The organism is Neolewinella aquimaris (assembly GCF_014197245.1).
Classification (GTDB): domain Bacteria; phylum Bacteroidota; class Bacteroidia; order Chitinophagales; family Saprospiraceae; genus Neolewinella; species Neolewinella aquimaris.
Map to the genome: position 1 here is coordinate 298,234 of NZ_JACIFF010000004.1, position 55,983 is coordinate 354,216.

Here is a 55,983-nt window from a genome sequence, read left to right on the forward strand (position 1 = left end):
GATGAGGGTAAGGTCGGCGGCCGCCCCCCGGCTGTGTACGCTTCCCCGGGCGGGATTGGCGACGTAGCGTGCGTCGGGCATCACGTCCCACAGCCGCTGCTGGTAGGGTTGGGGGCGGTAGCAGTCGAACATTTTGAGGCCCAGTCCCTGCTTTCTGAACTCGGCTTGCGCGGCGGCGAGGGCCCGGGCAACGGCCGGTCGGTAAAAGCAGCGCCCGCAGTCGTAGATCTTGCGCTCCATGAAGTTGCTGTCCGTAGCGTAGCGGATCTCCAGCCGGAAGCTCGTGTCTAGCCGTACCAGTTCGACCCACTGGCTGGTGTCGTAGTCGGGGGCCGGCAGGGGTACGATCACGGGTTCTGGGATCGGTTCCGCAATGGGGAATACCCCGCCGGTTTCCGGTTGTTCCGGGGCGGGGGCGCAGGTGCAGAGAACAAGCGGCAAGAGCAGGCAGATCAGGTAGCGTATCGTCGTCATTCGCCGGGAAGATACACCACCCTACCGGTCACCTCACGATCAGCGGCTCCGTGATGGAGTAGCCGTCCGCCACCAGGCGCACGTAATGTACGCCCGTACGCATCCCCACGTTCGCCGGCTCGATGACGAACTCCCGGACAACGTCCGCCACCAGGGTCTCGCGCGGAAGCCGCAGCAGTAGTCGCCCGAGGGCATCGTGAACTTCAACGGAAACCGTCTGACTCACCCGTGGCGTGACCCGGAGGACCGCCCGCTCGGAGGTGGGGTTCGGGAAGAGCGACCACCGTAAGTCGAGCGTAGCCAGCTCCCGGTCCGTCGCGACCGGGGTGGCATCGCGGTATTCGTAGTGGACGTCGTAAAGAAAGGTGGCGTAGTCTGCGGATTGCTCGTCGTTAGTGACCAGAAACCGCAGCTGATCGACCACCGTGTTGCCGGTTTGAATCCGGAAAAAATCATCAGCATCGGTGGTACCTACGGGATAGGCTGGGGAGCCACTGGCGGCATAACCGGGCGACAAATTGCCTTCCGTAAGGGGTCTCGCAAATACGCGTACGGTGGTCGAGGTTCCGTTGGTTAGCGTGTACGTGGTATTGACCGGCTCGTCGTGGGGGAGGCGGGCGGGGGACGGCGGACAGCTTTGTACCCCGGCTAGGTGTAGTTGGCCGAAGTACAAGTCGACGGGATATCGGACTTCCAGCAGCGTAGTGGTTTGATCCGCCGAGGTGACTCTGAACCGAATATGATCTACCCGCTGATTGCCCGACTGGATGGTGAAGGTGCAGGTCCCGCTGCCGGATCCGTCGTAGATGGGTGAACCGCAGGCTGCATAATCGGGGGTTAGTTCACCCGCAGTGATGGGACGGGGGAAGATCCGCACGCCCCCGGGCTGCTGGGTTTCGTAGGTGAATTCCACGGTTTGGTTCACGCCATTTGCGGTAAAGGGGCCGCCCACTACTGCGATTTCGCTGATTCTGGTATTGCTCCAGTACCAGTTTACCGGTACGAAGAACTGTTGGAGTTCCTCGCTCTGATCCGCACTGGTCATGGTGACCCGGAAGGAGTCGACCCGTACGTTGTTGCCCGCGGAAATACGGAAGCTGGCGGCCGCCGAACCGCTGCCGGTAAAGATCGGGGAGCCGGAAGCGGCATAATTGGGAGTCAGGGCGCCACCGGTGACGGGACGAATAAATATCCGCACCCCATCCGGTCGGGCAATCGAATAGTCGAAGTCAATGGAAACTTCTTCGTCGTGCAGAAAGGTGGCGAAGGCCCGGTCGTGGGACGGGCTAAAGCCGTTGACTCCATTCTCGCCGAAGGTAAAATCCACCGGAACGTAAAATTCCCGCAGCGTGATCGACTGGTCGGCGTTGGTGATGTGGAAGCGCAGTTCGTCGACCGCCACTTCCCCCGCGGAGATGGTGAATTCCGCCGTTCCCGACCCATCCCCCAGGTAGAGCGGGGAGCCGGAAGCTGCGTAGCTGGGGGAAAGGCTTCCACCGGAGAAGGGGCGGATGAAAATCCGCACCCCCGCCGCTTCATCGGTCGAGTACTCGAAATAGACCTGCACGTCTTCACCGTTGGCAAAGGTGGCCACCCGGGTTTCCGGGTCTATTTCGATGGTACAAATATCCGTTTGGGCGACAAGGGTCACCGTCCAACAGATGATCAGGAGGATTACGTATAGCTGTTTCATGTAGGTTGATTTTGGCCGGTACCCGTAAAGTGGATAGGCTCATACCCATTCATGCGGCGTAGGCGTTTGCCGTTACATCCATTTTGGGGTGTATTTTGGGCGCTTCCATGCGATCTAGCTCCCGTATCTTTTATCCCCTGCTGCTGCTCGGCGTCCTCCTCGGTGGCGCGGCGGCCTACCTGTACTGGTTTACGGAGGAGGACGTTCACTGGCCGGCCTTTGCCAGTATGGCGGTATTCTACGCCATCGTATACTACATTGGTGCGCGGGCCGCCGGCAACCACGGCGTGAAGGACAACGACGCCGACGGCATGATGCTCGCCGGTCGCAACCTCCCCCTCTACGTGGCCGTCTTCACCATGAGCGCCACCTGGGTAGGTGGCGGATTCATCAACGGCACGGCGGAATATACCGCCACCCAGGGGCTCATCTGGGTGCAGGCGCCCTGGGGATACGCTCTTTCACTCGTGGTCGGCGGACTCTTCTTCGCCCGTACCATGCGCCGACGAAGGTACCGGACCATGCTCGATCCGCTAACCGAGCGCTACGGGGAGCGATTCACGGCCGTGCTCTTTTTGCCGGCGCTTACCGGGGAGCTCTTCTGGACGGCCGCCATCCTCACTGCCCTCGGTGCCACCTTCGGTACGGTACTCGGCATCGACCTGACCACGGCCATCCTGCTGTCGGCTACGATCGCCGTAGCGTACACCGCCCTCGGGGGACTGTGGGCCGTAGCCATGACCGACGTAGTACAGCTGATCATTCTTTTCGGCGGGTTGGCACTGATCGTACCGTTTGCCCTGGAATTCACGGGCGGCCTGGAGGCTACCTGGTCGGCATACCAGGACAAGTTCGGCACCGCGGCCACCCTGCTGCCCTCCCGTGAAGCCCTGGGGAGCAGCTACTGGACCTGGTGGGATTACGCCCTGCTGCTCGTGTTCGGCGGTATTCCCTGGCAGGTCTACTTTCAGCGGGTACTCGCGGCACGCGACGAGGATACGGCTGTACGGCTGAGTTTGATTGCCGGTGTCGTCTGTTTGCTTGCTGCGGTGGCCCCGGTGCTGATCGGGATGGTTGCCGCGACAGTAGACTGGTCCGTTCTTCCCGCCGGCCCGCCGCCCGACGCGAGCGCTACCCTCCCGTGGGTCGTACGGTACCTGACCAACCCCATCGTGGCGGTCGTCGGACTCGGGGCGGTAGCGGCTGCGGTAATGTCGAGTGTGGATAGCAGCGTCCTGAGTGCGAGCAGTATGGGGGTATGGAACGTTTATAAGCCCCTGGTTAAGCCTGCCCTACCCGACGGCAGAGTGGCCGTACTCATTCAACGGTGCATCTGGATCGTCGGAACGGCGGCTACCCTGATCGCCTTCCAGGTACAAAGCGTGTATGCCCTTTGGTTTCTTTGCTCCGATTTCGTGTACTGCCTGCTGTTTCCGGCCCTGGTCTGTGCGCTGTACGATCCGAAGGCCAATGCCCGTGGAGCCGTGGCGGGTTTCCTGATTGCTGCCTTCCTACGCTTTGGTGGAGGTGATGCGACCCTCGGGCTACCGGCCTACCTTCCCTATCCAGATGACTTCCCATTCCGGACGCTGGCAATGGGAAGTGGATTACTGGCCATCTTCAGCTTTTCAAGGCTGTTTCCCAACTCCGTCCGATACCATGATTGATTGGCAACCGTACCGCGAACACTACGCCCGTACGCTTACCGGCGTTTCGCCAACGCTCCGCGGTGAGGTTGCACGGCTCGGCATGGCCCCTTTCACCTCAGCTCCGGAAACCACGCTACACCCGGGCGAACTGATGGTTGTGAGTATGAAACCGTACGGAGCGGCCGACCAGTCCTACCGCTGCGGGTGGGACGAAAGAGCTGACCGGCCGGATCTACACCGCTGGTACGATGGTGAACGGTCCACCGGCAATTTTGTACGCGAGGCTGATGCCCTTCTTGCGCTGCTCATTGACGGAATGACATTGCACCTGCGACCCCGCCAAATCTTCAGCACCTACGCATATTTTTCCCGTGCACGGGATGCCGCTGAGTTGAAGCGGTTTGGGCTGGAGCTCCTGGACTGTTCCGCATTTCACCGGAAGTTTCTCCAGATCATTCGCCCCCGGGTGGTCTTATGCATCGGCAACGGACCGCTCCCCTCCGCCTTTGCACTATACCGTTCCCTGTACGGGCCGGAGCATGTGGAGGAGGTGCGTTGTGCTCCCCGCGTTCTACTCAGGCACTTTACTACGAGCGATGGCGTGCTGGTGCTCGGGGTGCCGCACCTGAGTTACGTGCGGGTGGCGAGCTTTGCTACCCCGCTTTTCGACGTACTACGTGCTCGCCAGCATAAGCTGTAGCGCGTGGATGCATATTGTTACGATGCGGGATGTTGTGGTGCTGCCGGCTCTGCGAAGACACATGGAGGTATTACATCATCTTGCGCCTTATTCGGACAATTATGCGTTAAAAATCGCATATGCCATAGGAAGATGCTTTATTTGTTACAACACTATTTGGACTTATACTCACCCATTTCATTTTAACCCCATTTAATGACGTTAAAACACCTATATTGATTGCCTATCAACACAATCCTCTATTAGATTAAATTGCTGAAAGTCGAGTAAGTCCTTCGGGTGCCCGTGTGCCTCTTTTTCAAATTACTCCACTATGACAACACTTACCTCTCCTTACTTACTGGCCTTGTTTTCCATATTCTTTTCCCTGATCAGTCTGGTCCGTGGAAATTACGATCCGCCTCCGGGATCTGTCATCTACGTAGATGCGAATGCCGGGCGGAGCGGAACCGGATCGAGCTGGGACACTCCCATCTCTACCCTGCAGGATGCCCTACTGAGGGCCGACCACGACAGGCGCGTCCGTGAGATTCGTATGGCAGGTGGCACCTACTTCTCCGGTCAGAGAAGCGATACCCTGACGCCGTCCTCCTTCCTGATCACCGCTCCAAACATCTCGATCGTAGGAGGCTACCGGGGCGGCGGGCGCGACGGCAATGAGCGTGATCCGTTGCGTTATCCTACCCGCCTGGCCCAGTTGCAGAACGGCGCATCCATCCTATCGATCCGCTTTAATTCGGGCCATACCCGGTTGGACGGTCTCATAATCGGCAACCCGCCGAACTCCTGCGTACGGACCAATATCGGTCTCGACGTATACCACAGCCAAGTGAGTGCGATCAACTGCCGCTTCGAAGGAATCAAAGGTCGTCCGGATCGGCACGTTGCCGGAGTGCGCCTGGAGGGCAGCCAGCCGACCTCCTTCACGAATTGCCTGTTTACCAATAACCTGACTACCGATACGGGTGGTGATAGTCAGTTGCTGTACCACGGCGTCTGCAATTTCAACTTCTGCCCCATCCACAACCGCAGCGGGGGCAGTGGGGGAGCTAGCGCCCACACGAAACACGCCACTACGCAGGTTCACCTGGACAATTGTGTCATCTACAACAATGCCGACGCGGCGGGGCAGTCCATACACAGCGGTCGGAACAATGTGGTCCTGCAGTTTGCCCTCACCGACCTGGTCCCCGCCAAGGCCCAGGCACTCACGGTCACTAATGGCATCACGGCCGCCTCTGCGGGAACCGAGCAGTACTTCGTTGAGCATTCGAAACCGGCCGATAATACCCCCGATCAATTCGGCCTGCGCTGAGCCTTACGGAGCCTCAGTCGATTCCGGCACCGATCAGCCACCCCCCGGTCCAGGCGGCCTGGAAGTTGAATCCGCCGGTAATGGCGTCGACGTCCAGCACCTCACCCGCCAGGTAGAGCGTCGGATGCAATTTGGAGCGAAAACTCCGAAAGTCTACCTCACGGAGATCGACCCCACCGGCGGTGGTGAACTCATCCTTATTCGTGGCCTTGCCCCGTACCCGATAGCGGCCATCGGTTAATTCATCCACCAACCGTTTGAGCTGATCGGAGGAAAGATGGGCCCACTGCTGGTCGTCAGGAATACCGGCTGTGCGTACCATCATCTGCCAGAGTCGTGCCGGCAACTCAAAGCAGGGGTGCTTCGAGATTTGGCGACGGGCCCGGTCGAAACTAACCCGATCGAGGTAATCGAGAACATCTTCCGGTCTGCGCACCACCCAGTTTACCGATAACTCGAAGTCGTACTTAAGTGGATGCAGCTGCCGGGCACCCCAGGCACTCAGCCGTAGGACGGCCGGTCCGCTAAGTCCTTTGTGGGTGATGAGCAGGGGGCCTTCCGCGGGAAGTTTATCGCCGTCGGTATGCAATTCTACCCAGGGCAGGCTGATGCCAGCCAGTCCGCTCAGCCTCGGATCCTTGATGTTGAATGCGAAGAGGGATGGGACCGGGTCCACGACGGTATGGCCAATGTTTTCCAGTACTTTCCACACTGCCGGATTACTTCCCGTGGTCACCACGAGCCGGTGAGCGGCGTACGTTTGTTGTCCCGCGTGTACCGTCCATTCGTCGGGCGGGGACGCAGGAGCAGTCAATTTATCCACCCGTACACCATTGATAACCCGTACGCCGAGCCTCCTGGCTTCCTGCCACAGGCAATCGATGATCGTCTGGGAGCGATCGGATTCGGGAAAGACCCGTCCGTCGTCCTCAATTTTAAGGTCGACCCCCCGGTCCCCGAACCAGCCCATTGTATCCCCGCAGGCGAATTTGTGGAACGGCCCCAGCAGTTCCCGGCTACCGCGGGGATAGAATTTGATCAGCTCCGCCGGGTCCCAGCAGGCGTGGGTGACGTTGCAGCGTCCGCCGCCGCTGATGCGTACCTTTTCCAGTACGTTTTTACCGCGCTCCAGGATGGTCACCTCCCATTCCGGGTGCCGGGCAGCAATGCTTATGGCCGCAAAGAAGCCGGCGGCACCCCCACCAATTACTATCGTTCGTACTGTCATACCGTAGCGGCGAAGGTAATTCCAAACGGATTCATTCGTCGCGCGCGGGATTAACCGCTGATTTTCAACGATCTTCCTTAATTTTCATTCCATTACCTATGACACCCGATTTTCCCTTTATGCCCCGTTTGCTCAAAGCGGTACAGCTTGAGACCCTGAAGCGTGGATTCACCATGCCGTCCGACCTCCAGGTGGGATCCCTGCTTCGTACCCTGGTAGCTTCCCGGCCGGGGGGCAGGTTTTTGGAACTGGGCACCGGTCTCGGTCTGTCGCTCTCCTGGATTACCGAGGGAATGGATCCGGCCGCGTCGGTCATATCGATCGAGAACGAGCAGGACTATGCCTCTTTCGCAACGGAACTGTTTGCCGACAACGAGGGGGTGACCATTCTTTATACGGACGGTGGCCGCTGGCTGGAACAGTATACCGGCCCACCCTTCGATCTCATCTTTGCCGATACCTGGCCCGGCAAGTACAACCACCTCAACGAAGCGCTTGCTCTGGTCAAGCCCGGAGGATTCTACGTGATCGACGACATGCTGCCCCAACCCAACTGGCCGGAGGGGCACGCCGAGCGCGCGAAAAATTTACTGCACACACTTACATCGCACGACCAGTTCTACGTTACCAATCTCGCCTGGTCGACCGGCGTAGTGATTGCCGTGAAGCAGTCGACCGCCGGGTTTAAATCACCTTGGTCTTCCAGTGGCCGCGACGAAACAGAATGATCGCGATCAGGGCGAGTACCAACTCGGCTACGACCACGGCCCAGATCACTCCCTCAACTTCGTGTCCTAGGTTGACCGCCAGATAGTAGCTCAGGGGGATTTCGAGCAGCCAAAAGCAAACGAAGTTGAGCAGGGTCGGGGTCAGCGTATCGCCGGCACCGTTAAAGGCCTGTACTGGAATTAAACCCAGGCCGAAAAACACGTAGCCAATCGCGAAAACCTGCAATGCTTCGACGCCGTAACCAAAGGCCACTGCATCTTCCGTAAATCCCTGCACCAGCGACCCCGCAAAAAAGTAATACCCGAACGACAGGATTGCCAGGTACACGCTGGTGATCCCGAGCGTCCACCACACGCCCCTTTCCGCCCGCCCCGGTTGTTTGGCCCCGAGGTTTTGTCCCACGAAAGTGGCGGCCGCGTTGGATAGCCCCCAGGCGGGCAGGAGAGTGAAGAGAATGAGCCGAATGGCAACGGTATAGCCGGCCACGGCCGAGTCACCGAAGCTGGCGACCACCCGGGCCAGGAAAATCCAGCTAGCGGACCCGATGAGGTACTGGAATGCACCGTTAGCCGCGATACGAACGATACGCAGCTGCATTCCCATATCGATGCGCCAGTGCGACGTGGCGATGCGTACGATCGACCGGCCGGTGAACAGGATGTACAGCTGATACACCACGCCCAGCCCCCGGCCGATGGTAGTGGCGATGGCTGCGCCCTCTACCCCGAAGCCGGGTATCGGCCCCAGCCCGAAAATGAATAAGGGATCGAGCACGATATTGATTCCGTTGGCGATCCAGAGTACGCGCATTGCGGTTGCCGCTTCCCCCGCCCCACGGAAAATCCCGTTGAGCAGAAAGAGCAACATGATGATGCCGTTGCCGGCAAACATGATGCGGGTGTATCCTACCCCCTTTTCGACGACTGCCTCGCTGCCGCCCATCAACCGTAGAAGATCGGCCGCGTAGATGTACCCGGGTACGGCCATAAGTAAGCTGATGACCAGGGTGAGGGCGATGGCTTGTCCGGCCGCACGGCTCGCCAGCGCCGTATTCTTTTCCCCGATGAACCGGGCGATCAGGGCCATGGGAGCAAGACTGAGTCCGATACCGACGGAGTAGATCAACGTCATCATTACCTCGGTGAGGCCAATGGTCGTTAACGCTTCAACGCCGATCCGGCCCACAAAAAATGTGTCCACTAGGGCAAACACGCTTTCCATGGCCATCTCCAGCATCATGGGGATAGCGAGCAGGACAATCGCCTTGCGGATGTCCCCACGGGTGAAATCGTACGCATCTCCGTTAAGCGCCTGCCGTAGGGTAGTTAAGATTCTTCCTAGCATATCGTGGTGACTAACGCATGGTAGTCTTCAGGAAGTTGCGGTATCCCAAACCGACGCCGGCCCCCACCCCGAAGGAGTGGAGGCCGGCGTATTCCGATGTGCAAATAAACAGCGCGAATCTAACGAACGAGCAGCTTTCCCGAAGCCAGACGGTGGCCGTCCGTTACCGAAACCGAGTAAGCTCCCGGACGGAGATCGTGCTGTAGTTGAATCCGATCGCTGATGCTCTCGTAAGTCCGTGAGATCACCAACCGCCCGCTCAGGTCGATCACGCGCAGGGTGACGGTCGAGCCCGGCGAGAACACACTATGGTCCAACCCTACCGTTACCGGCTCGTTGCGACTAACGGGGTTAGCCGACAGGGACAGCGCCGAAGCAACCAGTACTTCCCGGGTACCGCTGGGCTCAAGACCGGCGAGAAGACCTACTTCCGCCTCGGTAAGCACCCGATTGTAGAAGCGCAGGTCGTCCATCAGGCCGTCGAAGGTCTGGCTTTCGTTGTCGTCGGCCTTATGGTGACCAACGATGTACTCTCCACACGAAGGTTCCACTTGCTTACCTCCGGTCAGTGAATCCTGGTTCGTCAGCAAACCATTGACGTAGAAGTTAAAGAGCCGTGTTTCGGGATCGATGGTCAGGGCAAGGTGGATCCATTCGTCGGCCATGCCTACGGGAGAGTATTCACTGCTGGTGCGGTCGTTGCCTACGAAGGAAACAATGGTATCGGGCTTTGCGGAAGAACCCGGGGCCTGCAGGTATAGGGTTACCCGGCCGGTGGCGTCGCAACCATCCTCCTGTGCGAGGTAGTTTTGCCGCTCGGTACCCAGAGAAGCGCCGCGGTGCTTCACCCACAGGGCAAAGCTGGCGGGCGTGCCACCGTCTACTTCGCGTCCGGGGATGAGGGCTTCGGCGGGAGTTTTGAAGTAGCTGCCGTCGTTGAAGAACCGCACCGACTGGCTACCCACCTTGCTGTCGTCGTCCGCGAAGGTGAGGTTACCTACGTTCTCGGCGGTGGTCCCGGAAATGGAGTCAGTAAGGTTGCCTTCGAAGTTATAGTAGACGACGAGGCCCGAATCAAGGTCCTGTCCCGAAGCGGGAATCGCGACGCCCAGGCAGAGGGCTAAAATGAAGAGAGTAAATAATTGTTTCATAGAAGAGAATTGATAAGAAGCGCTAATTTACATTAAATTAACAAAGGTCACGCTGACTTACCAAACCGTATTGGGCATTTAACAAATTATCCCACCAACAAAAAGAGCGGATATCCCGAAGGATACCCGCTCAGGATAAGGTTGATTTTGAAGGCTAAAAGTCGGCACCAATCTGCTGCATGCGGCTACCGGTTCCCCGGCCCTGTAGGCGACCCTCCTTCGAGAGGCCGTCGTACTTGCGCATCAGCAGGTAAGTATCTATTTGTTGCAGTGTATCGAGCACAACGCCCACCATAATGATCAGGGAAGTACCCCCGAAAAATATCGCAAACTGCTGGTTTACGCCTAGTCCGGCAACGAAAGCGGGAAGAATGGCGATGAGGCCAAGCAGAATCGACCCGGGAAGGGTAATGCGACTGGTGATGGAATCGATGTATTCCTCCGTCTCGGTTCCGCCGCGAACGCCGGGAATGAAGGCGTTCTGACGCTTCAGGTACTCGGTGTACTGACTGGGGTTAACCACCAGGGCGGTATAGACGTAGGTGAATGCCACTACCAGGACGAAGTAGACGATGTTGTAAAGGGGCGACGTAAAGTCATTGAATTGCAGCGCAAGCCAACTGGTTTCCGCATCTCCCCCGGCGAAGCCGGCCAGGCTGGCGGGAACGAACATCAGCGCCTGTGCGAAGATGATCGGCATAACCCCCGATGCGTTGACCTTAAGGGGAATGTAGTCGCGGGCGGTAGCGGAGGGAGCGGCACCCTGTCCGCGGCCTACCATACGTTTGGCGAACTGGATGGGAATCTTACGTACCCCGGTGACGATCATAACCGTAGCCATGGTGACCAGGAAGAAGCCGAGCATCTCGAGTACGAAGATGAGCAGCGCACCGGCCTGGAGCCGGGATTGTAGTTCAAAGCCGAGGGCGGAAGGAAGTCCGACGATGATACCTACCGTGATCAGCAAAGACACACCATTGCCGATACCCCGATCCGTGATCCGCTCACCCAGCCACATCGCGAAGATGGTACCGGTGGAGAGAATGATGATGCCCGAGATCCAGAATACGGAAGGGCTGACGGCGGCGCTGAGTCCGCCCTGGGTCTTAATGTAAGTAAGGTAGCCGGCTCCCTGTACGAGAGTGATTGCAACGGTAAGGGCCCGGGTGATCTGGGTGAGTTTTTTACGTCCCGATTCTCCTTCCGTCTTTTGAAGCTTCTGGAAGTAGGGAACGGCAAAACCGAGCAACTGCACGATGATACTGGCCGTGATGTAGGGCATGATGCCCAGGGCCATGATCGAGGCGTTGTTGAAGGCACCCCCCGTAAACAGGTTGATCAATCCGAGCAGGTCGTTGGGATCGCCCTGACTGGCCAGGCTGGCCTTGAGCGCGGCAACGTCGGCACCGGGTAGCACGATGAAGGATCCGAGCCGGTAGACTGCCATAAGGGCGAGGGTGAAGAGGATGCGGTTGCGCAGCTCTTCAATCGACCAGATGTTTTTTATATTCTCGAAAAACTTCATGGCAAGTTCGTTTATTGATTCGCCGAATAGGTTGGGCGGCAAAGATTAAAACCTAAACAGAATACGGGATACCGATGGTACCTCCGTATTCATGAATAAATCGTTATCCGCCCGGTGGTCAGTGCAGAATTAGGCGAGGGTAAGGCTACCGCCCGCCTTCTCAATGGCCTCCTTAGCGGATGCGCTTGCGGCGTGAGCGGTGATGGTCAGACCGGAAGTAAGCTCACCGTTACCCAGAATTTTGATGCGGTCGTTCTTCTTGACGATGCCGGCATCATAGAGGGCCGTTGGAGTAATTTCGGTAAGGTTGTGCTTCTCGCTAAGCGCCTGCAGGTGCTCTAGATTCAAAGCTACGTATTCTACGCGATTCGGGCTGTTAAATCCACGCTTCGGAAGACGCATCTGGAGGGGCATCTGGCCACCTTCAAAATTACGCTTGCTCTTGTATCCACTCCGCGACTTGGCACCTTTGTGGCCACGGGTCGAGGTACCACCCCTTCCGGACCCTTGTCCGCGGGCAATGCGCTTGCCCGATTTGGTGGAGCCGGCGGCGGGCTTGAGATTATTGAGTTCCATTGATTCGTATTTTAGATCGACTCCGATACCTGGCGGTAAGCCGCTACCGGTGTAGACCGCTTTACCTACTCTACTGTGACTAGGTGAATGACTTTATTTACCATTCCACGGATCACGGGGGTGTCTTCCCGCTCTACGGTCTGGTTCATTTTTTTGATACCAAGCGCCTTGATGGTGTCCTTCTGGCTCTTAGGCCGGTCGATAACACTTTTGACTTGGGTAATTTTAATCTTTGCCATGGTACATGGTTTGCGCCCGGGGGCGGGTTAGCTTAGATTAGCCTTCGAAGAGTTTCTCCATGGAGATTCCGCGTTGCTTGGCGATTGTCTGCGGGCTACGCAGCTTTTGCAGGGCATCGATCGTCGCCTTGATCACGTTGTGGGGGTTCGAAGATCCCTGTGACTTAGCCAGTACGTTGTGTACCCCGGCAATATCGAGAACGGCGCGCATGGCTCCTCCGGCAATTACACCGGTACCCTCGCTGGCGGGCTTCAGCAGCACCTTACCGGCACCGTACTTACCCAGCTGTTCGTGGGGAATGGTCCCTTTGTACAGGGGCACCTTGATCATGCTCTTGCGGGCAACATCGGTGGCCTTCTGGATGGCTTCGGAGATGTCACGGGCCTTGCCCATGCCGTGTCCGACCTTCCCTTTTCCGTCACCTACCACCACGATGGCGGCGAAGGTGAACGTACGTCCACCCTTGGTAACCTTGGAAACCCGGTTAAGGGCTACCATCTTTTCCTTCAGATCGGATTCGTGCTGGTCGCCCCGGTTGTTGCGACCCCGGTTATCACGTGAATCACGACGATTGCTGTTGCGGTTGTTGCCGCCGCTGCTGCTGCCGCCGCCGCTGTTGTTTCTATTATCAGCCATTAGAGCTTATTTTAAAGGTTCAGGCCACCCTCGCGGGCACCTTCAGCGAGTGACTTCACCCGACCGTGATACAAATAGCCACCGCGATCAAACAGGGCGCGCTCGATGCCGGCGGCCTTTGCCCGCTCGGCAAGAAGTTGACCTACTGCCTTCGACTGATCGGCCTTGCTGCCATCGTTAGCGATACCGGCTTCAAAGCTGGACGCACTGGCCAGCGTATTGCCGTTGACGTCGTCTACGAGTTGAGCGTAGATGTACCGATTGGACCGGAAAACGTTCAGGCGGGGCTTTTCGGCCGTACCCTGGATTTTTTTGCGAACGCGCGAGTGAATACGCTTGCGCCGCTTGAGTTTCGTTAGTTGCATTGCTTTTTCTTTTGGCCTACTACTTCTTAGCGGCGGTCTTACCTGCTTTACGACGGATGGTTTCCCCTTCGAAGCGAATACCCTTTCCTTTGTAGGGTTCCGGCTTCCGCAGGCTACGGATCTTAGCGGCTACCTGGCCGATAAGCTGCTTGTCCATGCTCTTCAGCGAGATGATCGGGTTCTTACCCTTCGCGCTTACGGTCTCGACGCTTACTTCCGCAGGAACGGCAAAGTAGATGGGGTGAGAGTAACCGAGGGTGAGAATGAGCAGGTTGCCCTTATTCTCCGCACGGTAACCAACTCCGATCACCTCCAGGGTAAGGGAATAACCATTGGTCACTCCTTCGATCATGTTAGCGACCAGTGAACGGTAGAGGCCGTGAAAACTCCGGTGACGCTTGCTGTCGGTCGGACGGGTCACTTGAATTTCCGATTCCTTTACCTCGATCCCCATATCGGGATCGACCTGCTGCGTGAGTTGACCTTTGGGGCCCTTTACCGTAACCAGGTTTCCCTTGCTCACGGTGACGGTGACTCCCGAAGGAAGGTCGACCGGATTTTTGCCAATTCTAGACATAATAAATAATTGATCTTACGGGGAGTACTCGCCCCCCTGCAGAGTGATTCTATTCGATTAGTATACGTAAGCCAGCACTTCGCCACCTACTTTTTGCTCGGTAGCCTGACGACCCGTCATCACACCGTGGCTGGTGGAGACGATGGCAATACCCAGTCCGTTGATCACGCGGGGCATGGCATCCGACTTGGCGTACTGACGCAGGCCGGGCTTCGATACCCGAATCAGTTTGCGGATGACGGGGCGCTTAGTTTCCCGTTCGTACTTCAGTGCGATGGAGATCTCGCCCTGCTTGCCCTTACCGGCTTCGTCGTCAAACTTGTACTTCAGGATGAAACCCTGGTCGTAAAGAATTTCGGTGATGCGCTTCTTGGTGCGGGATGCGGGGATGGTCACCACCCGGTGTCCGGCAATCTGTGCGTTGCGGATGCGGGTAAGGTAATCGGCAATGGGATCGGTAACTGCCATAAGTAAAAGCGATTGCGCCCTGTGGTTTTCCGTATGGCGGAACTTCCGGGGCTGTTAAAATTATTGGTTTACCAGGATGCCTTACGCACACCGGGGATCTTGCCGTCGAGGGCCATCTCGCGGAACTTCACACGACACAGACCGAACTTACGCATGTAGCCCTTGGGGCGACCGGTGAGTCCGCAACGGTTGTGCAGGCGAATGGGGTTGGAGTTGCGGGGCAGCTTATCCAGCTCTTCCCATTCTCCGGCGGCCTTTAGCGCGGCACGCTTGTCGGCGTACTTGGCGACCATGCGCTCCCGCTTGCGTTCGCGGGCAATCAGTGATTTACGAGCCATTAGTCGTTTTGATTTTGGTTCTTGAACGGAAGTCCGAGCTCCTTCAGCAACGCCAGTGCTTCGGCATCGGTCTTGGCGCTGGTTACGAAGGTGATGTCGTATCCGGTAATGTTGGCCACGTCGTCCAGGCTGATCTCGGGGAAGATGATCTGCTCGGTTACGCCCATGGTGTAGTTGCCACGGCCGTCGAAGCTCTTGTCGTTGATGCCGCGGAAGTCACGCACCCGGGGAAGGGCGGTGGAAATCAGACGGTCGAGAAAATCGTACATCTTCTCGCGCCGTAGCGTCACCTTGGCACCGATGGCCATGCCGTCACGAAGTTTGAAGTTCGATACGGATTTCTTGGATTTGGTCGTAACGGCCTGCTGGCCGGCAACCAGGGTCATTTCCTTGACGGCGTTCTCGACGAGTTTGCGGTCCTGGGTGCCCTTACCGACGCCCTGGTTGATCGCAATCTTCAGCAGACGGGGGACTTCCATCGGGGATTTGTACCCGAACTGCTCCTGCAGCTTGGAACGCACCTCATCGTCGTACTTCTTCTTTAGTCTTGGTGTGTAGCTCATTATGCTATGATATTATCGTTACGCTTACCGTACCGCTGCAGCTTACCATTCTCATCGGCTTTGCGGCCGACGCGGGTTGGGGTCACTTCATCTACGGACGGGTCGACGAGCATGAGGTTGCTGATGTGGATAGGGGCAGCCTTATCGACGATGCCGCCAGCGGCTTCTTCGGTCGGCTTCTGGTGCTTCTTGCGAATGTTCACGCCATCAACCAGTGCACGGTTCTCCGCGGGATATACTTCGAGCACCTCGCGGGCCACGGTCCGGTCGCGGTATGCACCGCTGATCACCACTACCCGATCGCCCTTCTTGATTTTGAGCTTCGGCGTGTGACGCTTCTGCTTGTCTTTATAGGTCTTGTTAGCCATTGCTAATTGATTTATTGCCTCTTTACAGAGGGTTAAAGCACCTCGGGAGCCAGTGAAACGATTTTCATGTAGTCGCGGTCGCGCAGCTCACGGGCAACGGGGCCGAAGATGCGGGTACCACGGGGTTCTTCCGCTGCATTCAGCAGTACTACCGCATTGTCGTCGAAGCGGATGTAGGATCCATCCTTACGACGGACTTCTTTTTTGGTACGAACGACAACGGCGCGGGACACCGAGCCTTTCTTGACGTTGCCTCCGGGAGAGGCTTCCTTTACGCTGACGACGATTTGGTCGCCGATGGAGGCGTAGCGCCGCTTAGAGCCTCCCAATACCCGAATACAGAGTACTTCCTTGGCTCCGCTGTTATCGGCTACGCGCAAACGTGATTCCTGTTGGATCATGACAAATTATTTTTTATGCCGTTTACGATTGGGATTACTTCGCCTGCTCCAGTACGGAGATCAGACGCCAGCGCTTGCGGCGGCTCAGGGGCCGACACTCCATGATGCGAACGAGGTCGCCGATCTGGCAAACGTTGCTCTCGTCATGAGCGATTAACTTCTTGGTTTTCTTTACGTACTTGCCGTAAATGGGGTGCTGCAGGCGCCGCTCGATGGCTACGCTGATGGTCTTATCCATCTTATTGCTCACCACTACCCCGTCACGCGTTTTGCGCTCGTTGCGGCCGCTCTTCGTTGCCGTCTCCTCGTCTCCTTTGGAGGCCGATGGCTTTGCGGCAGCTTGTTTCTTGGGCGCGGACGCAGGTGCAGTGTCTACCGTCGAAGGCGATGCTTCTTTGGCATCCTCTCCGGAACCGGTAACGGATTCTACGGCACTCGCCGCAGTATCGATCGCCTCATCCACGGCGTGGGTAATCTTGTTGAGAAGGCCGCCCTGATCTTCCTGGGTCTGCTCCTGTTCCGGGGTATTCTTTTCCTCGTTGCTCATCTTTCAGTTACTTTTTGCGGCGGCGGCGGCGAATGTCATCACGTTTTGCGAGGGCTTCTGCGGGAAGCTGGGCGAGTTCGCGGCGGCGAACTTCCGTTTTGATCCGGGCAATGTCACGACGCACGGTGCGCAGTTGCAGCGGATTCTCGATACCGTTTACGGTGTGATCGAACTTCATCTTTTCGAAGCTGGCGGTAGACTCGTTGAGCTGATCTTGCAGATCGGCGTCGGAGACATCCCGCAGTTCTAAGGTTTTATTACTCGCCATCAGAATCTGATTGTGCCACGTCCCGACAGCTATCGGGAGCAGATTTAGCTTTTTTGTTTATAAAGTGATTACCCCTGGTAGTCTACCCGGGTGATCGTTTTGGTCAATACCGGAAGCTTCTGTGCAGCCAGCCGCAGCGCCTCTTCCGCCACTTCCCGGGTTACCCCGTCAAGTTCGAACAGTACGCGACCCGGTTGTACCTGAGCGACCCAGTGGTCGAGTGCGCCCTTACCCTTACCCATACGCACTTCCAGCGGCTTGCTGGTGATCGGCTTATCGGGAAAAATACGGATCCACACCTTACCCTCACGTTTCATATGACGGGTCATGGCGATACGCGCGGCTTCTATCTGCCGGTTGGTAATCCGTCCGGCGTCCAGGCTCTTGAGTCCAAAACTTCCAAAGGAAACCAAGTTACCACGACCAGCAAGACCGGTGTTGCGACCTTTTTGCTGCTTGCGGTATTTCGTTCTTTTCGGCTGTAACATGATGCAAAGTTTAAGAGGGCTCCCGTAGAGCGGGGCAAAGGTACGCTTTTGCCCCGACATGGGAAAGGATAACGCTCCTTTTATTCGGAGCAAAGTAAAGCAAGGTAGCAATGGCGCTATCCGCCCAGTGCTACCCTGCTTTTCGGGATTAGAAACCAGCGCAGAAGGCTATTCTGATGGTCTCCGGTTCGGTTGTTCTCGCCAGATGGCGGTTAAGTCGGCCGGTGTTCGTACGCATCCCGAGCTGGAAGGCGTACCGGCAGTAAAGCTTCGGGTAGAGACTAGCGACGACCGCCGCCCCCGCCACCACGGCGGTTGCCACCACGGCCACCCCGGTCGGATCCTCCGCGATCGCGACCACCACGGTCGTCACGGTCGCCCTTGGTTGCCAGGCCGGCGTTGGGGTTCAGGTCCCGCTTACCGAGTACCTCACCCTTACAGAGCCACACTTTGATGCCGATGCGTCCGTAGACCGTATGGGCTTCTTTGTGGGCGTAATCGATATCTGCCCGGAAGGTGTGTAGCGGTGTACGTCCTTCCTTGTACTCTTCGGTGCGGCTCATGTCCGATCCGTTGAGGCGACCGGAGATGCGAATCTTGATTCCCTCGGCACCGGCCCGCATTGTCGAAGCGATACTGGTCTTGATGGCACGACGGTAGTTGATCCGGGCTTCGATCTGATTGGCTACGGATTCGGCTACGATGTTGGCGTCGAGCTCCGGCTTGCGGATCTCGATGATGTTGATCTGTACGTCCTTATCCGTCAGGCGACGAAGTTCTTCACGGATCTGATCGATCTCCTTACCTCCCTTACCAATGATGATACCGGGGCGGGAAGTGTGAATGGTCAGGGTTACCCGCTTGAGGGTACGCTCGATGATGATGCGAGCAATTCCACCCTTGTTGATACGAGTTTGGAGGTAGGTACGCAGCTTCTCGTCTTCGATGACGTTGGAGGCGTAGTCTTTATCGGCGAACCAGTTGCTGTCCCAGCCGCGAATGTAACCGAGTCGGTTACCAATTGGATTAGTCTTTTGACCCATGGTTAGTTATGCTTGGACGGTTTCGGATTCGGTTGCAGTGACACGTTCGCTCGGAAGCGGCGTCTTATTACTGACCTTGAGGGTGATGTGGCAGCTGTGCTTCCGGATACGGTGTGCACGACCGTGGGGTGCCGGACGGAACCGCTTGATCTGGGCACCGGAATCGGCGAAGGCCTCGCTGATGAAAAGATCGTACTCGTCGGCACTTTCCAGACCGTCGGTCTTAAACTCCCAGTTGGCGACGGCCGAAAGAAGGTTCTTCTTCAACCAGATAGCCGCTTCCTGCTTGCTGTACTCGAGGATGCCGAGCGCCTCCCCTACCCGCTTTCCGCGGATCAGGTCGACGACGAGCCGCATCTTACGGACCGACATCGGAATGCTATTTAAACTTGCTGTTGCTTCCATTATATTGGATAAAATTATGAGGGAACGGGTTAGTAAGCCGGGCCACGGGGGGCGAGGACCTACTCTTCCTTCACTCGGATTGTGTTGTGATCGTCCCTGCGAACGACCAATTACTTCTTCTTGCCACCGTGTCCGCGGAACGAACGGGTAGGAGCAAACTCACCGAGCTTGTGACCGACCATGTTCTCCGTGACGTACACGGGTACGTGCGTCTTGCCGTTGTGTACGGCGATGGTTAGACCTACCATGTCGGGAACGATCATGGAAGCGCGTGACCAGGTTTTGATCATGCTCTTGCGGCCGCCTTCCTGCGATTTAACGATCTTGTCGTAAAGCTTGTGGAAAACGTAGGGTCCTTTCTTAAGCGAACGTGCCATAGTTTATTTCTTGTTCTTGGTCTTGCGACGGCTGATGATCATTTTGTTGCTGGCCTTATTCACGTTACGGGTCTTCTGGCCTTTTGCCATAATACCGGTGCGTGAACGGGGGTGTCCGCCGGAGGCGCGACCCTCACCACCACCCATGGGGTGATCGACGGGGTTCATTGCCACACCACGAACGCGGGGGCGGCGACCGAGCCAACGCTTGCGACCCGCTTTTCCGGCGACCGTAAGGGCGTGATCCGGATTCGAGGTGGCACCGATTACGGCACGGCAGGTTTTTAAGATACGACGAACTTCACCGCTGGGCAACTTAACCGATACGAATCGGCCCTCCTTACCCATCAGTACGCCGTTGGTTCCGGCGGAACGCGCTAGCGCGGCACCCTTACCGGGCTGCAGTTCGATGGAGTGGATCTGCGAACCGAGGGGCACATCGCCCAGCAGCATGCAGTTCCCGACGTCCGGCGTAGCATCAGCACCGCTGACGATGGTATCGCCTACGGTAAGTCCCTGGGGAGCAATGATGTAACGCTTCTCCCCATCGGTGTACTCCACCAGGGCGATGAATGCGGTACGGTTGGGGTCGTACTCGATGGTCTTGACCTCGGCGCGGATTCCGTCCTTCTCGCGGCGGAAATCGACGACGCGGTAGCGGCGCTTGTGACCACCACCACGCTGGCGGACGGTCATCTTACCGGTCTTGTTACGGCCACCCGTACGCTTCACGGGGGCCAGCAGGCTCTTCTCCGGCTTATCGCCCGTCAGTTCGGTAAACTTGTTACCTACGTGAAAGCGAGATCCGGCGGAAACCGGCTTAAACTTCTTAATTGGCATTATTGCACTGGTTGTCCGGTAAATCTCGGAGCATAAAGACGTTAGCCCAGATCGACCCTGGCCCGCTGCTCCCCACTTACCAGGGTTCTTTAAATTTCGTTATACAGGTCGAGGGTATCTCCTTCGATCAGGGTAATGATGGCCTTTTTGAAGCCAGCTACCCGACCGCGGATCACGCCCGACTTGGTCGATCTGTTTTTGCTCTTGCTCGGCATGTTCATCGTATTTACACTATCTACGGTTACGCCGTAGCGTGCTTCGATGGCATTGCGAACTTCGATCTTGTTGGCAGTCTTGTTCACCACGAAGGTGTACTGCGTCTTGTTTTCACTGAGTAGCTCGGCCTTTTCCGAAACTACCGACTTGATGAGGATTGTCTTAGCCATTGGTCGTTGTGGTTTCGTGGGCAGCGAACTGCTCCTTAAGTTTTTCAATTGCTCCTTCGGCGATCAGCACCGTACCGGCACGCATCACTTCGTAGGTATTTAAAGCACCGGCGCTAACGATGGTGCTGTTGGGCAGGTTGCGTCCGCTACGGAAGACGTTTGCGTCGTTCTCCGCGGTGATCAGCAGAACCTTTCCTTCGTTGGCCTTCACTGCATCGAGGAAGCTCACGAAGTCCTTGGTCTTGGGCGCGTCGAACTTGAGGTCCTCTACGAGCATGATCTTACCGGCAGTCGCCTTGGCGGACAGGGCAGATGCACGGGCGGAAAGCTTGACCTTCTTATTGAGCTTGATGCTGTAGGTACGGGGGCGGGGACCGAAGATCCGTCCACCACTACGGAAAAGCGGGTTCTTGATGTCACCTTTCCGTGATCCACCGGTACCCTTCTGCTTATGCAGTTTTTTGGTTGAACCGGCGATCTCGCCGCGTTCCTTGGCCTTGTGCGTACCCTGGCGCTGAGCGGCGAGGTAAGACTTTACGGCGAGATAAACGGCGTGCTCGTTGGGCTCTACGCCGAAGATGTTGTCGGGCAGTTCTACTTCGCGGCCTGTTTCGGCACCCGTTGCGCTATGAACTTGTAGTTTCATTTCTATTTATTTTAGTGGCGGGGCGCCTTACTTGTGAAGAATTACGGTTCCACCCTTGGGGCCGGGAACGGCACCCTTAACGAGGATCAGGTTGCGCTCGGGAAATACGCGGAGAACACGAAGGTTCTTTACGGTCACCCGTCCGCCGCCGTCGCGACCGGCCATCCGCATGCCCTTAAATACACGGGCGGGGTAGCTGGCGGCACCGATCGAACCCGGGGCACGCTGGCGGTTGTGCTGACCGTGGGTAGCATCGTTCACACCCTTAAAGTTGTGACGCTTTACTACGCCCTGAAAGCCCTTGCCTTTACTGGTACCTACTGCGGCGCAGAGGTCACCTTCGACGAATACTTCGTCAACGGTCACCGTATCACCCAGGGCCTTGGCCAGGTTCATATCGCGGAACTCGATCACGTCGGTCTTGGGACCTACGCCCGCCGCTTTGAAGTGGCCGACCAACTGGCGGCTGCTGCTCTTCTCTTTTTTCTCACCGTAGGCGAGCTGAAGGGCGTTATATTGATCCGTATCGTCGGTCTTGACCTGGGTAACCACACAGGGACCGGCCTCAATGACCGTACAGGCCACGTTACGACCTGCGTCGTCGAAGATGGAGGTCATCCCGACTTTTTTACCAATTATACCGTTCATGGGTCTAAATTTTTCCGCCTTCCCCTTTATTGGAGAGCGGGCGGTATGCCCCCGATTCGCTGTGAATGGGAGCAGTTAATCAATAGATGTAACCTAGTGGGCCGGAGCCCAAAACCAATGTCAGACGACAATAGTGTACTAGGTCAGCTTCACCTGAATGTCTACCCCACTAGGTAGCTCCAGCTTCGCCAGGGCGTCAACCGTCTTCTGGTTGGGGGTATAAATTTCGATGAGGCGCTTGTGGGTGCGCAACTGAAACTGCTCCCGGGATTTCTTATTTACGTGCGGCGAGCGCAGAACGGTGTAAATATCTTTCTCGGTGGGCAGCGGAATCGGACCGGTTACGATGGCCCCACTGTTTTTGACGGTCTTGACGATCTTCTCGGTGGACTTGTCCACCAGGTTATGATCGTAAGAACGCAGCTTAATGCGAATTTTCTGATTCATGCCAGATTTGATTTCAAGGATGGAGGATCGGAGGAGGTTGGCCTCCTCCGATCCAGGATGCCGCCGGCGTTCCGACAGCGGGTTGTACTAATTTAAGCTTCGCCGCGGGCCTTGGCGATGATCTCCTTCGCTACGCCCGAGGGAGCCTCGTTGTAGTGGCTGAAGGTCATGCTGGAGCTGGCGCGTCCGGAAGTGATCGTGCGGAGGTCGGTTACGTAGCCAAACATTTCGCTCAGCGGCACGTCGGCGGTGATCTTCACTGCTCCACCGGCAACCGGGTTCTGTCCCTTAGGCAGGCCACGGCGACGGTTGAGGTCACCGATCACGTTACCGGTGTATTCCTCCGGCGTAGTGATGACCACGTTCATGATCGGTTCGAGCAACTTGGGCTGAGCCTGGTTGGCGGCAGCCTTGAAGCCTTCCTTCGCACAAAGCTCGAAGGCGATGGGCTTGGAGTCGACCGAGTGCATCGCACCGTCAAACACCCGCACCTTCATGCTGTCGATGTTGTAGCCGGCCAGAACGCCGTTCTTCATCATCGACTTGAATCCGTCGCGGATGGGCTTCTGGTAGTTCTTATCGATGGATCCACCGACGATGTCCCATACAAACTGCAGGTTCTCCTTACCGCTCTTGAAGTCTTCGCTCTCCAGGAATTCCTCGTCGGCGGGGCCGAGATCGAAGCTCATGTCAGCAAACAGACCGGAACCACCCGACTGCTTCTTGAGCCGCTCGCGGTGAGTAACGGTGTTGAAGAGGGCCTCTTTGTAGTTCACCTGGGGTGCACCTACGTTGGCCTCGACTTTGAACTCGCGCTTAAGGCGATCGACGATGATCTCGAGGTGAAGCTCGCCCATACCGCTAATGACGGTCTGGTTGGTGTCTTCGTCGTACTTGACCTGGAAGGTCGGGTCCTCTTCGGCAAGCTTACCGAGGGCCATACCGAGCTTATCGATGTCCTTCTGCGTCTTGGGCTCTACGGCAACTCCGATAACGGGATCGGGGAAGACCATGGATTCCAGTACGATGGGATTGCTCTCGTCGCACAGGGTATCACCGGTACGGATGTCTTTGAATCCAACGGCTGCGGCGATGTCGCCCGCTTCCACCTTGCTGATGCTTTCCTGCTTGTTGGCGTGCATCTGGTAAAGACGGGAAATGCGCTCCTTGTTACCGCTGCGGGTATTCTTGACGTAAGATCCTGCATCCAGGCGACCGGAGTACACCCGCATGAAGGCGAGGCGACCTACGAAGGGGTCCGTAGCAATCTTGAAGGCCAGTGCGGCGAAGGGCTCGTCAACCGAAGCCTTGCGCTCGAGTATCTTCTCCTCATCGTCGGGATCGGTTCCTTTGATCGGGGGAACGTCCATCGGGCTGGGCAGGTAAGCACAAACCGCATCGAGTACGGCCTGAACTCCCTTGTTCTTGAAGGCGGAACCGCACATCATGGGTACGAAGGCCGCATCCATAACGGCGTCGCGAACGGCCTTACGGACCTCCTCTACGCTGATGCTTTCCGGATCCTCGAAGTACTTCTCTAGCAGGCTTTCGTCGTATTCGGCAACGGCTTCGAGGAGTTTCTCGCGCCATTCGTTCACGGTGTCGACGAGGTCTTCGGGGGTGTCGATGACTTCGAAAGTCATGCCCTGGTCTTCCTCGTTCCACACGATGGCCTGCATGGTGATCAGGTCGACCACGCCCTTAAAGCGCTCCTCGGCACCGATGGGCACCTGCAGGGGGATCGACTTGGAACCGAGCTTCTCTTCGACATCCTTTACGACGCTGAAGAAGTCGGCACCCGAGCGGTCCATCTTATTGACGAATCCGATCCGGGGTACTTTATAATTATTGGCCAGGCGCCAGTTCGTTTCCGACTGGGGCTCTACACCCGAAACAGCACAGAACAGAAAGACCAGACCGTCGAGTACGCGGAGCGAGCGGTTCACCTCAACGGTGAAATCCACGTGACCCGGAGTATCGATGATGTTGAATACGTAAGACTCGTCCTTCCACTTCCAGTTGGTGTGGGTAGCTGCCGAGGTAATCGTAATGCCCCGCTCCTGCTCCTGCTCCATCCAGTCCATGGTAGCCGCTCCATCGTGAACTTCACCGATTTTGTGGGAGATGCCAGTATAGTAAAGGATACGCTCGGTGGTGGTCGTCTTGCCCGCATCAATGTGGGCGGCGATACCGATGTTCCTGGTGTATTTAAGATCCGTAGCCATGGCTTGGAATATTTGAAATTTGAAATTTGAAATTGAAGACGTTCAATTTCTACCGTCCATAATGGGCGAAAGCACGGTTGGATTCGGCCATCTTGTGGGTCTCTTCCTTCCGCTTTACGGCCAGGCCTTCGTTGCGGCTGGCGGCGAGGAGTTCGGCGGCGAGCTTCTCGGCAAATCCCTTGCCACTGCGCTGACGGGCAAAGCGGACCAGCCACTTCATACCGATTGACATCTTCCGCTTTCCGCGGATCTCCGTGGGGATCTGGAAGGTCGCGCCACCGATGCGGCGGCTGCGTACCTCTACCTGGGGCATTGCGTTGTTGATCGCACGCTTCCACACTTCGTACTCGTCGATCTCCTCACTGGAGACGCGTTCCTTGATGATGTCCATGGCGTCGTAGAAGACAGCAAAGGCCGTACTCTTCTTACCGGAATACATCAGGTTGTTGACGAATTGGGTCACGAGGGTATCGCCGAAGCGAGGGTCCGGAGTGACGATCCGGAGTTTTGGTTTTCTTTTACGCATTGTTCAGCGGTTTCTTTGGTGAAACGTAAATCGGATTATTTCTTAGGGCGCTTGGCACCGTACTTGGAACGGGCCTGCTTACGGTTGGCAACGCCGGCCGTATCCAGGGCTCCACGCACGATGGTGTAGCGTACACCGGGAAGGTCCTTTACACGACCGCCGCGGATCAGCACGATGCTGTGTTCCTGGAGGTTGTGTCCTTCACCGGGGATGTAAGCGATCACCTCGATACCGTTGGTAAGACGCACTTTAGCCACCTTCCGCAGGGCGGAGTTTGGCTTCTTGGGCGTAGTGGTATACACGCGGGTACACACGCCACGCTTCTGCGGACAGGCATCCAGGGCGCGAGACTTGCTCGACTCTACGATCTGCTTGCGGCCCTTCCGCACTAATTGATTAATTGTAGGCATACGTTTTCTTTGCTTTACGAACGCTTTTTAAATACCAGAGGCCTACCTCCTGAAAAAGCGAGCACAAAGGTACCCTTTTCTTTTGGGAAATCCTAGCCTTAGGTAAAGTGTATACAAATTTTGCGGCGGCGCGCGGGTGCAGGGCAATTAGGAAGAGCAATGCATCACTCCTCCATCGACCTAGCTGCGTATCCAAAATCCTCCCCCCCCTCTCAAAACGTCTCCCCAAACAGGCTGTCCACGAACGCCCGTTTGTTAAAGATCTGTAGGTGGTCGATGGCTTCCCCCACTCCAATGTAGCGGATGGGTACCTGGAATTGGTCCGTGATTCCGATGGCTACCCCGCCCTTAGCGGTACCGTCGAGTTTCGTGAGCGCCAGGGCGTTGACCTCCGTAGCTTCGGTAAAGGCCTTCGCTTGCTCGATGGCATTCTGTCCGGTAGTGGCGTCGAGCACGAGCAGGACCTGGTGGGGCGCACCGGGCATCGCTTTAGTCACGGAGCGCTTGATCTTGGAGAGCTCCTTCATCAGGTTGAACTTGGTGTGGAGCCGTCCGGCGGTGTCGATGATGGCTACGTCGCAATTGTTGGTCTGGGCGTACTTGACCGTTTCGTAGGCCACGGCGGCGGGATCGGTATTCATGCCCTTTGAGTAGAAGTCGCAGCCCACGCGCTCCGCCCAGATGCCGAGCTGATCGACGGCGGCGGCGCGGAAGGTATCGGCGGCTCCGAGCACCACCTTATGTCCCCGATTCTGGTACTGCTTGGCCAATTTACCGATGGTGGTGGTTTTCCCAACTCCATTTACGCCGACGACAAGGATCACGGCCGGCCGCTCGGTAGTGGGCAGGATGTAGTCGTCGATCTCTTGGTCGTTCTGCTCGGCCAGGAGGTTTACGATCTCATCGCGCAGGATTTCGTTGAGCTCGCCGGTATTGAGGTAACGGTCTTCGGCTACCCGGGCCTCGATGCGCTCGATGATTTTGATGGTGGTGTCGAGGCCCACGTCGCTGGAGATCAGTACGGTTTCCAGTTCGTCGAGCACTTCTTCGTCTACCCGGTCCTTGCCGGCTACGGCCCGGCCGATCTTATTGAAGAAGCCCTGTTTGGTCTTCTCCAGCCCCTTATCTAGGTCTTCCTTCTTCTCGGGGGTAAAAAACTTCTTAAAGAAACTCATACTGCGACAAATTGAGGCCGCGAAGGTAAGGCTTACCCCCTTGACAGCGGCCGGGGAAGGTGCAGCCTCGGGATGTTCCTCCGCTCCTGCGTTCCCGCCCTTAGTTCCGGTTGGGGAAGGTGCTGTAGCACGAAGTTGGGCAGCTGCAGCAGGGAATCGAGCATGGCGTGGTGGGGGGCGACGGCCAGTTCGTTGTAGGAAGACCTGCCGTTGCAGACGGCCAGGTTGAAGTGTACGCGAGCCTGGTTAGCAAGCTGAAGCAGGCGGGGGGTGTCTAGCGCGGAAAAACTGAGGCGGGGGTGGGTGATGCCGGCGATCTGCTGGGCGAGGAGTACGGGATTTTCCCGGTCCTGCTGCCGGGTGATGACCTGCTGTACGGTGCCGCCTTCGTCTACCGTCCAACCGAGCCGTCGCAGGATAATTTCCGTATCGGAACGGCCGTAATCGCTGAGCAGGCAAATCCTGACCGCCCGCTTCGCCAGCCACGAGAAAACCGCCTCCGCGCCGGGCATTTTTTCCAGGAAAGCGGTGTTGAGGAAGCGGTCCATACCCTCCTGCACCCCGACGCACATGTCGTTAAGCCGAAAAACGGCGAGTTGGAGGTGAGAATCGATCATGCGGTGATTAGGATGGTAGGACAGGGCGGTTGGGTAGCAGTCAGCAAGGCACTAACTAAGTGAAGGGCAGATATTTACAACCACGAAGCTAAAGGACCGGATGCACACGGCGCGCTTACTATGAACGATTTAATCTAGGTTTAATGTTGTGGTCCGTTTTTCGCCCGTTTGCTTACAAACCCTTAATGGTTGGTGTACGTTGTAGACCCATGAAGCAAGAAAGGCTGGCCTCGGGCATTCTTCACCACACGATATACCGACAGGACGACGCCTTCGACTGGATGATCTTTATCCACGGCGCGGGGGGCAGCTCCATCACCTGGAAACATCAGGTAAAGGCCTTCAAACCCTTCTTCAACCTGCTGCTGATCGATATGCGCGACCACGGTTACAGCAAGGATCTCGAGCCCGAATACAGTACTTATGATTTCGATATCGTAACCGACGACGTACTGCGGACGATCGACCACGTAGGCATTCGCCGCGCGCACTTTTTGTCGCTCTCCCTCGGGAGCATCGTGCTGCAGCGGCTGTACGACCGTCGGCCCGACCTGATCCAATCAATGATTATGGCCGGCGGGGTGTTTAAGGCCGACTGGAAGATTCGCCTGTTTGCCCACAGCGGCAAATTTCTCAGCTACTTCGTTCCCTTCCGGTGGATCTACGATACCTTCATCATGATCGTACTGCCCCGCGAAAATCACGCTCCCAGTCGCCGGCTCTACCGCCTGCAATCAAAGAAGCTGACGCCCACCGAATTTCTTAAGTGGTTGGGACTGTACCGCGACTTCTTCTCGATCGTCAAGCGGTTCTACCGGCGCAAGCTGCGCACTTCCAGTCTGATCGTAATGGGGGGGCAGGACCACGTGTTCCTGGAAGCAGCCCAGCGCTTTGCACAGAAGCAAGCCCACCACGCGGAATTAGTCGTACTGGACGGCTGCGGTCACCTCTGCAATCTGGAGGAAGTGCAGCGATTTAACGAGGCCGTGCTGAAATTTCTGAAAAAACCGGTAGCACCGGTGGTCTAGCGCATGTTGCGGGCTCCCTGTACGAGCAGGTTTACCTCATTGTTGAGTACCTCTACGAAGCCCCGGTCGATGGTGAAGGTCAGGCTCCGGTTTGGAGTACTTTCCTTGGTCATGCCGTTGGTATCCTCACTGTAGAAGCTGTACTCTCCCGTACCGGTCACTACGGTTACGCGGCCGGCGGTCAGGCTGGAGACGAGGGGAGCGTGATTATCGAGCAGCTGAAAACTCCCATCGGTTCCGGGCAGGGACACCTTGGTCACGTTGCCGTTGAAGATGGTGCGATCGGGGGTAAGGACGGAGATCTTCATGGGTAGTAGTGTGGTGTGGTAGTACGGTAGTACGGTAGTACGGTACTATCATACTACCGTACTACCGTACTACTTTTTTAAACCTGTGCGAGTTGCTTATCCCCCTTTGCGATGGCGTCTTCGATGGTGCCGACCAGGTTGAAGGCGTCTTCGGGGTACTTGTCTACTTCGCCGTCGATGATCATGTTAAAGCCCTTGATGGTGTCCTTGATGTCGACGAAGACGCCCTTGAGTCCGGTGAACTGCTCGGCTACGTGGAAGGGCTGGCTGAGGAAGCGCTGGACGCGGCGAGCACGGCTGACGACGAGCTTATCCTCTTCGCTGAGTTCGTCCAGACCGAGGATGGCGATGATGTCCTGTAGCTCGGTGTAGCGGGCCAGGATGTTGATGACGCGCTGGGCGGTATTGTAGTGCTCTTCACCGATGATGGCCGGATCGAGGATACGGCTGGTGCTATCGAGGGGGTCCACGGCGGGGTAGATGCCCTGGGAGGCAATCTTACGGTTGAGTACCGTGGTGGCGTCGAGGTGAGCGAAGGTGGTAGCCGGGGCGGGGTCGGTAAGGTCATCCGCGGGAACGTAGACGGCCTGTACGGAGGTGATCGATCCGCGCTTGGTGGAGGTAATGCGCTCCTGCATGAGACCCATCTCGGTAGCCAGGGTGGGCTGGTAACCTACGGCGGAGGGCATCCGGCCGAGGAGGGCGGATACTTCCGATCCAGCCTGGGTAAAGCGGAAGATGTTGTCGACGAAGAAGAGGATGTCGCGGCCACCGGTGGGGTCGCTCAGGTCGCCGTCGCGGTAGTACTCCGCAATGGTCAGTCCGGACAGGGCTACGCGGGCACGGGCTCCGGGAGGCTCGTTCATCTGACCGAAGACGAAGGTGGCCTTCGATTGCTCGAGTTCCTTCATGTCTACCTTGCTCAGGTCCCAGCCGCCTTCTTCCATGTCGTGCATGAAATCTTTGCCGTAGCGGATGATGCCCGCTTCGAGCATTTCGCGAAGGAGGTCGTTGCCCTCACGGGTGCGCTCTCCGACCCCGGCGAATACGGAAATACCGTCGTACCCCTTGGCGATGTTGTTGATCAATTCCTGAATCAGTACGGTCTTGCCTACTCCGGCACCGCCGAAGAGACCGATCTTACCGCCCTTGGTGTAGGGCTCGATCAGGTCGATGACCTTGATGCCGGTGAAGAGGGGCTCGCGGTCGGTGGCCAGGTTTTCGAACATGGGGGCTTCGGCGTGGATGGGCCGTGCGCTTGCTCCCTTGGGTACCGCGGGCATGCCGTCGATCGGCTCACCCACCACGTTGAACAGCCGTCCCTTGATCGCCTCGCCGATCGGCATGGCGATGGGGATACCGGTATCCACTACGTCGAGGCCGCGCTGGAGGCCGTCGGTAGCGTCCATGGCAATGGTACGTACGGCGTCTTCTCCAAGGTGCTGTTGCACTTCGAGTACGAGGATTTCCCCGTTGGTACGGGTGATCTCGAGGGCGTTGAGGATGGCGGGCAGCGAGCTGCCTTCGGCGGCGAAGGAAACATCTACTACGGGTCCGATTACCTGCTTGACTTTACCGATGTTGGCCATTTATCTGAGCTTCTTAGTCGTGGAAGGGGGTTACAATTGAGGCGCAAAAGTACGAAAGGTTTTTAAATGAAGCAGCTATTCCGCAGCTATTCGGTCAAGCACGGCAATCCGAATGTACCCGCGATCGGATAATTGCTACATTTAGACCACCTAACCCCCTCCCCAAATGGGCCACCGCAGGACCATCCTCTACCGCGCCGGACGCTACGTGACCGAGTTGCTCATTCAGCAGTTACCGACCGATCGGGTCTTCCACAACCTCCACCATACCATCAACGTGATGCAGGGAGCCCTGAAGATCGGAAAAGCCGAGGGCCTCACGGAGCAAGAACTTGAAATCGTTATGCTTGCCGCCTGGTTTCACGATACCGGCCACATCAAGACCTACACCGGCCACGAACAAGTAAGCATAGCTATCGCCCGCGACTGGCTGACGACCGAGGGATATCCCCAGGACCAAATCGACACCGTGCTGCGGTGCATAGAGGTCACCACCATGCCGCAGCGCCCCACCAATAAGATCGAGGCCGTAATGTGCGACGCCGACCTCTATCACCTCTCCTTCAATACCTACGACCACTACCAGGAAATGCTCCGCGAAGAGTGGCGACGCGAACTCGGCATCGAAGTCTCCGACGAAGACTGGAACAAGCAAAACGACGCCTTCCTGCAAAGTCACCAGTACTTCACGAAGTACGGACAGGAAGTCCTGGAATGCCGCAAGAGCATCTAGACAGGGACCGCAGGAAGTAAATAGCAACCTTAATTTGCTCCTTAATAGCAATATTGCTATATTTGCATACAAATCACCAGTATGCTACTCTCCGAACTCTCCGCTTTTCTCCGCCAGTCGAAACAACTCGCGATCGTGCTACCCGACGGCAGCCTGGTCCCCCGCCACTTTCACGTGACCGAAGTGGGTGAAGTAACGCGCCGCTTTATCGACTGCGGTGGAACCCGTCGCCACGAGCGAGTGGTCAACCTGCAACTGTGGAGCGCCAACGATTACGATCACCGGCTTGCCCCGGAAAAATTTTCCCACATCCTCGATCTGGCCCAGCGTGAGTTGGGAATAGGCAACCTCGAGGTCGAAGTGGAGTACCAGGGAGCCGAAACCATCCAAAAATTCGGATTGGCCATCGTAGACGACCGCCTGCAGCTTACCGGTAAAGCAACCGATTGCCTTGCCAAGGACAACTGTGGGATTCCCCCGGCAAAAAAGCTGGTCTCCCTGGGGAATTTTGTCGCCAAACCATCCGCCACCAGTTGTGCCCCCGGCTCGGGCTGCTGTTAATCGACCGACCATGGGAGTAACCAAAACGGAAGCCTACACCGCGCCGCAGCTTGAACTAGCCGGTCTGTGCAAAGTGCTTGGCCACCCGGCCCGCATCGCCATACTTGAAAAATTGCTGGCTACCGATTGCTGTATTTGCCGTGACCTCACGGACGAGATCGACCTCGCCCAACCGACGGTATCCCGCCACCTGAAGGAGCTAAAAGATGCCGGATTAATCGCCGGAAGCACCGACGGCAACACCGTGAAGTACTGTATCGACCGGGAGCGATGGCTGGAGATCAGTGGCTTGATTGATACCTTCTTTGCTCGGCTGCCCGACTGCCAGCTTCCCGGTTGCTGAACTTAAGGAGCACGGTAAGCGTATATTTAACCGTTACTACCGTACCGTGATTCGCATTTTCCCCCTCTTCCTGGCTTTACTTATGCTCGTCGGCTCCGTCGGCGTGACGGTGAGTCGCCATTTCTGCATGGGAGAAATGAAGTCGCTGACCCTTTTCGGTAAGAGCGATGTCTGCGAAATGGCCGTGGCGGAAAAGCCGGTCTGCCCCCTGCACGCCTCGCCCGAGAAAAAGGGGTGCTGCGACGACGAGTACGAGTTGGTAAAGTGGGACAACGACCGCCAGCTCGCCGATGCACCGGCGCTTCCCGCGATTGCCTGGGCCTTGACCGCACCCACTCCGCCTGCTTTCCCCGAATTTGCGCTGCACCTGCGTGCCCGCCCGAATAAGACCTTTCAGCACTACCGACCGCCGCCGATCATAATTGACGTGCCGCGCCGCTTTCAGGTCTTCCGTATTTAGTACCGCCGCTTTGTCCGACATGCCTTCCGCCCCCCGCGGAGGGCTCTTCTCGTTGTGATAATGTACCGGCATGTTAGCTACTATTATTCGTTTTTTCCTGGAGAATAAGCTGGTTGTCTGGCTGTTGCTCCTCGCCTTTGTGGGCTGGGGACTGGCCACCGCGCCCTTCGATTTCGACCTTAAATTTCTGCCCCGTGACCCGGTGGCCGTCGACGCCATTCCCGACATCGGCGAGAACCAGCAGATCGTATTTACGCGCTGGCCCGGACAGTCGCCGCAGGACGTAGAAAATCAGGTGACCTACCCCCTCACCTCCGCCCTGCTCGGCATCCCCGGCGTGCGCAGCGTGCGCTCCAACTCCATGTTCGGCTTCTCCAGCATCTACCTGATTTTCGAGGAGGACATCGAGTTTTACTGGTCCCGCAGCCGCATCCTGGAAAAACTCAACAGCCTCCCCGCCGGCGTACTGCCCGACAACGTTGTGCCCACCCTGGGCCCGGACGCCACCGCCCTCGGACAGGTCTACTGGTACACCCTCGAAGGCCGCGACCCCGACGGCAACCCGGTGGGCGGCTGGGACCTCGACGAACTTCGTTCCACCCAGGACTTTTACGTGCGCTACGGCCTCAGCGCGGCCGGTGGCGTGAGTGAAGTGGCCAGCATCGGCGGTTTCGTAAAGGAATACCAGGTGGACGTCGACCCGGAAAAAATGCGGGTGTACGGCATTACCCTCGACCAGGTCATGCAGTCTGTCCGCGGTAGTAACCTCGACGTCGGTGCCGCTACCCTGGAGATCAACCTGGCGGAGTACTTCGTGCGCGGCCTCGGCTATTTACAGAACCTCGAGGACCTGGAAAGTGCCGTCGTATCCGAGGTGAACAACGTGCCGATCCGCCTCAGTGACATTGCCCGTGTAAACGTAGGCCCCGCCGAACGACGCGGGCTTCTCGATAAATCCGGTGCCGAAGCCGTCGGCGGCGTGGTAGTGGCGCGTTACGGTGCCAATCCGCTCGAAGTCATCGACAACGTCAAGGCCAAAATCGCCGAGCTCGCCCCCGGACTGCCCCGCCGGGAACTGGAGGACGGCACGATCAGCCAGGTCACCATCGTCCCCTTTTACGACCGCAGCGGCCTGATCAAGGAAACGATCGGCACCCTGGAGGAAGCCCTCACGCTGGAAATTTTGATCACGGCCATCGTGGTCATACTTCTCCTCTTCAATTTAAAATCTTCCCTCCTCGTCGCCGGCACCCTCCCCGTGGCCGTCCTTATGTGCTTCATCGCCATGCGCTACTTCGGGGTGGATGCCAACATCGTCGCGCTGTCCGGCATTGCCATTGCCATCGGTACCATGGTCGATATGGGCATCGTACTGACCGAGAGTATGGTGTACCGCCTCAACAACGCCCCGCCCGGCGAGAGCAGACTGGAGAGCATCTACGAGGCTACGGTGGAGGTGGCGTCGGCGGTCATCACGGCGGTGGCGACGACCATCATCAGTTTCCTGCCCGTCTTCACCATGGAGGCGGCCGAGGGTAAGCTGTTCCGTCCGCTGGCCTTCACCAAGACCTTCGCCCTCATCGCGGCCATCTTCGTTTCGATCGCCTTTATTCCCGCGTTGGCGGACCAGGTTTTCAGACTCGACCGTCACGGCAAGCGGCGCAAAATTCTCTCCAACCTCCTATTGATCGGTGCCGGCATCGCGGCCTGGATCTTCGTGGCCTGGTGGTTGGGTCTCATCGCCATCCTGGCCGGTTTACTGGGCGTTGCCCTGGCGGTACTGGAGCAGAGGGGCGGGGACGCAGGTGCGGTGGACGTCCGGAAAAGCAGGGGCAATTGGTTGCAAGCCGCCGTCAACGTGCTCATCGCCCTCACCCTCGCGTGGCTGCTGGCGGGCTACTGGTTGCCGCTGGGTGTAGAAAAATCACAGGCCTTCAACTTCCTGTTCGTGGTGGTTGTGGCCGGCGGCTTGCTCGGCTTTTTCTGGCTGGTGATTTACTCCTATGCCTCCATCCTGCGGTTTCTCCTGCGGGTGAAATTCCTCTTTCTCCTCCTGATCACCCTCATCGTGATCGCGGGGGTAAGCATTTACCGGACCATTGGACAGGAGTTCATGCCCGCCCTGGGCGAGGGAGCCTTCTTGCTTATGCCCACCGCCATGCCCCACGCCGGGGTAGCCGAGAACCTGAACAACCTGCGCACCCTCGATATGGCCGTCACCACCATCCCCGAGGTGGAATCGGTGGTCGGCAAGGCGGGCCGGGTCAACAGTCCGCTCGATCCCGCACCACTGTCCATGTACGAGAACATGATCCAGTATAAGAGCGAGTACGCCACCGACGAGAACGGCCGGCGACTGCGCTTCCGGGCCGCCGACGACGGCAACTGGGTGACCCGGTCGGACGGTGCATACCCGTTGGACGGGGTATCGACCGAAAACCTCATTCCCGACCCCAACGGCCAGTACTTCCGCCAGTGGCGCGATCACATCCGGAGTCCCGACGACATCTGGAACGAGATCATCAGCGCGGTGAACCTGCCCGGCGTCACTTCCGCCCCCAAACTGCAGCCGATCGAAACCCGCCTCGTCATGCTGCAAACCGGTATGCGCGCCCCCATGGGGATCAAGGTCCGGGGCACCGACCTGCGCCAGATCGAGGCCTTCGGCCTCGATCTCGAACGCGAGCTGCGGGAAGTGGAAGGCGTCAAGGACGCAGCGGTGTACGCCGACCGCATTGTAGGCAAACCTTACCTACTCCTGGACGTGAAGCGCGACGCCATTGCCCGCTACGGTCTTTCGGTCACGGCCGTGCAGCAGCAGATTCAGGCTACGGTGGGCGGTATGCTCATGACCACCACGGTAGAAGGCCGCGAACGCTACGCCGTACGGCTCCGGTATCCCCGGGAGCTGAGGAATGATCCTGAATCGATCCGTCGCATCCTGGTCCCCGCCGGGAACGGCCGTCAGATCCCCCTCGGTGACCTCATCGACATTCGCTACGAACAGGGGCCGCAGTCGATCAAGAGCGAGGACGGCTTCCTCGTTGGCTACGTCCTCTTCGACAAGCTAGAGGGCTACTCCGAAGTAGAGGTGGTCGAAAACGCCACGAACTACCTGAACAGCCTGGTCGCTGCCGATCAGCTGGAGATTCCCGCTGGCATCAGCTACCGCTTTGCGGGCAATTACGAGCAGCAGGTGCGGGCCGACGCTCGACTCAAGCTGGTACTACCAATCGCCCTGGCGCTCATCTTTCTTATCCTCTACTTCCAGTTTCGGTCGGTGACGGTGGCGCTGATGGTGTTCAGCGGAGTATTTGTTGCCTTCTCCGGAGGCTTCCTCCTGCTGGGGGGCTACGCCAATCCGGACTTCCTCGACTTCAACTTCTTCGGCACTAACCTGCGCGACCTCTTCCAGATGCGCACCATCAACCTCAGCGTGGCGGTCTGGGTCGGCTTCCTGGCCCTGTTCGGCATCGCCACCGACGACGGGGTGCTCGTGGCCACCTTCCTGCGCGACAGTTTCGAGCGCAACGAGCCGACTACGGTGCAGGAAGTACGCGATGCAGTAGTGGAGGGCGGCCTGCGCCGGGTAAGACCGGCCATGATGACCACCGCCACCACCATTCTGGCCCTCCTGCCCGTACTGACGGCAACCGGCCGTGGGGCCGATATTATGCTACCCATGGCGATCCCCAGTTTCGGGGGCATGCTCTTCCAGGTGGTGACCATGTTTACCGTGCCGGTGCTGTGGTCGCTGCGGGCGGAGTGGCGGGTAAAACGAAAAATGAAACGGGGATGAGGATTTACAATTTACAATTTACCATGGGTAATTTACAATTTACGGCTCTGCAGTACAATGCGGCCTCCCCCGATAGCTATCGGGGCGATAGTACGACGCGGCCTCCGGCCGCGCTGGTCCGTTACCTAAGTGTAGCGACGGCTTCAGCCGTCCTGCTGCTTATCCTCTCGAGCTCCTCCGTCTCCGCCCAGTCCCTCGACAGCCTCCGTACCCTCCTCCGCGAAAACAACCCCGAGCTAAGGGCCCTCGCCTACGACTACCGGGCCGCCCTTTCCATCAGTCCCCAGCTTCGGCAGTTGCCCGACCTCGAGATCGGCGGCGGCGTCTCCATCCTGCCGGTAGAAACCCGGCTCGGGCCCCAGCGCGCCCGGGTGATGGTGACGCAAATGCTCCCCTGGCCCGGCACCCTCGCCGCCATGTCGGCCCTTGCCGATGCGCGGGCTCAGCCAATTCTGGAGCAAGCCGCGGCCATGCAGCTGGACCTGCTTTTCCAGTTGGAGAGCAATTACTACCAGCTTGTCGCGGCTGAGAACAAGATCGTCGCACTCGATACGAGCCTGACCCTCTACGCCAGCCTGCGCAGCATCGCCCTCAGTCGGATCGAAAATGGTAGGGGCAGCTCGGTAGATGTTTATCGCCTCGAACTACGCACCAATGCGACCCGCCGCCAGATCGAAGAACTACGGGCGGAACAGGCCCTAGCCTGGTCAGATATCGAGCAGTTGGTCAATCAGGAACTGCCACGTATCGTAGTCCTACCGACCGACTCCCCCGACCGCGTCCTGCCCACCGAGCCCCGATTCGACGACCACCCCCTCGTGCGCATTTTCGCCCTGCAGGAATTCGTTTCCCGGCGAACGATTTCCCTCAGTTACATGGAAGCACGGCCGGGCATCGCGGTCGGCGTCGACTACATCGCCACCGGAAAACGGACCGACGCCGAGCCACCCGGAAATGGCCGCGACGCCATTCTACCGCGGGTTATGGTGCGCTTTCCCCTCTCGGGGGGCAAGTACCGGGCCAAACGCGACGAAGAATCGCTGCGCATTCAGGCCATTGCCGCCCGCCGCACCTCCGTCACGACCCAGTTGACCACCGCCCTCGAAAAAGCAGCCATTGCCCGTCAGGATGCGGCCGACCGGCTGCGCTACCTCGACGAACAGCGCACCACCATCTCCGCCGCCCTCACGATTGCGCGTGCCGAATACGCCAATTCCCGGCGCCCCTTCGACGAATTGCTGCAACTGCAGAATGAGTACGTCGACCTGCTGATCCAGTCCATCGAAGCCCAACGCACCCTCTTCACCCAGGCGGCCGTCATCGACCGCTACCTGCCCCGGCGCTAAATCCACCATCATGAAATTACAGCCTGTCCTATACCTTCTTTTCGCGGTCGTCGTCGGCCTCTTCGGTGGTTACTTGCTGTTCGGCAATTCCGACAAAACCCCTATTGATGACACCGAGCACGACCATTCCCTCGAGTCGGACGACGAAACCACCTGGACCTGCTCCATGCACCCCCAGATCCAACGCGATGAGCCCGGCGACTGCCCCATCTGCGGGATGGACCTGATCCCCATGGGCTCCGCCAGTTCTTCCGACCCCACGGTGCTCACCATGACGGAAGCCGCCGTAGCCCTCGCCCGCGTGAGGACCACCGTGGTGGGCACAGGGAGCGGCATACCTGATCCAAAGGCCGACATTCGCCTTACCGGCACTCTTGCTTCCGACGAACGTACGGCCGCCGTGCAGTCCATCAACTACGGCGGTCGCCTTGAACGACTGCTCGTCACCTTCCCCGGGGAACAGGTACGCGCCGGTCAGCGCATCGCGACCATCTACTCTCCCGAACTGGTGATCGCCCAGGAAGAGCTGCTCGAAGCCCGCAAACTGGAGGCCCTTTCGCCCGAGCTTACCGTGGCCGCCCGCAACAAGCTCCGCAACTTCAAAATATCCGAAGAGCAGATTTCCGAAGTAGAAACGACCGGCGAGGTGATCTCCAATTTTCCCGTCTACGCTGAGCGGGGGGGCACCGTTCTCGACATTCGCGCCCGTGTCGGCGATTATGTACAGGCCGGAGCCGCACTCTATACCCTGACCAACCTCGACCGGCTGTGGGCGTTGTTCGATGCCTACGAGCGTGACCTCAATTCCATTCGGGTGGGCGACCGGGTCAGCTTTTCCGTGGCGTCGCTGCCCGACGAAACCTTCACCGCCCGGGTGACCTTTATCGACCCGCTGATCAATCCGGCCACCCGTACCGCCACCATCCGGGCCGAGGTCAACAACTCCCGGGGCCGACTCAAACCGGAGATGTTTATCACCGGCGCGATCGGCAGCACCCGTCCGGTCAAAACCACCACGGACGCCCCCCTTACCGTACCCAAAACGGCGGTGCTCTGGACGGGCAACCGCTCCGTCGTCTACGTCGCTACGCCGGACGCGGACATTCCCACCTACCAGTTTCGGGAAGTCACCCTCGGCGAGTCCACCGGCGGAAGTTACCGGGTCCTTTCCGGTTTGGAAGCCGGTGAGGTGGTGGTCACCAACGGGGCATTCTCCATCGACGCCGCCGCCCAGCTCAACAATCAGCTGAGCATGATGAACCGCGACGTCGTCATCCAGGGCCGGGAAGCGGGTGAGGTTACGGCCATGGCCCTCCCGGACTACACCGACGAAGCCACGCAGGCCTTCCGCTCACAACTCAGTGAAGTCGCCCGGGCCTACCTGCCCCTGAAGGACCGACTGGTCGCATCCGAACTCGCCACGGACGCTTCGCTCACCCCCCTCCGCACGGCACTCTCGGAAGTCGACATGACCCAGGTCAAGGACGACGCTCACCTTTACTGGATGGAGCTGCTTAACGCCATGAACACTCACTTGGGCGGGGTCGCGGGTGCGGAGGAACTCGGGGAACAGCGAAAGCAATTTGGCTTCCTCTCCCAGACCCTCATCAACGCGCTAACTGCTTTCGGTGCCGACGATACCCTGTACGTCCAGCACTGCCCCATGGCCTTCGGCGGCGCCGGCGGCAACTGGCTCAGTGAGGAATCTTCCATTCGCAATCCATTTTACGGAGACGCCATGCTCACCTGTGGCTCCACCATCGATACCCTAAGCAAGTAAATCCGTAGTCATGACCTCCAAGCATACCGTTTACATCGACAATATGGTCTGCAGCCGTTGCAAAATGGCCGTACAACGGATCGTAAGCAACCTGGGCTGGCGCGTCGAACGGGTCGAATTGGGCCGCTTTACCGGTTGGCCCCCGGAAACGCAGCAGGATTTCCTGCCCGTCCTTGCCCAGCAACTGTCCGCCATCGGGTTTAAAGTGCGCAACGATCCGGGCGGCGTGATCAGCCGCATCAAAGGACTGATCATCGACTACGTCTATAATGATCTGGCGGATAGCACCCAGCCCCTCTCACAGTTGATCGCCATGGATGTCGGTCTGAGCTACAGCCACCTGAGTCGCCTATTTTCTAAGGAGGAGGGCCGTACAATTGGTGACTTCTACTGCATCCAACGCATGGAAAGGGGAAAGCAACTACTCGTAAATACCGACGAGCAAATCTCCCTCATCGCCTACCGCCTGCACTACGGCACACTGGGTCGTTTCACCGCAGCATTCAAAGAGTCGACGGGAATGTCCCCCACGGCTTTCCGTGAACGCGGGGTGCACCTGCCCGTACCATTAGATGAACTATAGCGCATAATTTGGTAAGGATTAGCAAATTATGAGAAAGCATCCCCCCAATTTCACTTGTTATTAAACTAAAAGATCAAGGTTATGACGTATAAACTGCTCACTTCACTTCTCCTACCGGCCTTCCTGTTCGCCTCCTGCGGAGGTAATGCCCAGACCGAGAATGCAACGGAAACCGGCCTCAGCACCCCCGCCGAGGTCGAGGCGCAACAGGAAAGTGCACCGGAAATAGCGGATACTGAATTTGGTGATCCGATTACCGATAAAGTGTTCCAGAACTACCTGCACCTGCGTACCGCGCTGGTAAATAGCGATGCCGGAGAGGCCAGCAAAGTAGCCTTCGAAATGACTACCACCCTTGAAAACGAGCGTCCGGAACTGCGGACCATCGCGCAGCGGATCGCCGATACCAATGACCTTACCGAACAGCGTATCGCTTTTGCCGAACTTACCACTGCCGCCGAAAGCCTGTTTACGGAAGGAATAACGGGGGGCAAGTTCTATAAGCTGCACTGTCCGATGGCTATGGATGGGGCCGGTGCTGACTGGTTCAGCGAGGTGGACGAGGTGCGAAACCCGTTTTATGGAGATAAGATGCTGAAGTGTGGGAGTGTGACGGGGGAGATTACGCAGTAAGCCAATCGCTGCCGGAGGCAGCTTCGTACTTCCGCTGCCGGGAGGCAGCATTATACCTACTTACTATGAATCACTACCTGAAATTTGGCCTGATGATGGCCGTGTCCTTTGTCATCATGTACATCGTGATGTTCCTCAACATCGACGTATTCGACCACGCCATGCTGAGTCCGACCCGAACGTATATGACCTTCCTGATGATCGCCCCGATGGTGGTAGTAATGATGGGATTTATGTGGGGGATGTATAAGAACAAGGTGCTGAATTACGCCATTCTCGGCACCGCGGTACTCACCTTCATTCTTTGCTACGCCGGATTGCGGGAGCAGACTTTTGTGGGCGACGTGCAGTGGATGAAAGCGATGATCCCCCACCACTCTTCGGCCATCATGGTAAGCCAGAAGGCCCACCTAAAGGATCCGGAGGCCATCAAACTGGCGGAGGAAATTATTGAGGCCCAGGAAAAAGAAATCGCCGAGATGCGGAAGATGATCTACCGCCTCGAGCAGCAAGAATAACCAAACCCGTTTTACCCATGAGTGCATCGATTAAATCCGAATTTCAGAGCTGTATCCAGGCTTGCCAAGAGTGCCTGATCGACTGCAAAGTCTGTCTGGCAAAGATGGCCGGCATGAAGTCTATGAACGACTGCCCCTACTGCTGCATCCAGTGCATCGAGGTCCTCGAGGCCAGCATTGGCCTGATGGCTGCCGATAGCAAGTTCAGCAAGGAGCAATGTGCCCTCTGCGCTAAAGTATGCGAGTACTGCGCCGAACAGTGCGAGCAGCACGACCACGACCACTGCAAGCGCTGCGCCGAAAGCTGCCGCAAGTGCGCCGAGGAGTGCCGCAAGATGGCCGCCTAAACCTACCCAACGGGAGTCGGATCGCCCGGCTCCCGTTTTTCTTCCCCCTATCCAAGTAATCTATCATGAAGTGGACTCACTTTTGCCTACCCTTGCTATTGGTACTCCTTTCCCCCGCACTGACGGGCCAGCAAACCGGCGACGGCAAGCTGAGTACCTATGAGATGATCCCCGGCCAGTCGCTGACCTCCCGTACCGGCAAGGTTGTAACCTACCACCTCGCCGTATCCGACACCACGGTCAACTTCACGGGTAACCCGACCCCAGCTCTGGCCACCAATGGTTCGATTCCCGCCCCGACTCTCGCATTTACCGAAGGGGATTCCGCACGCATCTACGTCACCAACTATACGGGTGGCACGGTGTCCTTTCACTGGCACGGGCTGCTGCTGCCGAATGAATTCGACGGCGTCCCCCTGCTCAACACGGAGCTCATCCAACCGGGCGCGACCTACGTCGCCGCCTTCCCGATCATTCAGCACGGCACCTACTGGTACCACTCGCACACCGAATTTCAGGAGCAAAAGGGGATGTACGGCCCCATCGTCATCCAGCCCAAAGCCGGTATACCCACCAAGGAAAAAGTAGTGGTGCTCTCCGATTTTACCGAGCAGAACCCCCACGAGGTACTGCGACAGATCAAGCGACACACCGACTGGTACGCCATCAAACGCACCGCAGTACAGAGTTACGGCGGCGCCCTGGCTACCGGTAACCTCGGCAAGCAAATCTGGCTCGAATGGAACCGCATGCCCAGCATGGACCTCGCCGACGTCTATTACAACGCCTTCCTGGCCAACGGTAAAATCGCCGACGCCTACCCCACCCTCACCGCCGGAGAGACGATACGCCTCCGCGTAATCAACGGCTCCGCCTCCTCCCACTTCTGGCTGCAGTTCGCGGGCGGCAAGATGACGGTGGTCTCGGCCGATGGACAGGAAGTAGCCCCCGTAGAAGTTGACAAACTCCTCATCGCCACCGCCGAAACCTACGATATCGAGGTCACCCTACCTACCGACGGGCGCTACGAATTCCGGGCCACCTCCTGGGACCGCTACAAACACACCTCGGTTTGGCTCGGACAGGGCGCGGAACACGCCGCCCCCACCCTGCCCAAAGTCGACTACTTCGCCCTAACCAAGGAAATGAAGGACATGATGGCCGCAATGCCCGACATGCAAATGGGCAAGGCGCCTAATGACATCCCCGAACCCAGAGTCTATCCTATAGGAGAGGCACCCAGCAATGAGGACATCCAGATGGAATCCATGATGCAAATGGGAATGGAAATGGGAATGGATCACAGCAAAATGAACCATGACATGCCCGACATGAAGCACGACACCGTACCAGAGCCAAAGATGGACCACGACATGCCCGGCATGGACCACAGCAAAATGGATCACGGCAAAATGAACCATGACATGCCCGGCATGAAGCACGACACCGTACCAGAGCCAAAGATGGACCACGATATGCCCGGCATGGACCACAGCAAAATGGATCACAGTAAAATGAACCACGATATGCCCGGCATGAAGTCAGACAGCACGCCGGCCGGAAAGACCATCTCCGCCAAAGAAATGGACGGCAAGACCATGGACACCGGCATGCAAATGGGTTCCAATGCCCCCATGGGGGTGATGCTGACCGGCTACTACGAACTGAAGGAGGCCAATCCGAATGAAACCATCTTCGATTACAATATGCTCCGGTCCGAGCAACCCACGGTGCTCAAGGAAGACCGCCCGGTCCGCGTCGTCCACCTGTACCTGGGCGGCAACATGCTCCGCTACGTCTGGATGATCAATAACCAGCCGCTTTCTGCAGCCGACAAGATCATGATCGAAAAAGGAGAGAACGTTCGCTTCGTTTTTCACAATACGACCATGATGAGCCACCCGATGCACCTGCACGGTCACTTCTTCCGGGTCGTCAACAACCAGGGCGACCACGCACCCCTGAAGCATACGGTCAATGTCGCACCGATGGAAACCACCATTATCGAGTTTGCCGCCACGGAAGATAAGGACTGGTTCTTCCACTGTCACCTCCTCTACCACATGATGTCGGGCATGGCCCGGATCATCGGCTACGAGGGCAGCAGCGACCTCCTGATCAAGGACAAAGTCGACTACGACAATTTCGCCATGGATGACCTGAAGTACTTCGGCATGGCCAGCGTAAGTGCCCTAAGCAACGGAACCTGGGCCGACCTAGCCTACTTTAACCTCAACAAGGAATTCAGCCTAGAGGGGGAAACCGACTACGACGGCAACTTCGAAGTAGAGGGCAAAGCCATGCGCTACCTCGACCCCCGCCAGTTTTTCTCAGCCTACGTCGGTGCGGAAATAGATGGCGAACGGGAAATGGACGCTGAAACCGGCAAACTAGGCACCGAAACGAAGGTACTGGCCCTCGCCGGTGTTCGTTACTTTCTGCCCATGATGATCTGGTCCGACCTCCGGGTCGATCACCGCGGCCGCCTCGAACTACAACTGGAGCGGGAAGACATCCCCCTAACCACGCGCTGGCGGGCCTCCGCCATGGGGCGGTACAACTTCATGGAGCAACGGGCTGAGTACGCTTTTGGCACTAGTTACCAAGTCGGGCAGTACTGGGCCGTGGTCGGGATCTACGATAGCGATTACGGCCTTGGCGGGGGCATTAAATTTATCTGGTAGGTCGCCACCAACAATTTTCCGCTATGAAATACCTGCTCGTCTCCATCCTTACCATAGTGTTCCCACTCGGCACATACGCTCAGCAACTGCAGGAATCGCCGGTTGTCGAAGCTTCCCTCAGCGACTTCGCCAACCTCCATCCGCTGATCGTACACGTGCCGATCATGCTGCTGATCGTTGCAGTGGCCACCCAGATCGGCTCGCTGTTCATCTGGAAAAAGCCGCTCGACTGGGTAACCTTTCTTGCACTAACGGGCGGGGTCGCGGGTGCGGTGATGGCGGGCGTCGTCTTCCATCCCCACACCACGGGCCTAACCCCGGCCGCCCAGCAAGTACTGGAACAGCACGACAGCTATGCCTACTGGACCATGTGGCTGAGCGCGGCAGCGCTCGTACTGAAGGGCATCAGTATGTGGCTGCTACAAGACAAGCGGTGGCTGGAAATCGTCACCACCCTCATCCTCGCCGGCTCCGCGGTTACCGTCAGCCTCGCTGCTCACTACGGCGGCACACTGGTCTACATCCACGGCGTCGGCGTACAGGGCAACTACGTCGAAGGAGATTCCAACCACGAAAACTGAGCCACCATGAAAGACTGCTGCAAAACCGATACGCCCCGAAGCACCGGAAAGAAAATTCTCAACGGCATCACCTCTTTAATTATCGGAGGCCTGATCCTCTCCGCCATCATCCTCACCCTGATCCGCTACCTCTGACCCCCGTTGGACGGCTAAAGCGGTCGGACGGACCCACCCCGTTGGACGGCTATAGCGGTCGGACGGACCCACCCCGTCCGACGGCTAAGCGGTTGGACGGCTGTAGTGAAAAAATCGGACTTATGCAAATCAACAAATCAGGGCCGCTTTTTCAGTATTTACACTGCTCCCGCGCCCCCGCCCAATCAATAGATGTCCTCCGTCCACCCCTTGGTTTCACCAAATAGACCTTACTGCCATGACCCATACATACATCATTAAGGGACTAAATAATGACCGAAGCGCCGAAGAGGTGCGGGCAGCGCTGAAGGAGGTCAGTGGAGTTGAAAGCGTGACCATCTCCGGCGACCGCGCGGAGGTGACCATGTCACGCCACCTGACCAACGAAATCATCGAACGGGCGATCGGAGCCGTGGGGAATTATTCTCTCGTCCACGAAGCCGGTGCCGTAGCCGATCACCTGGCGGAGCTTACCGAGCACGGCCACGAAGAAGCGATCAGTCGCGACAACCACCGCAATATGCCGGGGATGGATCATTCAAAAATGGACCATGGCAGCGTGAATGACGGGGGGATGGACCATTCCGCGATGGACCACGCTAATATGAAGGGAGGAGGCAAGCACGCCGGCCACCACGATCACCACCGGATGATGATCGAAGACTTCAAGCGACGCTTCTGGGCATCCCTCGTACTGACCGTCCCGGTGCTGCTACTGGCCCCGATGATTCAGAATTGGCTGGGGATCGAGTGGGATTTTTCGGGACAGCTGTACGTGCTATTTGCCCTGTCGTCCATTATCTATTTCTACGGGGGCTGGCCCTTCCTGAAGGGATTTAGGGAGGAGATGGGCAAGGGGGCTGCCGGCATGATGACCCTGATCGCGGTGGCGATTTCGGCGGCTTACCTGTACAGCTCGGCGGTCGTGTTCGGCCTGGAGGGAAAGACCTTCTTCTGGGAGCTTGCCACCCTGATCGACGTCATGCTCCTGGGCCACTGGATCGAGATGCGCTCGGTACTGGGCGCCAGTCGGGCCCTAGAAGCCCTGGCGGAACTGATGCCCGCGGAGGCAAATCTTGTGCAGGGGGAACAGGCTGTCAAAGTTGACGTGAATACGCTGCAACCCGGCAACATCATCCTCATCAAACCCGGAGAAAAGGTGCCGGCCGACGGCCACATCATCCAGGGCAGCACCGACCTCAACGAAAGCATGCTCACAGGTGAGAGCAAACCGGTAGCTAAAACGGTTGACGCCGAGGTGATCGGCGGATCGATCAACGGCAGCGGCTCAATCCGCGTGAGGGTCAAGGGAACAGGCGAAGACACCTACCTGTCGCGGGTGGTCAACCTGGTGCGGGAAGCGCAGGGACAAAAATCACAAACCCAAAAACTAGCGGATCGGGCAGCCAAGTGGCTCACCATTATCGCGCTGGTCGGCGGATTCGGCACCCTGGCCGCATGGCTGTTGCTGGGTAGCGAATTGGCCTTTGCCCTGGAGCGGATGGTGACCGTAATGGTCATCTGCTGTCCGCACGCCCTGGGCCTCGCCATCCCCCTGGTAGCTGCCATCTCGACGAGCGAATCGGCTAAGCACGGACTCTTGATCCGCAACCGCACCGCCTTCGAAAATTCGCGCAAGATCACGACCATCGTCTTCGATAAGACCGGCACCCTCACCGAAGGTTCCCACGAAGTGACCCGGATAGTGCCCCTCGATCCAGCCTACGGTGAAGCCGAACTGCTCCGCTACGCCACCGCGGTGGAGAGCAGTTCCGAGCACCACATTTCTAAGGGATTGCAACGGCGCGCCAGGGCCGACGGGCTCAAAGTGCCCGCGAGCACCGACTTCGTCTACGAGGCCGGAGTTGGAGTAAGCGGAACGGTAAATGGCAGAAAGGTGAGGGCGGGAGGTTATCCCATGCTCGAGGGCATCGGCATTCCCGCTCCGGAAGAAGAGAACGAGACGATCGAAACTAAGATATTCATTGTCATCGACGGTACCCTGGCCGGCTTCATCACCTTTGCGGATCGCGTCCGCGCCAGTTCTGCCGGTGCCATAAAAACCCTGCAAGAAAACGGCATCAAAACGTCCTTACTCACCGGCGATAACGAGCGGGTCGCAGCGGCCGTCGCAAAGGAGCTTGGCATGAACGACTACATGGCCGAAGTGCTGCCCGACCAAAAGCAGGCGAAGATCAAAGAGTTACAAGCCGCGGGGGAGTTCGTCGCCATGACGGGTGATGGCGTCAACGACGCCCCCGCCCTCGCCCAAGCCGACGTAGGCATCGCCATCGGATCGGGCACGGATGTCGCGGCCGAAACCGCCGACGTAGTGCTGGTCGACAGCGACCCGAAGGACATTGCCAATCTGATCCTGTTCGGCAAAGCCACTCACCAAAAGATGGTTCAGAACCTCTGGTGGGCAACCGGCTACAACGTGGTTGCCCTGCCCCTGGCTACCGGTTTCGTCCCGGGATTGGTAATCAGTCCGGCCGTTGGCGCGGCACTAATGAGCGCCAGCACGGTGATCTGTGCCGTCAACGCTCAATTACTGAAGTCCAAACTCTCCACTTAAATTACTCCCGCCATGCCTGCCCAAACGGATATTGCCCTTCCACAAAAGGTTAGCCACCCAAGCACCTTTCCCGTTACCGGGATGAGTTGCGCGAGCTGTGCGGCAAGCGTAGAAACCATCTTAAGCAAGGTGCCCGGAGTACATAGCGTTAGCGTCAATTACGCCAACACGACGGCACAGGTCGACTTCGATCCGGTCCTGATCTCAGCTGAGGAACTCCGCAGCGCCGTCCAGGCCGTTGGCTACGACCTGTTGATCGATGTAGAAGATCCCGACGCGGTACAGGAAGAACTCAAGGAGGAAGCCTACCAAACCATCAAGCAGCGTACGCTCTGGGCGGCGGTTTTCACCCTACCCGTCTTCTTCATCGGCATGTTCTTCATGGAGTGGGAGGCCGGGCGGTGGATCTCCATGCCCCTGGCCGCGGTGGTGCTCTTCTGGTTCGGACGCCACTTCTATGTGGGTGCATATAAGCAGGCACGCCACGGCACGGCCAATATGGATACCCTGGTCGCCCTGAGTACCGGCATCGCCTTTCTGTTCAGCGTCTTCAATACGGTGTACCCGGAGTTCTGGCTGTCGCGCGGTTTGGCTCCACACGTGTATTACGAAGCAGCTACCGTAATTATCGTCTTCATTTCCCTCGGTAAGCTATTGGAGGAACGCGCCAAGTCGAACACCTCCTCGGCCATCAAGAAACTGATCGGACTGCAACCCAATACGGTCCGTGCGCTGGTCGACGGCCAGGAGGTAGAGTTGCCCGTTGCCGACGTGCAGGTCGGACAAATACTCATCGTCCGCCCCGGCGAGAAGATTCCGGTCGACGGAAAGGTCACCGAAGGTGAAAGCTTCGTCGACGAGAGCATGATCACCGGCGAGCCCGTTCCCGTGCGCAAGGCGGACGGAGAAGCCGTTTTCGCCGGCACCGTCAACCAGCGCGGCAGCTTTCGCTTCGTAGCCGAAAAGGTGGGCGGCACTACCGTACTCGCCTCCATTATCCGTATGGTCCGCGAGGCCCAGGGCAGCAAAGCCCCGGTACAGAAGTTGGTGGATAAGATCGCCTCCATCTTCGTCCCGGTCGTCATCGGTATCGCGATCGTGACCTTCATCGCCTGGATGCTTCTCGGCGGGGAAGATGCCTTCTCCCACGCCCTGCTGGCCTCGGTGGCCGTCCTGGTCATCGCCTGTCCCTGCGCCCTCGGCCTGGCCACGCCTACCGCCATCATGGTCGGCATCGGCAAGGGAGCGGAAAACAACATCCTTATTAAGGACGCCGAAAGCCTCGAGCTCGGCCACCGGGTCAACGCCGTCGTACTCGACAAAACCGGTACCATCACCCAGGGCAAGCCCTCCGTCACGGCGGAACACTGGGAAACGGGCGGGGACGTCCCGATAGCTATCGGGACAATAAAATCCATTTTAAAAGCCGGCGAATCCCGCTCCGAACACCCCCTGGCCACTGCGGTCGTAGATTGGTTAAAAGAGGAGGATGTAGCTCCGGCGAAGGTGACCGACTTCGAAAGTCTCACCGGCCGCGGCATCCGCTTTACGCACGACTCTGCCACTTACTTCGTCGGAAACGAGCGCCTGATGACCGAGCAAAAAATCACCCTCGGCACCACCCTCCGCCAGCACGCCGACGAGCTCCGCCAACAGGCAAACACCGTCATCTTCGTGGCCCGGGAAAAGGAAACACTCGGACTCGTCGCCATCTCCGACCCCATTAAGGAAAGCTCTGCCCGTGCCATCCGGCAACTCCACGACCGCAACATTGCCGTCTACATGCTCACCGGCGACAACGAACAGACCGCCGCCGCCGTAGCCAAACAGGTCGGACTCACCGACTACCGCGCCGAAGTCCTCCCCGCCGACAAGGCAGCCTTCGTACAGGACCTACAGCAACAAGGAAAAATCGTAGCTATGGTCGGCGACGGTATCAACGACTCCCAGGCCCTCGCCACCGCCGACGTAAGCATCGCCATGGGTCACGGCTCCGACATCGCCATGGACGTCGCCAAAATGACCCTCATCACCTCCGACCTGACCGCCATCCCCCGCGCCCTGGAGCTGTCGAAGATCACCGTCCGCGGCATACGCCAGAACCTCTTCTGGGCCTTCATCTACAACCTCATCGGCATCCCCATCGCCGCCGGCCTCCTCTACCCCATCAACGGCTTCCTCCTCGACCCCATGATCGCCGGTGCCGCCATGGCCCTCAGCTCCGTATCCGTCGTCGCCAACAGCCTCCGCCTCAAATCCATCAAACTCTAACCCCCTCAATCCCTCTTTCCTTCAATCCCTCTTTCCCTCAATCCTTCATCCCCCTTCCCATGAAAACCCTCCAATTCAAAACCAACATTAACTGCGGTGGCTGCGTCCGCGGCGTAACCCCCTCCCTCGACGGCCACAAGTCGATCAAAAGCTGGAAGGTCGACCTTGAAAGCGACGAGCGCATTCTGACGGTGGAAGTCGAAGATTCCGTTTCCCCGGCCGAAGTGAGCCGTACGGTAAGCGAGGCGGGGTTCAGCGCCCAACCGCTGGAGCGCGACTAAGGACCCAGTCAACTTCCAACAGAACCAATTTCGCTCCCACGCTATTCTACCCCACGAACAGCATCCGTAAACTACCTACCCATGAAGAGCGAAATAACCACCGTCGACGAACTTCTCGATTCCATGACCCCGCCCGGTGCCCGCCAGGCCGATCCCGCCCGCATCCGAAAAGCCATCGTGACCGGCGGCGATACCGGCATCGGTCGCTATACCGCCCTGGCCCTGGCGAAGGACGGCTGCGACGTAGCCTTTACCTACGCCCACCACCGGGAAGACGCGGACGTGACCGCGGGAGCCATCCGCCGACTCGGCCGCAAAGCGTACGTCCACCACATGGACCTCAGCATGCCCGAAAACGCCCTGCCGGCGGTAGACGCCATGGTGAAGGACCTCGGCGGCATCGACATCTTCGTCAACAACGCCGGGGCAATGACCATGAAACGCTTCCCCGACCTGGAGCTTTCCGATCTCGACCACCTGTTCCGCATCAACACCTTCGGTGCCGTACTGGCCATTCAGCGCGCCACCCGGTACATGCTCGGTATGGATCCCGACGGAAATACCTCCACCTTCGACGACGTCGCCAACATGGCCCGGAAGGTGGTCACGGGGGAGATCAGTAGCCCCCGCAAGACGCCGGGCCGCATCGTAGTTATTTCCAGCGTACACGAGCACGCGGCCAGTCCGCTGGATACCGTTTACACCATGACGAAGCACGCCCTCGGCGGCTTCATCAAGTGCGCGGCCTTCAGCCTCGCCGGTACCAACATCACGATCAACGGCGTACGTCCCGGCGAGATCGCCACCCCCATGAACGACGAGCACCCGGAGGAGGCCACGGATACCGACCGCAAGTTCTTACCCGCCCGCCGCGTCGGTCACCCGTCCGAGATCGCCAGCATGGTCCGCTACCTCGCCAGCGACGAGGCCGAGTACTGCAACGGCCTCAGCTACGACGTCGACGGCGGCTTCAGCATCGGCGAACCCATGGTGATGGAAGGATACCAGAAGGCGGTGTAGCCGCTTACTCCCGGTACGCCAGCAACCGCAGCGCATTTCCCACTACAACCAGCGTCGACCCCTCGTGGGCAATGACCGCCGGCCCAATCTCCGCAATACCCAGCAGGGTAAGGGGGATCAGGATGACCACCATACCGAGGCTGATGATCAGGTTCTGCTTGATGATCGACTTCGCCTTCCGGCTCAGACCGATGGCAAAGGGCAGGTTGTCCAGACGATCGGCCATGAGGGCCACATCGGCGGTTTCCAGCGCCACGTCGGAGCCGGCGGCACCCATGGCGATACCAACCGTCGACTTGGCCATGGCGGGCGCATCATTGACCCCGTCGCCGATCATAGCCACCATGCCCTCCTCGGCCCGCAGACGCTCGATGGCGGCCACCTTGTCCTCGGGCAGTAGGCTACCCAGCGGATCGGTAATGCCAATCTCGGCCGCTACCGCATCGGCCACCTTCTGGTGATCGCCGGTGAGCATGACCATCTTTTTGATGCCTACCTTCTTCAGGGCAGCCAGGGTCGCCTTCGCTTCGGGGCGGGCCACGTCCATTACGGCAATGACGCCGAGGTACTTCCCGTCGCGGTGTACGATCATGGCGGTATTGCCCTTTGTCTCCAGGTCGGCCATCTGGGCATCGATTTCCTGTGGTACGTCCGTGCCAGTTAGTTCCTCGAATAGCCTCCGGTTCCCGATATGAACCTGCTGTCCTTCGACGATCGCCTTGATGCCGCGGGCAGTCAGGGCTTCGAGCTTATCCGCTTCCGGGATGGTTGTGTCCTTCAGTCGTTCCTTTCCACCCTCCACAATGGCGGAAGCTAGCGGATGGTCGCTTAGTTCCTCAACAGCAACGGCGGTAGTGAGCAGCTCGGTTTCCGTAATGCCCGCGGCGGGAATTACTTGGGTAAGCCGGGGCCGCCCCTCGGTCAGGGTACCCGTCTTGTCGAAGGCTAATGCGGTAATGCCACCTAAATCCTCCAGGGGTCGTCCACCCTTGATGAGCACGCCCTGCCGTGCGGCGCGGGCCACGCCGGCCAGAACGGCGGAGGGGGTCGAGATGGCCAGTGCGCACGGCGATGCGGCAACTAATACGGCCATGGCTCTATAAAAACTGGCGGAAAATGGTTCGTCAAGCACCAAAAAAGCAAAGAGCAAGATCACCACCAGCCCGATCACCGCCGGCACGAAGTAGCGTTCGAACTTATCCGTCAGCTGTTGGGTAGGCGATTGCTGGGTCTCGGCCTCCTTCACCAGGGTGACCAGCCGGGACAGAGTGCTATCACCCGCTAGTTTCATCACCCGTATTTCCAGGGGCGAGCTTCCGTTTATGGTACCGGCGAAAGCGCGGTGCTCGGCGGGTAGGGTTTCCAGGTCGTAGTCATTGTCGGGATCATCAACCGGTCGCTTATCTACCGGCACGCTTTCTCCCGTGATCGGTGCCTGGTCGGCGGCGGAGGTGCCGTCCACGATCACCCCGTCGGCCGCAATCTTGGAATTGGGGCGCACGACGATGATGTCGCCCAGGACGAGTTCCCCCACTCCGACTTCGGTGGTTGAACCATTGCGCTTCACCAAAGCTGTTGGCGGAGCCAGATCGGAAAGTGCGGCAATGGATTTTCGGGCCCGGCCCATCGCATAATTCTCCAATGCATGCCCAATACTGAAGAGAAACAGCAGCAGTGCCGCTTCCTGAAATTCCCCCAGCGCACAGGCACCCGCCGCGGCCACGAGCATCAGAAAATCGATCTCAAATTTTCCCTGTCGGATCGTCTGAATTGCTTCGATCAGGATAAAGTAGCCCCCGAGTAAAATGGCAATTCCGTACAGGACGGTAGAGACCAGCTCAGAAACACCGGCGACGAAGCTCAGCAGCAGCCCGGCAAGCCAGAACACCCCACTGAGAATTGCGAAGTACAGCTCCGTATTCTCTCCGAAGATGCCGCCGTGATCATGGTCGTGACCCGATCCTCCCTTGCCGTGTTCACCTGGCCCGTGATCATGACCGGCGTGGTCGTCGACTTTGGATGAGACCTTAATGTCGGTCTGCGCGATTGCCCGCCGTACCGCCGTCTCGTCAATCGCTTCGGAGTCGTACTCCACCCGCGCTACACCCGCTCCGGACACCACTGCTTCCACGACACCTACGGTCTTCCCGATACGCTCCCCTACCTGCCGGGCGTGTCGTTGGTGGCGGATTCCGCTCACGTCGAGCAACAGGTGCCGGTAGCGTCGGGTGATTTCGGCGCCGGATCGTTTTGCCAGCGCTTCCACCTTCTCCAGTGCCAGTTGGTCCGGGTCGTAGTGGATACAAACTTTTGGTGGTTCGCCGGACCTCAGGTGTGCCTTTTCCACCCCCGGCTCGCCGTTCAGTGCAGAAAGTAACCGTTCAACGCAGCGATCGCGCTCGTCGGGAATTTCGGGCAGGAGAATGGGAAGGTCCAGGGTGAGTTTGCTCATAATTCTTTAGTCTGATCCGCCCAGCCGAAATTGTCACTGTCCGGCAAACGAGAAACTTTGCTCTTTATCTAGTGCTTATGCTCCAGCGCCCCCGCCTGTTCCTGTGCGTTCACGTAGTACGCCCCCTCCGTCACGATCCGCATACCGGGTGGCAGTGGGTCAATCAGGCGCACTGCGGTGAAGCCGTTGTCGGTAATACCGGGATTGACCGTCAGCCGTTCGAAACCCACCTCGTCGCCGGTGGTATCGGCCGGTGAAATGTACACGTAGGCCATCTCGCCCTCGTAGAGCACGGCGGCCTCGGGGAGGGCGGAAACAGTTTGGTCGTCAAGCCAGATGCGCGCCTCCGCAAACCGTCCCTCGACAAAGGGCGGCTGCTCACCCTGCAGGTGGGCGTGCACCCGAACGGTCTTGTTTTCGGTGTTGAATTCCTTGCCGATCACGTGAATCTCCGCCGCAAAAGTCTGCGTACCCAGCGCGGGAATGCGGTAGGTGACCCGCTGCCCCTTTTCTACCCGGGCGATGTCCCGTTCGAACACCTCGAGTTCGAGGTGCAGGTGATCTTCATCGATGAGTTCGATCAGCTCGGTGCTGGGCTCTACGTACAGTCCGTCGTGCAGGGAGATCGTGGTGATGTACCCCGAGCGCGGCGCGAAAAGTGTAATGCGGTCCGTCAGATTTTCGGGGGTGATGTCCGCCGTCCGGATCCCGAGGTACTCCAGCCGCTGGGAAATACCGGCCAGGGTGGCCGTCTTTCCGGCAACCTCCGAGCGCAGCCGTTGCACGGATTTCAGAATACCGGCATCCGCCGCCAGCAGCGTCTCCTGTCGCTCCAGTTCCTGACGCAAGTAGGCCAGTTCGGCGCTCACCTCCAAAAACCGCTGCTGGTGATCGATGAATTCGGGATTTTCCAGGTACCCCAGCACCGCTCCCTTCCGCACGAAATCACCTTCAACGTAGTTGGGTACGTTGTGTACGAAGCCGTTTGCCCGGGCATTGACGGCGATGTAGGCGTTCGGCGGCAGGCCCAGTACGCCGGTCGCGCTGAGGTAGTCGTTGAGCTTTAACTGGCTGAAGTCGCCAAGCTTGATGTCCATATTCTCCACCTGAGCGGCAGTAAGGTGTACGCCGCCCTCTTCATCGTGGTGCTCGTCGCCGTGGTGCTCATCATGGTCGTCGTGGTGATCCCCGGCGGCACCTTCGGCGTGCGAAGACTCATGGGACGGAGCTTCCGGTTGGGCGGGGCCGCAGGAGCAAAGAACTAGGGCAAAAAGCAATGATAGATATCCGATTTGCATTTTCGTAAAATTTTCACTACAACCGTCCAACGGTTAAAGCGTCGGACGGCTAAGCGGTCCGACGGCTAAGCGGTCGGACGGGGTTAGGGGGTGGAGAGGAACTGGAGGCGGGCCACGGCCAGGTTGTGGTCGAGAAGACTGTTGAGATAGCCGATGTTGTTGTCCGACAGGAGGCGCAGGGCACTGAGGAGTTCGAGGTAGGTGAGTTCGCCGGCGCGGTAGTTCAGTCGGGAGATGCGGATGATCTCGGGATTGACCACCGCTAGCTGTTCGCGGTAGTACTCGACGGCGGCGGCGTGTCTTGCGATCTGGGCGACGACCTCGATCCGCTGCTGTTCGAAGCGCAGTCGTTCCGCTGCCAGGCGCGTTTCGGCTACGGCGACGCCTATTTCCTGGGCTTCGATGCGCCGGCGGGTCGGCTGGTTGAACAGGGGCAGGGTGATTCCCGCCTCCAATCCACTCAGGTACCCCCCCTGATCGAACTGCTGAGCGGAGTAACCAAGCCGAAAGCCGGGTTTGAGCTCCGCCCGCGTACGCTCGATCCCAAGGCGGGTCGTCGCGATGTTGCGCTCGGCTAGTTGAATGGACAGGGGGGCATTGACGGTATCTGCTAGTAGAGGTGCCGTAATGATTGCAAGTGTATCGGACGCTCCGACCCCATCCCGGGAGCCGGTAAGCCGGCCGAGTTGTTGTTGGAAGCCGGCGATGCTCAGTCGCGCCTGTTCGGCCCGCATTTCCTGTTCGCGCAGGCGGGTGCTCAGGTTAAGGGCCTCCAGTGGATTGGCCTCCCCGGCCGAAACGCGAACGTTGGCGACGCGAAAGTATTCGGTGTAGGTCTCGATCAGGCTTTCGTACAGTCGGAGCAGGGCCTCCGCCTGCTGAAGTTGGTAGTACGTCCGCTTCACTTCGAAAGTGAGCTCGGCTGCGGTCATGCGGCTGATCACCTCGTTCCCGGCCACTACGGCATCCTGTACCGCGTTGGCCGAACGTACCACGGCGGGGTGATCGAACCGTTGAACGATGGTCAGCTGGTTCACCCGCTGGTTGTTCGCGCGGAACAGCCCGTCGCCCTTATAACTCAGGTCAGTAGTGCCGGGAGCGTAGGGTAGGTTCTGCAGGGTCCGGCTCTGCTCCGTCACCTGACCGGCCGCACGTACTTCGGGGTGTTGCATCACGGCCTGGTCGATGGCTTGCTCCAGGGATATTCGTTGCTCCTGCGCGCCCGCCCAATTAGGCAGAAAGGCGAAAAAGGGAAGTAGGAGAAGTAAAT

Annotated in this window: 60 protein-coding genes (2 of these 60 cut by a window edge); 23 read left to right on the top strand and 37 right to left on the bottom strand. The window is 58.3% G+C overall.

Annotated features, from left to right (window positions below):
• Both GGR28_RS09810 and GGR28_RS09815 read right to left on the bottom strand, forming a co-directional pair.
• Positions 1-474 carry the 5' portion of a M15 family metallopeptidase gene (locus tag GGR28_RS09810; protein WP_246416602.1) on the bottom strand. Its footprint begins 234 nt before the window's first position, so 474 of the gene's 708 nt are visible here — the first part of the coding sequence; its start codon is at positions 472-474; its stop codon lies off the left edge, out of view.
• Between the two features lie 28 nt (positions 475-502).
• Complete coding sequence (locus tag GGR28_RS09815) at positions 503-2,167, bottom strand: T9SS type A sorting domain-containing protein (protein ID WP_183495606.1); 1,665 nt, start codon at positions 2,165-2,167, stop codon at positions 503-505.
• 107 nt (positions 2,168-2,274) lie between these two features.
• Between GGR28_RS09815 and GGR28_RS09820 the strand changes: the two genes are divergently transcribed.
• From GGR28_RS09820 to GGR28_RS09830, 3 genes are all read left to right on the top strand, one after another.
• Complete coding sequence (locus tag GGR28_RS09820) at positions 2,275-3,834, top strand: sodium:solute symporter family protein (protein ID WP_183495607.1); 1,560 nt, start codon at positions 2,275-2,277, stop codon at positions 3,832-3,834.
• A complete protein-coding gene (locus GGR28_RS09825; RefSeq protein WP_183495608.1) occupies positions 3,827-4,516 on the top strand; it encodes a uracil-DNA glycosylase family protein in 690 nt (229 codons plus the stop codon). Before GGR28_RS09820 ends, GGR28_RS09825 begins: the two co-directional genes overlap by 8 nt.
• A gap of 313 nt (positions 4,517-4,829) precedes the next feature.
• Positions 4,830-5,831 (top strand): hypothetical protein, encoded by a 1,002-nt coding sequence (locus GGR28_RS09830; protein ID WP_183495609.1) that lies wholly within the window; start codon positions 4,830-4,832, stop codon positions 5,829-5,831.
• Positions 5,832-5,844: 13 nt separating this feature from the next.
• On the opposite strand, the gene GGR28_RS09835 is transcribed toward GGR28_RS09830, so the two are convergent.
• Positions 5,845-7,059, bottom strand: a complete 1,215-nt coding sequence (locus GGR28_RS09835; RefSeq protein ID WP_183495610.1) for a BaiN/RdsA family NAD(P)/FAD-dependent oxidoreductase — start codon at positions 7,057-7,059, stop codon at positions 5,845-5,847.
• A gap of 119 nt (positions 7,060-7,178) precedes the next feature.
• Between GGR28_RS09835 and GGR28_RS09840 the strand changes: the two genes are divergently transcribed.
• A complete protein-coding gene (locus tag GGR28_RS09840) occupies positions 7,179-7,787 on the top strand; it encodes an O-methyltransferase (RefSeq protein WP_221233854.1) in 609 nt (202 codons plus the stop codon).
• Here GGR28_RS09840 and GGR28_RS09845 read toward each other — a convergent pair.
• The 29 genes from GGR28_RS09845 to GGR28_RS09985 all read right to left on the bottom strand — a co-directional run bounded on the left by GGR28_RS09845 (position 7,744) and on the right by GGR28_RS09985 (position 27,388).
• Positions 7,744-9,132, bottom strand: coding sequence for an MATE family efflux transporter (locus tag GGR28_RS09845; protein WP_183495612.1), 1,389 nt, complete (start codon positions 9,130-9,132; stop codon positions 7,744-7,746). The genes GGR28_RS09840 and GGR28_RS09845 overlap by 44 nt on opposite strands.
• A gap of 119 nt (positions 9,133-9,251) precedes the next feature.
• Entirely contained in the window at positions 9,252-10,283 is a 1,032-nt protein-coding gene (locus GGR28_RS09850) for a LamG-like jellyroll fold domain-containing protein (RefSeq protein ID WP_183495613.1), read from the bottom strand.
• A gap of 154 nt (positions 10,284-10,437) precedes the next feature.
• A complete protein-coding gene (gene secY / locus GGR28_RS09855) occupies positions 10,438-11,808 on the bottom strand; it encodes a preprotein translocase subunit SecY (protein WP_183495614.1) in 1,371 nt (456 codons plus the stop codon).
• 129 nt (positions 11,809-11,937) lie between these two features.
• Entirely contained in the window at positions 11,938-12,384 is a 447-nt protein-coding gene (gene rplO, locus GGR28_RS09860) for a 50S ribosomal protein L15 (RefSeq protein WP_183495615.1), read from the bottom strand.
• A gap of 65 nt (positions 12,385-12,449) precedes the next feature.
• On the bottom strand, positions 12,450-12,623 hold the full coding sequence (gene rpmD / locus GGR28_RS09865) for a 50S ribosomal protein L30 (protein WP_183495616.1): 174 nt from the start codon (positions 12,621-12,623) through the stop codon (positions 12,450-12,452).
• 37 nt (positions 12,624-12,660) lie between these two features.
• Positions 12,661-13,260 carry a 30S ribosomal protein S5 gene (rpsE, locus tag GGR28_RS09870; RefSeq protein ID WP_183495617.1) on the bottom strand — a complete coding sequence of 200 codons (600 nt, stop codon included), beginning with the start codon at positions 13,258-13,260 and terminating at the stop codon, positions 12,661-12,663.
• Between the two features lie 11 nt (positions 13,261-13,271).
• Entirely contained in the window at positions 13,272-13,625 is a 354-nt protein-coding gene (gene rplR / locus GGR28_RS09875) for a 50S ribosomal protein L18 (protein ID WP_183495618.1), read from the bottom strand.
• Between the two features lie 19 nt (positions 13,626-13,644).
• Positions 13,645-14,202, bottom strand: a complete 558-nt coding sequence (gene rplF, locus GGR28_RS09880; protein WP_183495619.1) for a 50S ribosomal protein L6 — start codon at positions 14,200-14,202, stop codon at positions 13,645-13,647.
• 57 nt (positions 14,203-14,259) lie between these two features.
• Positions 14,260-14,670 (bottom strand): 30S ribosomal protein S8, encoded by a 411-nt coding sequence (rpsH, locus tag GGR28_RS09885; protein ID WP_183495620.1) that lies wholly within the window; start codon positions 14,668-14,670, stop codon positions 14,260-14,262.
• A 68-nt stretch (positions 14,671-14,738) separates the two neighbouring features.
• Complete coding sequence (gene rpsN, locus GGR28_RS09890) at positions 14,739-15,008, bottom strand: 30S ribosomal protein S14 (protein WP_183495621.1); 270 nt, start codon at positions 15,006-15,008, stop codon at positions 14,739-14,741.
• On the bottom strand, positions 15,008-15,571 hold the full coding sequence (gene rplE, locus GGR28_RS09895; protein WP_183495622.1) for a 50S ribosomal protein L5: 564 nt from the start codon (positions 15,569-15,571) through the stop codon (positions 15,008-15,010). The genes rpsN and rplE overlap by 1 nt, the downstream gene beginning before the upstream one ends.
• Positions 15,571-15,939, bottom strand: a complete 369-nt coding sequence (rplX, locus tag GGR28_RS09900) for a 50S ribosomal protein L24 (protein ID WP_183495623.1) — start codon at positions 15,937-15,939, stop codon at positions 15,571-15,573. The genes rplE and rplX overlap by 1 nt, the downstream gene beginning before the upstream one ends.
• A 32-nt stretch (positions 15,940-15,971) precedes the next feature.
• Positions 15,972-16,340, bottom strand: a complete 369-nt coding sequence (gene rplN / locus GGR28_RS09905; RefSeq protein WP_183495624.1) for a 50S ribosomal protein L14 — start codon at positions 16,338-16,340, stop codon at positions 15,972-15,974.
• Between the two features lie 34 nt (positions 16,341-16,374).
• Positions 16,375-16,887: a 30S ribosomal protein S17 gene (gene rpsQ / locus GGR28_RS19470; protein ID WP_183495625.1), complete on the bottom strand. Its 513-nt coding sequence runs from the start codon at positions 16,885-16,887 to the stop codon at positions 16,375-16,377.
• Positions 16,888-16,894: 7 nt separating this feature from the next.
• Positions 16,895-17,155, bottom strand: coding sequence for a 50S ribosomal protein L29 (rpmC, locus tag GGR28_RS09915; RefSeq protein WP_183495626.1), 261 nt, complete (start codon positions 17,153-17,155; stop codon positions 16,895-16,897).
• 68 nt (positions 17,156-17,223) lie between these two features.
• On the bottom strand, positions 17,224-17,643 hold the full coding sequence (gene rplP / locus GGR28_RS09920) for a 50S ribosomal protein L16 (RefSeq protein WP_183495627.1): 420 nt from the start codon (positions 17,641-17,643) through the stop codon (positions 17,224-17,226).
• A gap of 281 nt (positions 17,644-17,924) precedes the next feature.
• Entirely contained in the window at positions 17,925-18,686 is a 762-nt protein-coding gene (gene rpsC / locus GGR28_RS09925) for a 30S ribosomal protein S3 (RefSeq protein WP_183495628.1), read from the bottom strand.
• Positions 18,687-18,692: 6 nt separating this feature from the next.
• On the bottom strand, positions 18,693-19,091 hold the full coding sequence (gene rplV / locus GGR28_RS09930) for a 50S ribosomal protein L22 (RefSeq protein ID WP_183495629.1): 399 nt from the start codon (positions 19,089-19,091) through the stop codon (positions 18,693-18,695).
• A gap of 110 nt (positions 19,092-19,201) precedes the next feature.
• Complete coding sequence (gene rpsS, locus GGR28_RS09935; protein ID WP_183495630.1) at positions 19,202-19,468, bottom strand: 30S ribosomal protein S19; 267 nt, start codon at positions 19,466-19,468, stop codon at positions 19,202-19,204.
• 3 nt (positions 19,469-19,471) lie between these two features.
• Positions 19,472-20,308, bottom strand: a complete 837-nt coding sequence (gene rplB, locus GGR28_RS09940; protein WP_183495631.1) for a 50S ribosomal protein L2 — start codon at positions 20,306-20,308, stop codon at positions 19,472-19,474.
• An 89-nt stretch (positions 20,309-20,397) separates the two neighbouring features.
• Entirely contained in the window at positions 20,398-20,694 is a 297-nt protein-coding gene (gene rplW / locus GGR28_RS09945; RefSeq protein WP_183495632.1) for a 50S ribosomal protein L23, read from the bottom strand.
• Positions 20,687-21,340, bottom strand: a complete 654-nt coding sequence (gene rplD, locus GGR28_RS09950) for a 50S ribosomal protein L4 (RefSeq protein ID WP_183495633.1) — start codon at positions 21,338-21,340, stop codon at positions 20,687-20,689. Before rplD ends, rplW begins: the two co-directional genes overlap by 8 nt.
• 27 nt (positions 21,341-21,367) lie before the next feature.
• Positions 21,368-21,988, bottom strand: a complete 621-nt coding sequence (gene rplC / locus GGR28_RS09955) for a 50S ribosomal protein L3 (protein WP_183495634.1) — start codon at positions 21,986-21,988, stop codon at positions 21,368-21,370.
• Positions 21,989-22,126: 138 nt separating this feature from the next.
• On the bottom strand, positions 22,127-22,435 hold the full coding sequence (gene rpsJ, locus GGR28_RS09960; protein ID WP_099106033.1) for a 30S ribosomal protein S10: 309 nt from the start codon (positions 22,433-22,435) through the stop codon (positions 22,127-22,129).
• Between the two features lie 92 nt (positions 22,436-22,527).
• A complete protein-coding gene (gene fusA / locus GGR28_RS09965; RefSeq protein WP_183495635.1) occupies positions 22,528-24,660 on the bottom strand; it encodes an elongation factor G in 2,133 nt (710 codons plus the stop codon).
• Between the two features lie 49 nt (positions 24,661-24,709).
• On the bottom strand, positions 24,710-25,186 hold the full coding sequence (rpsG, locus tag GGR28_RS09970) for a 30S ribosomal protein S7 (protein WP_183495636.1): 477 nt from the start codon (positions 25,184-25,186) through the stop codon (positions 24,710-24,712).
• A gap of 35 nt (positions 25,187-25,221) precedes the next feature.
• Positions 25,222-25,596: a 30S ribosomal protein S12 gene (rpsL, locus tag GGR28_RS09975; protein WP_183495637.1), complete on the bottom strand. Its 375-nt coding sequence runs from the start codon at positions 25,594-25,596 to the stop codon at positions 25,222-25,224.
• A gap of 212 nt (positions 25,597-25,808) precedes the next feature.
• Positions 25,809-26,771 carry a signal recognition particle-docking protein FtsY gene (ftsY, locus tag GGR28_RS09980; RefSeq protein ID WP_183495638.1) on the bottom strand — a complete coding sequence of 321 codons (963 nt, stop codon included), beginning with the start codon at positions 26,769-26,771 and terminating at the stop codon, positions 25,809-25,811.
• A gap of 32 nt (positions 26,772-26,803) precedes the next feature.
• On the bottom strand, positions 26,804-27,388 hold the full coding sequence (locus GGR28_RS09985; protein ID WP_183495639.1) for an HAD family hydrolase: 585 nt from the start codon (positions 27,386-27,388) through the stop codon (positions 26,804-26,806).
• A gap of 209 nt (positions 27,389-27,597) precedes the next feature.
• On the opposite strand from GGR28_RS09985, the gene GGR28_RS09990 reads away from it, so the two are divergent.
• Positions 27,598-28,416 carry an alpha/beta fold hydrolase gene (locus tag GGR28_RS09990; RefSeq protein WP_183495640.1) on the top strand — a complete coding sequence of 273 codons (819 nt, stop codon included), beginning with the start codon at positions 27,598-27,600 and terminating at the stop codon, positions 28,414-28,416.
• On the opposite strand, the gene GGR28_RS09995 is transcribed toward GGR28_RS09990, so the two are convergent.
• Positions 28,413-28,724 carry a FoF1 ATP synthase subunit delta/epsilon gene (locus tag GGR28_RS09995; RefSeq protein ID WP_183495641.1) on the bottom strand — a complete coding sequence of 104 codons (312 nt, stop codon included), beginning with the start codon at positions 28,722-28,724 and terminating at the stop codon, positions 28,413-28,415. The genes GGR28_RS09990 and GGR28_RS09995 overlap by 4 nt on opposite strands.
• A 77-nt stretch (positions 28,725-28,801) precedes the next feature.
• A complete protein-coding gene (gene atpD, locus GGR28_RS10000; RefSeq protein WP_183495642.1) occupies positions 28,802-30,313 on the bottom strand; it encodes a F0F1 ATP synthase subunit beta in 1,512 nt (503 codons plus the stop codon).
• Between the two features lie 166 nt (positions 30,314-30,479).
• Between atpD and GGR28_RS10005 the strand changes: the two genes are divergently transcribed.
• The 18 genes from GGR28_RS10005 to GGR28_RS10085 all read left to right on the top strand — a co-directional run bounded on the left by GGR28_RS10005 (position 30,480) and on the right by GGR28_RS10085 (position 50,963).
• The gene (locus GGR28_RS10005; RefSeq protein WP_183495643.1) at positions 30,480-31,046 is read left to right on the top strand and encodes an HD domain-containing protein; all 567 of its coding nucleotides are present in this window, start codon (positions 30,480-30,482) and stop codon (positions 31,044-31,046) included.
• Positions 31,047-31,127: 81 nt separating this feature from the next.
• The gene (locus tag GGR28_RS10010; RefSeq protein WP_183495644.1) at positions 31,128-31,607 is read left to right on the top strand and encodes a DUF6428 family protein; all 480 of its coding nucleotides are present in this window, start codon (positions 31,128-31,130) and stop codon (positions 31,605-31,607) included.
• Positions 31,608-31,617: 10 nt separating this feature from the next.
• Complete coding sequence (locus tag GGR28_RS10015) at positions 31,618-31,950, top strand: ArsR/SmtB family transcription factor (RefSeq protein WP_183495645.1); 333 nt, start codon at positions 31,618-31,620, stop codon at positions 31,948-31,950.
• A 46-nt stretch (positions 31,951-31,996) separates the two neighbouring features.
• On the top strand, positions 31,997-32,410 hold the full coding sequence (locus GGR28_RS10020) for an HYC_CC_PP family protein (protein WP_183495646.1): 414 nt from the start codon (positions 31,997-31,999) through the stop codon (positions 32,408-32,410).
• A gap of 70 nt (positions 32,411-32,480) precedes the next feature.
• Positions 32,481-36,209 (top strand): efflux RND transporter permease subunit, encoded by a 3,729-nt coding sequence (locus tag GGR28_RS10025; protein WP_183495647.1) that lies wholly within the window; start codon positions 32,481-32,483, stop codon positions 36,207-36,209.
• 23 nt (positions 36,210-36,232) lie between these two features.
• Positions 36,233-37,555, top strand: coding sequence for a TolC family protein (locus GGR28_RS10030; RefSeq protein ID WP_183495648.1), 1,323 nt, complete (start codon positions 36,233-36,235; stop codon positions 37,553-37,555).
• Between the two features lie 10 nt (positions 37,556-37,565).
• Entirely contained in the window at positions 37,566-39,335 is a 1,770-nt protein-coding gene (locus GGR28_RS10035; RefSeq protein ID WP_183495649.1) for an efflux RND transporter periplasmic adaptor subunit, read from the top strand.
• A 10-nt stretch (positions 39,336-39,345) separates the two neighbouring features.
• A complete protein-coding gene (locus GGR28_RS10040) occupies positions 39,346-39,918 on the top strand; it encodes a helix-turn-helix transcriptional regulator (RefSeq protein WP_183495650.1) in 573 nt (190 codons plus the stop codon).
• 81 nt (positions 39,919-39,999) lie between these two features.
• Entirely contained in the window at positions 40,000-40,551 is a 552-nt protein-coding gene (locus GGR28_RS10045; protein WP_183495651.1) for a DUF3347 domain-containing protein, read from the top strand.
• Positions 40,552-40,616: 65 nt separating this feature from the next.
• Positions 40,617-41,069 (top strand): DUF305 domain-containing protein, encoded by a 453-nt coding sequence (locus tag GGR28_RS10050; RefSeq protein ID WP_183495652.1) that lies wholly within the window; start codon positions 40,617-40,619, stop codon positions 41,067-41,069.
• Between the two features lie 17 nt (positions 41,070-41,086).
• Positions 41,087-41,416: a four-helix bundle copper-binding protein gene (locus GGR28_RS10055; protein WP_183495653.1), complete on the top strand. Its 330-nt coding sequence runs from the start codon at positions 41,087-41,089 to the stop codon at positions 41,414-41,416.
• A 65-nt stretch (positions 41,417-41,481) separates the two neighbouring features.
• The gene (locus GGR28_RS10060; RefSeq protein WP_183495654.1) at positions 41,482-44,100 is read left to right on the top strand and encodes a multicopper oxidase domain-containing protein; all 2,619 of its coding nucleotides are present in this window, start codon (positions 41,482-41,484) and stop codon (positions 44,098-44,100) included.
• Between the two features lie 23 nt (positions 44,101-44,123).
• A complete protein-coding gene (locus GGR28_RS10065; RefSeq protein ID WP_183495655.1) occupies positions 44,124-44,681 on the top strand; it encodes a DUF2231 domain-containing protein in 558 nt (185 codons plus the stop codon).
• Between the two features lie 6 nt (positions 44,682-44,687).
• On the top strand, positions 44,688-44,816 hold the full coding sequence (locus GGR28_RS19195; RefSeq protein ID WP_262890761.1) for a hypothetical protein: 129 nt from the start codon (positions 44,688-44,690) through the stop codon (positions 44,814-44,816).
• Between the two features lie 520 nt (positions 44,817-45,336).
• On the top strand, positions 45,337-47,391 hold the full coding sequence (locus GGR28_RS10070; RefSeq protein WP_183495693.1) for a copper-translocating P-type ATPase: 2,055 nt from the start codon (positions 45,337-45,339) through the stop codon (positions 47,389-47,391).
• Positions 47,392-47,403: 12 nt separating this feature from the next.
• Positions 47,404-49,662 (top strand): heavy metal translocating P-type ATPase, encoded by a 2,259-nt coding sequence (locus GGR28_RS10075; protein WP_183495656.1) that lies wholly within the window; start codon positions 47,404-47,406, stop codon positions 49,660-49,662.
• Positions 49,663-49,721: 59 nt separating this feature from the next.
• Positions 49,722-49,943 carry a heavy-metal-associated domain-containing protein gene (locus GGR28_RS10080; protein WP_183495657.1) on the top strand — a complete coding sequence of 74 codons (222 nt, stop codon included), beginning with the start codon at positions 49,722-49,724 and terminating at the stop codon, positions 49,941-49,943.
• A gap of 81 nt (positions 49,944-50,024) precedes the next feature.
• Positions 50,025-50,963, top strand: a complete 939-nt coding sequence (locus tag GGR28_RS10085) for an SDR family oxidoreductase (protein ID WP_221233855.1) — start codon at positions 50,025-50,027, stop codon at positions 50,961-50,963.
• A 4-nt stretch (positions 50,964-50,967) separates the two neighbouring features.
• Here GGR28_RS10085 and GGR28_RS10090 read toward each other — a convergent pair whose 3' ends face one another.
• The 3 genes from GGR28_RS10090 to GGR28_RS10100 all read right to left on the bottom strand — a co-directional run.
• A complete protein-coding gene (locus GGR28_RS10090) occupies positions 50,968-53,415 on the bottom strand; it encodes a heavy metal translocating P-type ATPase (protein WP_183495658.1) in 2,448 nt (815 codons plus the stop codon).
• A 68-nt stretch (positions 53,416-53,483) separates the two neighbouring features.
• Positions 53,484-54,713, bottom strand: coding sequence for an efflux RND transporter periplasmic adaptor subunit (locus tag GGR28_RS10095; protein ID WP_183495659.1), 1,230 nt, complete (start codon positions 54,711-54,713; stop codon positions 53,484-53,486).
• An 83-nt stretch (positions 54,714-54,796) separates the two neighbouring features.
• Positions 54,797-55,983, bottom strand: the end of a protein-coding gene (locus GGR28_RS10100) for a CusA/CzcA family heavy metal efflux RND transporter (RefSeq protein WP_183495660.1). It continues 3,121 nt past the right edge of the window; only the last 1,187 of its 4,308 coding nucleotides appear in the window; its start codon lies off the right edge, out of view; it ends in the stop codon at positions 54,797-54,799.

What these genes read in the sequence shown, in the direction of transcription:
- GGR28_RS10010 (WP_183495644.1), top strand. Translation starts at nt 31,128, where the DNA reads ATGCTACTCTCCGAACTCTCCGCTTTTCTCCGCCAGTCGAAACAACTC.
- GGR28_RS09985 (WP_183495639.1), bottom strand. Translation starts at nt 27,388, where the DNA reads ATGATCGATTCTCACCTCCAACTCGCCGTTTTTCGGCTTAACGACATG.
- rplP (WP_183495627.1), bottom strand. Translation starts at nt 17,643, where the DNA reads ATGTTACAGCCGAAAAGAACGAAATACCGCAAGCAGCAAAAAGGTCGC.
- GGR28_RS10075 (WP_183495656.1), top strand. Translation starts at nt 47,404, where the DNA reads ATGCCTGCCCAAACGGATATTGCCCTTCCACAAAAGGTTAGCCACCCA.
- rpsG (WP_183495636.1), bottom strand. Translation starts at nt 25,186, where the DNA reads ATGCGTAAAAGAAAACCAAAACTCCGGATCGTCACTCCGGACCCTCGC.
- GGR28_RS10065 (WP_183495655.1), top strand. Translation starts at nt 44,124, where the DNA reads ATGAAATACCTGCTCGTCTCCATCCTTACCATAGTGTTCCCACTCGGC.
- ftsY (WP_183495638.1), bottom strand. Translation starts at nt 26,771, where the DNA reads ATGAGTTTCTTTAAGAAGTTTTTTACCCCCGAGAAGAAGGAAGACCTA.
- rpmC (WP_183495626.1), bottom strand. Translation starts at nt 17,155, where the DNA reads ATGGCGAGTAATAAAACCTTAGAACTGCGGGATGTCTCCGACGCCGAT.
- GGR28_RS10090 (WP_183495658.1), bottom strand. Translation starts at nt 53,415, where the DNA reads ATGAGCAAACTCACCCTGGACCTTCCCATTCTCCTGCCCGAAATTCCC.
- GGR28_RS10085 (WP_221233855.1), top strand. Translation starts at nt 50,025, where the DNA reads ATGAAGAGCGAAATAACCACCGTCGACGAACTTCTCGATTCCATGACC.
- rpsL (WP_183495637.1), bottom strand. Translation starts at nt 25,596, where the DNA reads ATGCCTACAATTAATCAATTAGTGCGGAAGGGCCGCAAGCAGATCGTA.
- GGR28_RS09815 (WP_183495606.1), bottom strand. Translation starts at nt 2,167, where the DNA reads ATGAAACAGCTATACGTAATCCTCCTGATCATCTGTTGGACGGTGACC.
- rplO (WP_183495615.1), bottom strand. Translation starts at nt 12,384, where the DNA reads ATGGAACTCAATAATCTCAAGCCCGCCGCCGGCTCCACCAAATCGGGC.
- rplF (WP_183495619.1), bottom strand. Translation starts at nt 14,202, where the DNA reads ATGTCTAGAATTGGCAAAAATCCGGTCGACCTTCCTTCGGGAGTCACC.
- GGR28_RS09995 (WP_183495641.1), bottom strand. Translation starts at nt 28,724, where the DNA reads ATGAAGATCTCCGTCCTTACCCCCGATCGCACCATCTTCAACGGCAAC.
- rpsN (WP_183495621.1), bottom strand. Translation starts at nt 15,008, where the DNA reads ATGGCTCGTAAATCACTGATTGCCCGCGAACGCAAGCGGGAGCGCATG.
- GGR28_RS10015 (WP_183495645.1), top strand. Translation starts at nt 31,618, where the DNA reads ATGGGAGTAACCAAAACGGAAGCCTACACCGCGCCGCAGCTTGAACTA.
- rplX (WP_183495623.1), bottom strand. Translation starts at nt 15,939, where the DNA reads ATGGCTAACAAGACCTATAAAGACAAGCAGAAGCGTCACACGCCGAAG.
- GGR28_RS09990 (WP_183495640.1), top strand. Translation starts at nt 27,598, where the DNA reads ATGAAGCAAGAAAGGCTGGCCTCGGGCATTCTTCACCACACGATATAC.
- rpsS (WP_183495630.1), bottom strand. Translation starts at nt 19,468, where the DNA reads ATGGCACGTTCGCTTAAGAAAGGACCCTACGTTTTCCACAAGCTTTAC.
- GGR28_RS10050 (WP_183495652.1), top strand. Translation starts at nt 40,617, where the DNA reads ATGAATCACTACCTGAAATTTGGCCTGATGATGGCCGTGTCCTTTGTC.
- GGR28_RS10070 (WP_183495693.1), top strand. Translation starts at nt 45,337, where the DNA reads ATGCCGGGGATGGATCATTCAAAAATGGACCATGGCAGCGTGAATGAC.
- rplE (WP_183495622.1), bottom strand. Translation starts at nt 15,571, where the DNA reads ATGAGCTACACACCAAGACTAAAGAAGAAGTACGACGATGAGGTGCGT.
- GGR28_RS09835 (WP_183495610.1), bottom strand. Translation starts at nt 7,059, where the DNA reads ATGACAGTACGAACGATAGTAATTGGTGGGGGTGCCGCCGGCTTCTTT.
- rpsQ (WP_183495625.1), bottom strand. Translation starts at nt 16,887, where the DNA reads ATGAGCAACGAGGAAAAGAATACCCCGGAACAGGAGCAGACCCAGGAA.
- rplB (WP_183495631.1), bottom strand. Translation starts at nt 20,308, where the DNA reads ATGCCAATTAAGAAGTTTAAGCCGGTTTCCGCCGGATCTCGCTTTCAC.
- GGR28_RS10060 (WP_183495654.1), top strand. Translation starts at nt 41,482, where the DNA reads ATGAAGTGGACTCACTTTTGCCTACCCTTGCTATTGGTACTCCTTTCC.
- GGR28_RS09830 (WP_183495609.1), top strand. Translation starts at nt 4,830, where the DNA reads ATGACAACACTTACCTCTCCTTACTTACTGGCCTTGTTTTCCATATTC.
- GGR28_RS09825 (WP_183495608.1), top strand. Translation starts at nt 3,827, where the DNA reads ATGATTGATTGGCAACCGTACCGCGAACACTACGCCCGTACGCTTACC.
- GGR28_RS09845 (WP_183495612.1), bottom strand. Translation starts at nt 9,132, where the DNA reads ATGCTAGGAAGAATCTTAACTACCCTACGGCAGGCGCTTAACGGAGAT.
- rplR (WP_183495618.1), bottom strand. Translation starts at nt 13,625, where the DNA reads ATGCAACTAACGAAACTCAAGCGGCGCAAGCGTATTCACTCGCGCGTT.
- rplD (WP_183495633.1), bottom strand. Translation starts at nt 21,340, where the DNA reads ATGAAACTACAAGTTCATAGCGCAACGGGTGCCGAAACAGGCCGCGAA.
- rpmD (WP_183495616.1), bottom strand. Translation starts at nt 12,623, where the DNA reads ATGGCAAAGATTAAAATTACCCAAGTCAAAAGTGTTATCGACCGGCCT.
- GGR28_RS10040 (WP_183495650.1), top strand. Translation starts at nt 39,346, where the DNA reads ATGACCTCCAAGCATACCGTTTACATCGACAATATGGTCTGCAGCCGT.
- GGR28_RS10005 (WP_183495643.1), top strand. Translation starts at nt 30,480, where the DNA reads ATGGGCCACCGCAGGACCATCCTCTACCGCGCCGGACGCTACGTGACC.
- GGR28_RS10030 (WP_183495648.1), top strand. Translation starts at nt 36,233, where the DNA reads ATGGGTAATTTACAATTTACGGCTCTGCAGTACAATGCGGCCTCCCCC.
- rpsC (WP_183495628.1), bottom strand. Translation starts at nt 18,686, where the DNA reads ATGGGTCAAAAGACTAATCCAATTGGTAACCGACTCGGTTACATTCGC.
- GGR28_RS10055 (WP_183495653.1), top strand. Translation starts at nt 41,087, where the DNA reads ATGAGTGCATCGATTAAATCCGAATTTCAGAGCTGTATCCAGGCTTGC.
- atpD (WP_183495642.1), bottom strand. Translation starts at nt 30,313, where the DNA reads ATGGCCAACATCGGTAAAGTCAAGCAGGTAATCGGACCCGTAGTAGAT.
- rpsJ (WP_099106033.1), bottom strand. Translation starts at nt 22,435, where the DNA reads ATGAATCAGAAAATTCGCATTAAGCTGCGTTCTTACGATCATAACCTG.
- GGR28_RS09840 (WP_221233854.1), top strand. Translation starts at nt 7,179, where the DNA reads ATGCCCCGTTTGCTCAAAGCGGTACAGCTTGAGACCCTGAAGCGTGGA.
- GGR28_RS09820 (WP_183495607.1), top strand. Translation starts at nt 2,275, where the DNA reads ATGCGATCTAGCTCCCGTATCTTTTATCCCCTGCTGCTGCTCGGCGTC.
- rplW (WP_183495632.1), bottom strand. Translation starts at nt 20,694, where the DNA reads ATGGCTAAGACAATCCTCATCAAGTCGGTAGTTTCGGAAAAGGCCGAG.
- rplV (WP_183495629.1), bottom strand. Translation starts at nt 19,091, where the DNA reads ATGGAAGCAACAGCAAGTTTAAATAGCATTCCGATGTCGGTCCGTAAG.
- GGR28_RS10035 (WP_183495649.1), top strand. Translation starts at nt 37,566, where the DNA reads ATGAAATTACAGCCTGTCCTATACCTTCTTTTCGCGGTCGTCGTCGGC.
- rplN (WP_183495624.1), bottom strand. Translation starts at nt 16,340, where the DNA reads ATGATCCAACAGGAATCACGTTTGCGCGTAGCCGATAACAGCGGAGCC.
- GGR28_RS10080 (WP_183495657.1), top strand. Translation starts at nt 49,722, where the DNA reads ATGAAAACCCTCCAATTCAAAACCAACATTAACTGCGGTGGCTGCGTC.
- GGR28_RS10045 (WP_183495651.1), top strand. Translation starts at nt 40,000, where the DNA reads ATGACGTATAAACTGCTCACTTCACTTCTCCTACCGGCCTTCCTGTTC.
- fusA (WP_183495635.1), bottom strand. Translation starts at nt 24,660, where the DNA reads ATGGCTACGGATCTTAAATACACCAGGAACATCGGTATCGCCGCCCAC.
- rpsH (WP_183495620.1), bottom strand. Translation starts at nt 14,670, where the DNA reads ATGGCAGTTACCGATCCCATTGCCGATTACCTTACCCGCATCCGCAAC.
- rplC (WP_183495634.1), bottom strand. Translation starts at nt 21,988, where the DNA reads ATGAACGGTATAATTGGTAAAAAAGTCGGGATGACCTCCATCTTCGAC.
- GGR28_RS19195 (WP_262890761.1), top strand. Translation starts at nt 44,688, where the DNA reads ATGAAAGACTGCTGCAAAACCGATACGCCCCGAAGCACCGGAAAGAAA.
- secY (WP_183495614.1), bottom strand. Translation starts at nt 11,808, where the DNA reads ATGAAGTTTTTCGAGAATATAAAAAACATCTGGTCGATTGAAGAGCTG.
- GGR28_RS09850 (WP_183495613.1), bottom strand. Translation starts at nt 10,283, where the DNA reads ATGAAACAATTATTTACTCTCTTCATTTTAGCCCTCTGCCTGGGCGTC.
- GGR28_RS10095 (WP_183495659.1), bottom strand. Translation starts at nt 54,713, where the DNA reads ATGCAAATCGGATATCTATCATTGCTTTTTGCCCTAGTTCTTTGCTCC.
- GGR28_RS10025 (WP_183495647.1), top strand. Translation starts at nt 32,481, where the DNA reads ATGTTAGCTACTATTATTCGTTTTTTCCTGGAGAATAAGCTGGTTGTC.
- rpsE (WP_183495617.1), bottom strand. Translation starts at nt 13,260, where the DNA reads ATGGCTGATAATAGAAACAACAGCGGCGGCGGCAGCAGCAGCGGCGGC.